The following is a 55,984-nucleotide window of genomic DNA, read 5'->3' on the forward strand; positions in this document are numbered from 1 at the left end:
ACATCCTGATCCGCCGCGCCGCCTGACCGGCACGCTATCGAACCTAAAGGAAGCCGGCCCCGCGCCGGCTTTTTTATTGGAACTCGAAGATGTTACGGAAAACGCCTGGCGCGATAATCGACAGCGGATTGATCTGCATGGCCGGATGGTCGAATTTGCCTGTCAGCTTGAACGTGATGCCGATCAGGCCGCGATCTGAACCGTTCCCGAGAATGATGCCGATGACCGGCAGTTCCGCAAACAGCCGATTCAAGCCATAGGCGGGCATGAAGGTGCCGATCATATCCATGTTGCCGCGCTGATCGCGGATCACGCCCTGGAACGTGGCCCCGATCTGATCGCCGCGCACCACGCCGTTTTCGATACCGATCACGCCGCCGCGGGAGACGACGCGCGCGAAGCCGCGCTGGAAGCGCTGCGCCGACGTGTCGATATTGCGTTTGACGGCGGAATTGAGACTACGCTGGTCCTCGCCGACCGGCGTTGAAACGATCGAGTGCAGGCGTTGTTCGTTGATGATGGCGAAGCGGCGTATGTCGACGGAGCCATCCCAATCGCCGCCGTTCCCAAGCCTGACCGACATGTTGAGCAAGCCGCCCTGCATGTGCTGGTAGAAATCTGCAAAGCGCGAGACGGCACCGGCGTCGCCGCTGGTGATGTTCAGGACACGGCCTTCTCTTGTCTGGCTGACAACCGCCTCGCCGCTGCCGGTGACGCCGGAGAAATTCAGTGCCTGCAGCCGGTCGCCGCGCGAGATGTAAGTGGCCTCCAGATTGCGGATCTTTTCATCGTTGAAGCCGACGACGCTGCTGAGCTTCGCACGAACGGAGACGTTGGAGCTGCCGCCGTCTTCGTCGCTATTGCCCTGCCCGTTCTTCAATCTCGCAAGAATCGGGCGCAGATCAGCCGTGTCCCCCGATAGCGAAACGTCGAAATTGCCCCTGTTGCGCCTGATCGATATCGCAAAGTCGTCAAGCGACGAAAGTCTCACGCTGTCGAAATCGGCGGATGCCAGATCGCCCTTGTTGAGGACAAGCGAGCCGCTGGCACCGAAGCCGTCGCCCTTCAGGCGGAAATTCCTGATCTGCGTGTTCTCGGGCGGCCCCGATACTTCGAATTCCGCCGTTGCTCCGATCCCGCTTCCCTTCGCCCAGCCGATCCAGGGAAGCTGCAGCGACGCCTTGTCGAGATCGATCCGAACGTTCTGGCGTTCCTCATCGATTTTCGTCAGCTGCATTGTCAGGCTGCCGTCGATGATCCCGGATAGGCCAGGAAGCACCTTTGCGCGCTCAGCGTTGTTCAGCGTCGCCGTGATGATGCGCTGCGGCTTGATACCGGACGATTTGTCCGTCGGCTCGACGAGTTCGATTTCGGCGACTACGCCGTCGATCTGCCCTTCGGCATCGAGCGCCACCTGCCGTGGATCGGCGTCGAGCGTGCCGTTCAGATTGTTGATCATCCGGCCCGACACCGGCTTGCCGATATCGACACCACTGAGCTGCATCGCCGCCTTCCATTCCGGCGGCGGAGGATTCTGCGATCTCAGAAGGCCGAGCCGCGCCTCGACGTCGGCGGTGATCTTGCCCTTGAGGTCCCCGGCCATGAGGCCGGCGCGCTGCAGGACCTGGACCGGTTTGTAAGTCAGGAGTTCGCCCACCGCATCGGCATCGCCGGAGATGGCGAGCTTCATTTCCGCCATCAGCGGTTTTTCGTAAGTTGAGGGCAGCACGAAGGTGCCCTCTCCGAGGCTGACGGAACGGCCTGACGCGAAATATGAGGTGCCGCTCTTGATCGAAATGACCGCCCTTTGGCCGGTCAGGTCGAAATGGGCGGACGTATCGCGGATCGGCGGAATATCACCTGCCACGTTCATGCGCGCATGAGCGATATCGAAATTGATACGGATCTGCTCGTCGCCGAGTCTCAGCCCCTTGCCGACGGCCTCGTCCAGTTTGCCGGACGGGATGAATACGGAAATCGACGCATTGGTGACCGTACCGCCGAAGAGATTTCCAAGTACCCAATCGCGCGCCCTGGGCGCCATCCAGAACGGCCAGAGCTGCTTGATCGCAGCCGTCTGAAGCTGCTGCGATTGTCCGGCGAAACTGATTTCCGGTGATTTGTCGCCAAAATTGACATGAAGCGATCCGAACAGCTGCCCCAGGGGACTGGAAACCGTCATGCCCGTGAACTGCAGCTCCCGCGAGGCGACGAGATAGCGGCCCATCGCCTGGAGATCGAAAGCAAGCGGCTGTTCGCCCGACCCCACTGGAGCAGCCGTGCCGCCGCTGATCAGGAGATCGATGCCAAAGCCCTTACCAGCCGCCGGATCGAGCTTGTCGAGGTCGATGATGGCGCCGTTGAACGGAACGGAGGTGTTGCCAAATTGCGCTTGCGATCTTGCGATCTCAAGCGTCTGTTTCGTGAAGTCGTAGCCGAGATTGATGCGGCCGCCGTTCAGCTGCTGCTCGTCTCCCTCGAGATAGATCAACCCCGGCGCAATATCCGCCCTGGCAGCGAGGGACGGCGCGACATCGCCAGCGCCGCGCACGGCGGAAACGGCAACGTCCGCAAAACTGTTCACGCCCTGCCGGATTTCCCCAAGCACGTTTCGCTTCAGAGTAAATGGCGTCAGATCGGCATGGGTGAGCTTCGCCGTAAATCGTGAGGCTTTCCCGGCGCTCTTTTCAGCAAGCACGTCAAGCATCGCCACTTCGCCATTGATTGCCACCTCGCCCGTCAAATGCATCGAAGATGGCCCCGCATGCGCGAAGACCAGACTGTCGACCACCATCGAAAGCGGACCGTTGACGGTGTCTGAGAGCTTGATGTCGATGCCGGAGAGACGGACAGTATCCGTTCCCCCACGTTCGACAAAGTCGTCCAGGATATCGAGATGAGAAAACGCCGCTTCCATCGCCTGCGGAATTGCGTCGATGCGAAGCTTGCTTAAGTCCACGGAGCCACCGGATGGCAGAAGCGCCGTGTCGAGCGCAATATCCTCGGCTTCGATCGCCGTCACGGCCACACGTCCACGAAAGAGCGCAAACGGATCGAGCGCCATGCGCATCGCGCCGGTCGTCGACAGATGCTGCCCGCTTTGCTGATCGACGATATTGACGTTACGGGCTTCAAGCGCGAGCTGCGCACCGGACGTGAAACGGATGACGGTCGACCCTACCTCTGCCTGATAGCGGGGACCTATCGCCGAATTCAACGCGGTCTGCGCCTGGCGCGACAGCGTCGCATCGAACATGCCGCTTTCGATAGTGAAAATGATCGCCGCCAGAACAAAGAGGATGGCGGCAACACAACCAGCCGTCACATTCGCCGCACGCCGGACGCGTGAGCGCCGCGGCGGCGGGCAATGCACGATGATCGGGTCTTCGGCCTGTGCGGAGGGAAGCTCATGCAGCGCGACGATATCTTTTTTGCGAAACGTAATTTTTTCGCCGCGAACCGCCGCCATGCGCTTTGGATAACCCCTGAGTTAGAATCTGACCGCCCCGGTCTGGCTGGACGAATTGAGCTTCAATATATATCCGCCGATCACAGTGTCATCCATAAACCCGGCAAAAGAAAGGTTACCACACATGGCGGTTCTCGGCATCGGCGCCACGGCCCCGGATTTCAATCTTCCCCGCGACGGCGGCGGACGGGTATCGCTTTCCGATTTCCGCGGAAAGCCGCTGGTTCTGTTCTTCTATCCGAAGGACGATACGACCGGCTGCACGGCGGAATCGCTGGCCTTCACCGCTCTGGCCGACGACTTCGACGCCGCCGGGGCGGCGGTCATCGGCATGTCGCCCGATTCGGTCAAATGCCACGAACGCTTCATCAAGAAGCACAGCCTTTCGGTCGCGCTCGCGTCGGACGAAGAGAAGACGACGCTGCAGGCCTACGGCGTCTGGAAGGAAAAGAGCATGTACGGCCGCAATTTCATGGGCGTCGAGCGCACGACCTTTCTGATCCGCACTGATGGCACGGTCGCGATGATCTGGCAGAAGGTCAAGGTGCCCGGCCACGCTGAAGACGTTCTGAAGGCCGTCAGGAACCTCAGCGCATGAACTCGCTTTCGATGACATCGCTGCGTGGCGGCGCGATCGACGCCATCTGCTCCGCCGATCTCGATCGCAAGACTGCCCTCGCACAGGAAGCGGCGACCCGCTGGTTCGCACGAAGGGTTTCCCTGCGTTCGCCGCGTGATGCGCAGCTGCCGGAGAGGCCCGGTCGGCCGGAAACGCCGGCACTGGTGCCCCCGACACAGGTCGAGAGACGCTCGCTGCACACCGTCAACGGCCGTATCGCGCTGCTTCACGCGATCGCGCATATCGAGCTCAATGCCGTCGATCTGGCGCTCGATATCGTTGCGCGTTTTGCAACCGAAGCGGTTCCGAATTCGTTCTTCGACGGATGGATGCAGGTTGCCTTCGAGGAAGCGAAGCACTTTCGCCTGGTCCGCGGGCGCCTGCGGGATCTCGGCGCCGACTATGGCGACATGCCCGCCCATGACGGCCTATGGCAGGCCGCGCACGCCACAAGGAACGACCTCACGGCACGGCTTGCCGTCGTCCCCCTGATTCTCGAAGCCCGCGGCCTGGACGTCACGCCGTCCTTGCAGGCGAAGATGCGCGAAACCGGCGACCTCGCGCAAGTGCAGCAGTGCTCGATGTCATCTACAACGATGAAAAGGGCCACGTGGCAGTTGGCGCCAAGTGGTTCCGCTTCCTCTGCGCCCGCGAACGCCGCGACCCAGCGCAGACCTTTAAGGACCTGGTGCGCGCAAACTTCCGCGGGCCGCTGAAGCCGCCGTTCAACGATCTGGCGCGCGCGGAAGCCGGGCTCACGCCTTCTTTCTATCGTTCGTTGACTTCAACTAGCAATTTATAACCTATACGTGCATTAACGAGCCAGCTTGGGTATTTGTTAACCATAACAGTGTGTAATCACTCCTAATCGAAGCACGGGCGCATCAATTGGGAGATTCTCCGTGACGCATGCACAGCATAATCGCGTATTCGGCAAGCGTTCGCAGGAACATATCCTCATTCTCGCCAGCGGCGACAAAGTCCGGCACGTAACCATAAAGCCGTGGATGGCAGCGCTTGCCTTCTGCTTTACCGGCGTCTTGGTGATCGGCTATCTGCTTGCAACCTCCTACCTCGTCCTTCGCGACGACCTGATCGGCGCCACCATGGCGCGCCAGGCCCGCATGCAGCATGATTATGAAGATCGCATCGCGGCCCTGCGTGCGCAGGTCGACCGGGTCACCTCGCGTCAACTGCTCGACCAGCAGCTGGTGGAGGACAAGGTTGACAAGCTCATGGAGCAGCAGATGGCGCTGACCTCGCGCCATGGCAAGCTCGGCTCCCTCCTCGACCGTGCGGAAAATTCCGGCCTGACGGGGAAGGATGAGACCGTGGTGCCAGTCCAATCCTTCGAACCCGTGACGAAGGACAAACGTGCATCCCTTTCAGGGGGTGCCGAGGCGATCGGCAAGCTGATGGCAGGCGCCGGCGAACCGGCCGGCGCGGTGCCCAGCAATTCCGCGCTCGCCTATGTACCAGCCCCCGAAACCGTCGGCGATCGTGCCGACCGACTGTTCTCGAAGGTCACGCTTTCGCTGAAAGGCGTGGAAGAAGATCAGCGCGCCCGTCTCGAACAACTGACGGCGGATGCAGGCGATGCCGCCAATAGTATCGAGAAAGTCCTGACCCGCTTCAGGATTGCTGTGCCGGAACAGGCTGCCGTCCAGTCCGCGGATGACAGCGCCGTCGGCGGCCCGTATGTCGAGCCGGAAAACGGCGACGATTTCAACAATTCCCTCGCGCAGCTCGATGCCGCCTTGACGCGCCTTGAAGCCGTTCGCAGCACGGCCGAAACCCTCCCGTTCCGCAATCCGGCGATCGGCAAGGAAATCACCAGCCCCTTCGGCAATCGGCGCGATCCCTTCCTCGGCCGCCTCGCCTTTCATTCCGGCGTCGATTTCCGCTTTGCTCCGGGCGAGAGAGTGCGTCCTACAGCCCCGGGCACGGTCGTCAATGCGGGCTGGACAGGCGGCTACGGCAACATGGTCGAGATCGATCACGGCAACGGCGTTTCCACCCGTTACGGCCATATGTCGCAGATCCTGGTGAAGGCCGGCGATACGGTCGGCCGGTCGGGTGTGATCGGCCTTGCCGGCAGCACCGGCCGCTCGACGGGCACGCATCTGCATTACGAGGTACGCCAGAACGGCCGCGCGGTCGATCCTGTGTATTTCATGAATGCCGGTCTTAAACTTGCCACTTACATCAAATAATCAACTGCAGTAACGACAGTTTTACCTATACGAGCGCCGCAGGGCCCGTATTCCTTGACTTGCAAGCCGTTTGGGATTATGTCGCGCTGCATTGCGGCATGCAATCCTGCCGACTCAACAGAGTATGGCCGAACCTGAACGGAAATAGTTTCCCCCTTGACGACATTTGCTGATCTTGGCCTGAGCCAAAAAGTGCTTTCCGCCGTTACCGACGCCGGCTACACGATCCCCACTCCTATCCAGGCAGGAGCAATTCCGTTCGCCCTGCAGCGCCGTGACATTTGCGGGATCGCGCAGACCGGTACGGGCAAGACGGCATCCTTCGTGCTGCCGATGTTGTCGCTCTTGGAAAAGGGCCGTGCCCGTGCCCGCATGCCGCGGACGCTCATCCTCGAGCCGACGCGCGAACTCGCCGCGCAGGTCGCTGAAAACTTCGAGAAGTACGGCAAGAACCATCGCCTGAACGTGGCGCTGCTGATCGGCGGGGTATCCTTCGAAGACCAGGACCGCAAGCTCGAGCGTGGCGCAGACGTCCTCATCTGCACACCCGGCCGCCTGCTCGACCATTTCGAGCGCGGCAAGCTCCTGATGAGTGCCGTCGAAATCTTCGTCATCGACGAGGCAGATCGCATGCTCGACATGGGCTTCATCCCCGATATCGAGCGTATCGCCAAACTCATCCCCTTCACGCGCCAGACGCTGTTCTTCTCGGCGACCATGCCGCCGGAAATCCAGAAGCTCGCCGACCGGTTCCTGCAGAATCCGGAACGCATCGAAGTCGCAAAGCCGGCCTCCGCCGCCGCGAACATCACGCAGCGCTTCGTCGCCTCCCACGGCAAGGATTACGAGAAGCGCGCCGCCCTGCGAGAGCTCGTCCGTGCGCAGGAAGAGTTGAAGAACGCGATCATCTTCTGCAACCGCAAGAAGGACGTGGCCGACCTCTTTCGTTCCCTGGAACGCCATGGCTTCTCCGTTGGCGCGCTCCATGGGGACATGGACCAGCGCTCGCGCACGAATATGCTTCAGAGCTTCCGTGACGGGCAGCTGCAACTGCTCGTCGCCTCCGACGTCGCCGCCCGCGGTCTCGACATTCCGGACGTCAGCCACGTCTTCAACTTCGATGTCCCGATCCATGCCGAGGATTACGTGCACCGCATCGGCCGGACTGGCCGCGCGGGCCGTTCCGGCGCTGCCTTCACCATCGTCACCAGCCGTGACCAGAAACATGCCGACGCGATCGAAAAGTTGATCGGCGAGAAGGTCGAATGGCTGAGTGGCGATCTCTCCGCTCTTCCGCCTCCGGAACCGGGCCGCGAAGACGATCGCCCGCGCCGCGCGGGGGTAGCCGGGATCGCGACAAGGGCGGCCGTGGCCGCGCTAAGGAGCGCCGGGTTCATAAAACTGATGTCGGCGCCGAGGATAATGCCGTCGAAGCCATCGAAGCAGCAGCACCAGCAAAGGCCGAAAGCGTGAAGCACGAGCGCAAAACAGAAAACAAGCCGCAGAACAGCGCGCGCAACTCTCGGCCCTACCCGGCAAACGACGACAGTCGTGAACGCCGCCGCTATCGCGACCACGACGACGGCCCGACGCCGGTCGGTTTCGGCGACGACATTCCCGCTTTCATGCTGATCGCGGCAAACGCCAAGATCTGATCGTCCGATGGGCAAGCCTGGCATCGATTTTCCGGGTCTCGGCGTCGGCATGGTGATTTTGCGCGACCGCAAGATCCTGCTTTACAGGCGCATTGGTGCGCCCGAAGCCGGTCACTGGAGCATCGTCGGCGGCAAAGTCGATCATATGGAGCCAACAGCCGAAGCCGCGCGCCGCGAAGCCGAGGAAGAAACCGGATTGACGATTGCTCGAACCGAACTTCTCGGTCACGCGGAAGTGATTTCAGGCGCTGACGCGCAGCATTGGGTCTCGTTTCTCTATATCGCTCGACAGGTCAAAGGCGATCCTCAGCTGACGGAGCCGGAAAAACTCTCGGATTTCGGCTGGTTCACGCGATCCGAACTGCCGACCCCGCTCTCCGACTTCGCCAAGGCCGCAATCGGTTATCTGGACAACGAAGACTTCCGCTGATTATTCGGCTCTGAGCGACGCTTCGTAGGCAAGCCGGACCCATTTCGCCATTTCATCCGGATCGTCATAGGCGGCTTCCGGGATCGACCAGTAGGGCATTTTAACCGGATTGCCTTTCTTGCCCTCATAGACCCATTGGCTGGAGCCCGCTGCGGCAAATTCCGGGGCGCTCTCGCCGTCCGCCTTGAGCAGCACCTCGCCGCCGACTTCGACGGCGACGATGCGGCCGAGGTGATAGATGCCCTTGCCGCCGAACATGCGCTTGATCGTCACAGGACCGAGCCCCTGAAACATTTCCTCTATACCAGCCGCGTCCATTTCTATCCTTTCAGTATGCCGCCTGCCGCGGCAATCGCCTCCGGTGTATCCACGTCGAGATGCGCGCTCTCGCCAATGTCGACATCGACGACCGGTAGCCCTGCCGTCTCGATGATGTGGCGCGCGCCGACATCGCCTTCGAGGGCAAGCACTGGATGATACAGTGATCGTGGCAGAATGACGGGATTTCCGCGCTTGCCTCCGGAGACCGCCCGAACGATCGCCCGGCCTTCGGCCTGCTCGAATGCGCTGATCAAATGATCGAGGTCCGCCGTCGAGACACCCGGCATATCCGCAAGCATGACGAGGACGCCGTCTGCGCCGCCCGCATGGGCATTCGCGAAGCCGGCCGCGAGAGAGCTTGCCATGCCGTAAGAATAATCGGCGTTGAAGACCAACTGCACGCTCAAGCCTTCAAGTGCGGCTTCAATCTCGGCACGGCGATGACCCGTCACGACCGTGACTGACGAAGCCCTGCTGGCAACAGCAATCGACGCCGAGCGGCGCACCAGCGGCATGCCGTCGAATTCGGCCAGCAGCTTGTGCCGGCCGCCCTCGCCCATGCGGCGCGCCCGGCCGGCGGCAAGCAGGACGATCGCAACGGAAGCATCCGCACGTTTCCTGGCAGGCACGTCGCGCGGCTGTGGCCGCGATTGTATCTCCATCAGTAGGCCTCCGACGCCCATTCCGGTGACGTCGCTCGCGCGCGGCTCCTCGCCGGCCAGGATGCGGTCGAGAACCCAGTCGAAGCCGTTTTCCTTCGGGCTGCGGGCACAGCCCGGAGCGCCGACGACATAAGTTTCGCCGATGCGGCCGAGGACCATCAGATTTCCCGGATCGACCGGCATGCCGACACTCAGGATGCGCCCGCCCGCGTCGCGTATCGCTTCCGGAATGACATCCGCCGCGTCGATGACGGCCGAGGCGCCGAAAACGACGACGAGCTTCGGCGCGTCCTCCGGAATCGCCATGACATCCTTGATCGAGGCCGCAAGCGCCTTCGCCTCATGGGGCACGCGCCGCTCCCGCGATAGCCGGTTGCCGGAAGCGGCCAGACGCCGCTCCAGGATGCGCGCCGTCTTGTCCATCACCGACACCTTCAACGAGGGCAGCTCCGTGGCAATCAGCGAAACGGCGTGATCGGCAAACGGTTTCACCTGAAATGGTGCGGTCGCGCGGAGCTCGGCGCAGGCAGTATCGATCTTCGCGCCTGGAACCGCCAGCGGAATAACCTTGAAGGTCGCCACCATATCGCCCGCGCTGACATGCGTATGGTCTGCAAGACAGGCGAGCGTGATCGCAGGATCGATGCGGTTGAGCCGATCGACAGCTTCCCGGTCAGCCACAAAAAGCCCGTCCGTCGCGGCATAGATGTTGACGCGGCCAGTCGTTGCCTCCGAAAAGCGGAGATGATCCGGTGCGATCGCCTCACCCAGCCGCGCCGCCGCCTCGTCCTCGCCGAGGTCGCCGTCCTCCAGGCGCGCCGCAACAATCTTCTCCACTCCCGACTTCTTCAGCCACACAACGTCCGCAGCATCAACCACATGTCCTTTCGGCAGCGTCCCGTCCGCCATCTTAATCGAATGGGCGAGCACGAGCCCTTCCGCACCGTTGACATCGAATTCGCCAAAGATCATGCCTTGTCGCCTTTCGGAGACGTGATGTCGCGCGAGCGCAGTGCCTGGATGATCTGCCCAAGAACCGCGACGGCGATCTCCGCCGGGCTGGAGGCGCCGATATCAAGCCCGATCGGGCCCTTGATCCGGGCCAGCTCGCCGTCGGAAAAACCTTCCTTCTTCAGCCGATCGAGACGCGAGCCGTTGGTCTTGCGGCTGCCGAGCGCGCCGATATAGAAGCAGCCGGTCCGAAGCGCCTCGGCAATCGGGAAGTCGTCGATCTTCGGATCGTGCGTGACCGCGACGACGGCAGTGTAGGCATCGAGTGGACGGTCCTTCAGGACATCGATCGGCCAATCAGCCGTCAGGTCTGTCCCGGCGAAACGCTCCGGCGTTGCAAAGGCAGTCCGCGGATCGATGATGCGGACGTCGAAGCCGGCAAGCGCCGCCATCTGCGCCAGGACCTGGCTGATATGCACTGCCCCGATGATGACGATATGCGCCGGCGGCAGATGCACGTTGAGAAAGTATCTGCCGCCATCGATCTCGCAGGTGGCGGACTTGCCAGAGCGGAATGCCGCCGCCACCGCATCGCCGAGCGCGCCATCGACAGGCCCGCCTTCGAGGATCACACGATCCCTTCCACGCTCCAGGTCCGTAACCAGCATCACGGCCTTGCGCGCCCGGCGGGCGGCGTTCAGGCGCTCCAGATTGGCAATCTCCATCAGCCGAGCCTTTCGACAAAGACGCGGATGCGGCCGCCGCAGGATAGCCCGACGCGCCAGGCAGTCTCGTCGGCAACCCCGAATTCCAGCATCTTCGCCTTGCCGTCGCCGATCACGTCCATCGCCTCGGCGATGACCGCACCTTCGACGCATCCGCCGGAGACCGAGCCCTCGAAATTGCCGTCGCCATCGATCACCAGATGGCTGCCAGCGGGGCGCGGAGCCGAACCCCAGGTTTCGATGACGGTCGCGATCGCCACGTCGCGGCCGCTCTTCTTCCATTCCTCCGCCGCCATCAGCGGATCGAGGCCGAAAGACGTCTCGCTCATGCCATGCCTTTCATTTTCTCGAGATAACGCCGCCGATCGTGTGTCGGCGATCTGCCTGCGCCGAGCGCCACAGCAAGGTCGCTCAGGGAGGATAGATTGTGAACCGGACGGAATTCGTCAACATGCGGCAGCATGGCGCGAACGCCGCGAGCCCGCGGCTCGAAGCCATCGAAGCGCAGAAGCGGGTTCAGCCAGATCAGCCGCCGGCAGGATCGGTGTAGCCGGTCCATCTCTTCGGCCAGCAACTCGATGCCTTCCCGCTCCAACCCGTCGGTGATCAGCAGCACCAGGGCTCCCTGGCCGAGGACGCGGCGCGCCCACAACCGGTTGAATTCCTTCAGCGTTTCGCCGATGCGCGTGCCGCCGGACCAGTCCTTCACGGCGCTAGCACATTCGTCCAAGGCTTGGTCCGGATCCTTGTGGCGCATCTGCCGCGTGACGTTGGTGAGCCGCGTTCCAAAAAGGAATGTGTGAACGCGGCGCCTGCTTTCCGTCAGCACATGCAGGAAATGCAGGAAGATGCGGGTGTACTGGCTCATCGAGCCCGAAATATCCGCAAGCACCACCAAGGGCGGCTGGATTTCCTTCTGTTCGCGATAGCGCGGCAGGATCAGCGAGCCGCCGGTGCGCAGCGCCGAGCGCATCGTCGCCCGCGGATCGACCTGCCGGTGAACATGCGATTGCCTGAAGCGCCGCGTCGGCACGCTGTCGAGCGGCAGCTGCAGCCGGGCGAGTTCTTTTCTCGCCAACGCAATTTCCGCCGTCGACATCTGCGCGAAATCCATCCGGCGAAAGACTTCGTTGCCGGATGTGGTGAACCGCGCATCGATTTCGATATCCGGCTCATCGCGAGCTGGTCTATTGTCGCGCCGGTCGCCGAGAAGCGCATCGCTGGCACGCGTCTCACCCGCCTTCGCCTTTTCTTTTTCGCGATTGTCGGGCGTACGCGGCGACATCATCGCAATCATCTTCTCCACCAGATCGCGGGAGCGCCAGAAAAGTCTGAAGGTTTCGTCGAAAACAGGCTTGTCCTCGTGACGTTTGACGAAGACTGCAAAGAGCGCCGCGTGGAACTCCTCGCGCGAACCCATGCCGATTGCCTCGACCGCTTCGATGGCATCGACAATGGAACCCGGACCGATCTTGAGACCGGCCTTGCGAAGCGTCCGGGCAAAGAAAACGATATTGTCGGCAAAGCGCCCCTCGCCCAGCGGCAACGGCGGAACCGCGATACTGTCGTGCGGCGCTTGCGTTTCCATCTCTAGCCTGCGGCTCTCAACTCGTCTTTGACCTCGTTCAGCACCCGCAGGCCCTCGCCGCCCTGGATGCGCGCAATGTCGTCCTGATATTTCAAAAGTGTGCCGATCGTGTCGGAAATGGTCTCCGGATCAAGCGCCAGACGGTCAAGTTCGGTGAGAGCCGTCGCCCAGTCGATCGTCTCGGCCACCCCGGGATTCTTGAAGAGATCGAGCGTGCGCAGCTTCTGCACATAGGCGACGATCTGCTGCGACAGCGCCTCGTTGCAGCCCGGCACCTTCCGGTGGATGATTTCGAGTTCCTGCTCGGCTTCCGGATAATCAACCCAGTGATAGAGGCAGCGGCGCTTCAACGCATCGTGCACCTCGCGCGTCCGGTTGGTCGTGATGATGACGATCGGCGGCTCGGCAGCCTTGATGGTCCCGAGTTCGGGGATGGTCACCTGGAAATCCGAGAGCACTTCCAGCAGGAAGGCTTCGAAAGCTTCGTCGGTGCGATCGAGCTCGTCGATCAGGAAGACCGGCGCGCGACCGTCTGCGGACGAAAGCGCCTGCAACACCGGGCGGCGGATAAGGTAGCGCTCGGAAAAGATATCGGATTCGATGCGGCTGCGATCCGTCAACCCGGAAGCTTCCGCAAGCCGGATCTCCAGCATCTGCGCCGGATAGTTCCACTCGTAGACGGCGGATGCGATATCGAGGCCTTCGTAGCATTGCAGCCGGATCAGCGGCCGGTCGAGCGCTTTCGAAAGCACCTTTGCGATCTCGGTCTTCCCGACGCCGGCCTCTCCTTCGAGAAACAGCGGCCGTTTCATCTTCAGGGCGAGAAAGAGCACCGTCGCCAGCGACCGGCCCGCGAGATAATCCTCGCCTGCCAGCATGGCGATCGTCTCGTCGATAGACGCGGGCTGCTGCGGATGATCGGGCATATCTCCTCCCTTTTAGGGAGTTATAGCGCGTGGTAGTCCCGGTTCATATAGAGCAGAGCCGGCTTTGTTTCGTTGAAACGCACGGCCACGACCTCGCCGAAGATTATGTGGTGAGTCGACATCTCCTTGATTTCCATGACCTTGCAATCGAAGGAGGCGAGGGAATCCCAGAGCACGGGCGCGCCGGTGACCAGCTTCTCGAACCTGCCGCTCGCAAATCGCTCGTCATTGCTCATCGGCGCGCGTCCCGAAAAGGCGTCGGCGAGCGCCTGGTGATGCGCGCCAAGCGTATTCAGCGCAAAAATCCCGCTCTGGAAAAAAATGTCGTTCTTCGGGTTGCTGTTGTTGAGGCAGACGAGCACGCAGGCAGGATCGTCGGATACCGAGCAGGCAGCGGTGATCGTCACGCCGCGGCGTGTCTCGCCAAGCACCGTTGTCACAAGCTGCACATGACCGCCGAAACGGCTCATGGCATCGCGATAAAGCTGCGGATCGATCGGCTGCCTGTTCAACAAATGCGGTCTCCTGCGGCCGCGCCGCCTATTCTCGTGCCGCTAATATGGATGCCATCGGTTACCTTTTCTACAATGAAGCCGACGAAATGCGGCGCATTCCGCCTGTTTTTCTTTGACGATTGCCGCCGGGCAGCTAAAAGGGCATGGAGGGCGACAGGGAAACGGCGATTTTCATGAATATTCTGCGTGGCATAGCGGCTTTTTCGATGCTGTTTCTGGCAGCAGCCGCAAGCCATGCCACGGGTGTTACGATCGGCGTTGTCGCTCCCCAGGGCGGCAGCCTGCAGCAGCTCGGCGCGCAGGTTTTCGCCGGGGCGAACTATCAGATCACCAAGGATGGCAACACTGTCGTCGCGATCAATGAGCCCTGCGAGGAAAACAGTAGTGCCGCGATTGCCGATGCGCTGGTGAACGCCAAGGTGCAGGTCGCGATCGGTTTTCTCTGCAGCGAGACGCTGGAAAGCGTGCTGCCGAAGCTCAAGGATGCAAACATCCCGGCGATCACCGTCTCGGTGCGCGCCCGCATCCTGATGGAGGATGCATTGAAAAACGGCTGGCCGCTGTTTCGCCTGGCGCCAGCCGATGGCGCCGAAGCCGCACGCATCATCGAAGCGATCCTCAACGACTGGGAGGCAGCCCCGATGGCCCTCATAGAGGACGGCACCATCCATGGCCGCGAACTGACTGAGGCCGTCCGGAATGCACTTGAGGAAAAAGGGCTGAAGCCCGTCTTTACGGATACCTATCGGCCGGGTCAGGACCAGCAGATCGCCCTCGTCCGCCGCCTGAGGAAGGCCGGTGCCACCAAGGTTTTCATCGGTGGCGACCGCGCCGACGTCGCTGTTATCGCTCGAGACGCCGCAGCGGAGAAGATTCCGCTCGATATTCTGGGCGGAGATGCCATGCGGGCGGCAAACCAGCCGCTGCCGCTTCCAGACGGCGTGCGTGCGGTCACCATGCCGGAATTCGACACTTTGCGGCCCGCACAAGCCGCAGCGGCGGCATTGCGGGCGCAAGGCATCGAGCCTGAAGGCTATGTCCTGCAGGCAGCCGCAGCAGCAGCCATCGCGCAGCAGGCTGCAACGACTGCCACGGCGGAAGGAGAGACGGTGGCGGAAAAACTCGTCGGCACGACGTTCTCTACGCCCATCGGCGATCTGACGTTCACCGCCGGCCACGAGCTTTCGGAGAACCCTTACACGCTGCTGGAATGGCGCCGCGGCACGTTCGCCGCGCCCGGAGATTCGCCGGGGGATTAGAATGCCATTTACGCAGAGTTTACGGGTGCGCGCCATGCTGTTGCCCGTTCGCCCGTGTCCTGCTAAACCGCCGCGAATTCCCGAGGAGTGAGAAGTACCATGACCCTGCCAATCCGGATCGCCCCCTCCATCCTGGCTGCGGATTTTGCCAAGCTCGGACAGGAAGTGCGCGACGTCACGGCAGCAGGCGCCGACTGGATCCACCTCGACGTCATGGACGGCCATTTCGTGCCGAACATCTCCTTCGGCGCCGACGTCATCAAATCGTTGCGCTCCTATACGGACGCAACCTTCGACTGCCACCTGATGATCTCGCCGGCCGATCCCTATCTGGAAGCCTTCGCCAAGGCCGGCTGCGACCGCATCACGGTCCATGCCGAGGCAGGTCCGCATCTTCACCGCTCGCTGCAGACGATCCGCAATGTCGGCAAGAAGGCCGGCGTGACAATCAATCCGGCAACGCCGCTGTCGGCGATCGAAAATGTTCTCGACCACGTCGACCTCATCCTCATCATGTCGGTGAACCCCGGCTTCGGCGGCCAGAAATTCATTCCCGCGATGGCCGGGAAGATTGCAGCCGCGAAATCCCTGATCGGTGACAGGCCGATCGAGCTTGAGGTCGACGGCGGCGTCACGGTCGAGACCGCGCCGATCGTCGGCAAGGCGGGCGGCAATGTGCTCGTCGCTGGCTCGGCGATCTTCAAGGGCGGCTCGGTCGACGCCTACCGCAAGGCCATCAGCGACCTGCGAAGCGCTGCCGAGGCCGGGCGCGCATGAGACTACATCCCTGACGATGGAACGGATACGCGCTGCCAGACCACCCTATTTCGAGCTGTTTGGCGGCGCGGCGCTTTGGGGCCTCATGATGATGGCCTCGGCGATGACGACGCTTTACATGCGCAACCGTTTCGAGACGGGCCACGCGATCGAACTGGCGCGTCTCTATTTTGCGGGTGGACTTCTCTCCTGGCCCTTCGTGCTGCCGATTGCCCGCTTCTTTGCTTATCGGCGGCGGATCGAAACGCGCTTTGCCGCCTTCTTCGTCTGCCTGACGGCAGGCACGATGCTGATGACGGCATTTCTCTTTTCCATGGACTACCGCATTTTCTATTCGCGCTGGCACGCACCGTTCGGCAGCCTCATCTGGACCTATCAGCTCATTTTTACCGGCGCGAACGCCGTCTATCAGTTCCTCGTGCTCGGTCTGCGGCTCTTCTTGCCGTTTGGCCTGGTCTGCCTGCTTGTAACCAGCTACGTGCTTGCGAAACGCATGCGTTGAGATTACCGCGCGTCTTTGCTACAGGGGCGCCAGAAAGTCTTCCTCGCAACGAAAGCAGTGAGCCATGATCCCGCGTTACTCCCGCCCAGAGATGGTCGCCATCTGGTCGCCCGAAACCAAGTTCCGCATCTGGTTCGAGATCGAAGCGCATGCCTGCGACGCGCTGGCCGAACTCGGCGTCATTCCGAAGGACGCGGCAAAGACGATCTGGGAAAAGGGAGGGGCTGCCAAGTTCGACGTCGCCAGGATCGACGAGATCGAAGCCGTCACCAAACATGACGTCATCGCCTTCCTGACGCACCTTGCCGAATTCGTCGGGCCTGACAGCCGCTTCGTCCATCAGGGGATGACCTCGTCCGACGTGCTCGACACCACGCTCAACATCCAGCTGGTTCGCGCCGCCGACATTTTGCTTGCCGGCATGGACCGCGTGCTCGCCGCGCTCAAGACGCGTGCCTTCGAGCACAAGGACACGGTCCGCATCGGCCGCAGCCACGGTATCCACGCCGAGCCGACCACCATGGGGCTAACCCTCGCCCGCTTCTATGCCGAGATGAACCGCAACCGCGCGCGCCTCGTTGCGGCGCGCGCCGAGATTGCCACCGGTGCCATCTCCGGAGCAGTCGGCACCTTCGCCAATATCGACCCGCGCGTCGAGGAGCATGTCTGCGCCAAGCTCGGCCTCACGCCTGAGCCGGTTTCGACCCAGGTCATTCCGCGCGACCGCCATGCGATGTTCTTCGCCACGCTCGGCGTCATCGCCTCGTCGATCGAGAACGTTGCGATCGAAATCCGCCACATGCAGCGCACCGAGGTTCTGGAAGCCGAGGAATTCTTCTCGCCGGGCCAGAAGGGCTCGTCCGCTATGCCGCACAAGCGCAATCCGGTTCTCACCGAAAACCTGACCGGTCTTGCCCGCCTGGTGCGCATGTCAGTCGTTCCGGCACTGGAGAACGTCGCACTCTGGCACGAGCGCGATATCAGCCACTCGAGCGTCGAGCGCGCCATCGGCCCGGATACAACGATTACGCTGGATTTTGCCCTGAACCGCCTGGCCGGCGTCGTCGAAAAGCTCGTGATTTACCCCGAAAACATGGAGAAGAACCTCAACAAGTTCCGGGGCCTCGTCCATTCGCAGCGGGTTCTACTGGCCCTTACCCAGGCGGGCGTTTCCCGCGAGGACGCCTATCGCCTCGTGCAGCGCAACGCCATGAAGGTCTGGGAACAGGGCATGGACTTTCTCGAAGAACTGCTCGCCGACAAGGAAGTCCGTGCAGCACTGTCCGAAGAGGATCTCCGCGAGAAGTTCGACCTTGGCTACCATACCAAACATGTGGACACTATCTTCAAGCGCGTTTTCGGCTAACCACGGAGCGCTTTATTGCCGGTTTCCGGTATGTGAAACGATCGCGCTAACGATCTGCGGCCAGTCTTCTCTGTGAAGCTCATGACCGCCGCCCTCGACGCGTTGCAGCGTCGAGCCGGAAACCGATCGGACGAGAGCTTCGCCATGAGCGATTGGAAATATCGGGTCGGAAGTTCCATGAATGACGAGGAGCGGCACCGACAGGTCGGCCGCATTTTTGGGGCTAGCGTCGTCACCACCTTCGAGCAGGAAATGATTAGTCGCGCTTGCAAAGGAGCGCGCCCGATCCAGGTCCTGTTCTACTAGCCGTCGTGCAGCGCCGGCATCATGCGGATGCAACGTGCTGGCCACCATGCGCGCATCCCTTGTCATGAAGTCGAGGACGCTTGCGCGGTTGCTCCAGTCGACCGCCTCTGCCGTTGCCGCGTGCTCGCCATAGGCTTCCGTGAATGGCGGCAGACCGTTAATCCCCAGCGGACTGGAGCTGATTAATGTCAGCGTCTTGACGCGATCCGGATGGCCAAGCGTCACCCACTGAGCGATCATGCCGCCGAGCGACATCCCGACGAGATGGGCTGTTTCGATCCCATATCCGTCAAGGATCGCGATTGCATCTTCCGCCATATCAGCGAAGGTATAGCCCGGTTCGCCGGTTGGATAGGCCGTGGAGAGCCCGGTGTCCCGATTGTCGTAGCGGATCACGTACCGGCCGGAAGCTGCAATACGCTCGCAGAATTCGTCCGGCCACCATAGCATCGAAGCCATCGCGCCCATGATGAGCAGCACTGCAGGATTCGAATGATCGCCGAATGTTTCTGTCGCCAGTTTCACGTCTCCGCTGTTGATCGTCAATTTGGCCATGCTTGTTCCTTCTCGATTGGGAAGCCTTCCGCCCCGCACACTGCGTCTTCTGCTGGCTTCACGATGAGCTCACGAGCGGAGTGAGTGACGGCTGCTTTGCTGATAAGGATGTGATTGTATTTCACAACTGGTTGCAGATTAAAATCAAAATTGCGTGCATGCAACCGATTTTTATACGCATGCAACGGGATGAAGCAGGCGCGCCAACGACGTGAGAGGAACGGGAGATGTTTGTGATTTCCGAAGAAATCGCCCACACGGGAATATCTTATGGGCTGCTATGAGGGATACCCCCGCCAACCGCCACTTTCGATATTTCGGGGAACGCTGACGTCAGGGGGTGCCGTTTTCATTTCTGCTTTCGTGCTTTCGACGGCGCAGCGCGTTTACTGCCCGGCGATCTCCTGCCTTTTCTTCCACCAGCCTCCGATACCGAGCCGGCTTCCGTCGAGCCTTTCTCTTTGGCGGCCTTTGCCACCAACCGGTCCATGTGTTCCAGAGCCTCCTCGTCGAGATTTTCGATGCCGATGAAGCGGTTCTCGGCACGGCTGGTCAGGATGAGTTCGTCGAGCTTGGCCTGGATGGCGCGGGTATCGCGCGTCTGCGCGTTCTGCAGCACGAACACCATGAGGAAGGTCACGATCGTCGTGCCGGTATTGATGACCAGCTGCCATGTTTCCGAATAGTCGAAGAAAGGCCCTGCGACGGCCCAAACGATGACGGTCGCAAGCGCGAAGACGAAAATAGCCGGCTTGCCCGCCCATTCCGACACCGTGCTGGCGAAACGGGCAAAGACGTGCTGCGGCGTTGCCATGGCAACCTCCTTCAAAGGCATCGTCAGATTAACTTTGAAAGAGGTTGCAGGTTCCGCCCGCTTAACGCACAGACTGCAGCTCGCCTTATGCGGACGTGATCAGTTTTCTATAGAGATGCCATGTCGCGTGGCCGAGTATAGGCATCACCAGGGCCAGGCCGACGAACAGCGGGATCGTGCCCACGACGAGCGCCGCGGCAATGATCAAGCCCCACAGCATGACCGGCAGCGGATTGACGACAGTGGCGCGGATCGATGCCGCCATCGCAGCCACGAGCCCGACGTCGCGATCGAGAAGTAGAGGGAAAGTGACGACGGTCGTCGCCAGAACCACGATCGCGAAGACAAGCCCCAGCAGATTGCCCCAAACGATCAACTGCATGCCTTCGGGCGTGCCAAAAATCTGCGATGTGAACACCTCGATCGACCGTGGGAAAACGTCGCCGAACAGGCTCGTGTAGAGTGCCTGAGCGGCAACGAGCCAGACGACGAAGAAGCCAAACAGCAGCAACCCGCCGACGATGATGGACGGCAAGGCGGGCGACTGCCTGACTTCGAGCGCATGCGTCCACGACGTATCGAGACCGGCCTCGCGGCGGCGGCTGATTTCGTAGAGCCCGATGGCAGCGATCGGCCCGATCAGCGCGAAGCCGGACATCAGCGGAAAGATCATCGGCAACAGGTTGGCGCCCGATGACGCAAGGAAAAGGAAAATGCCGGCGATCGGATACATGAGGCATAAGAACACGTAGTGAGAAGGCTTTTCGCGAAAATCGTCCAGCCCCCGCCGGAGCGCGTCGAAGACGTCTGCGGTACTGATCTTGTTGACGGCAAGGCGCGCATAGCGCTCACCGGATCCTGTCATGACATGAAATGCCGGCATGGCTTTCTCCTCCGTAAGCCGATCGACCGGCGGCGGAAAAGTATCGGCAATGACGCAGCCGACACGAGAATCCGCAACCGGCAATGGCGCGATCATAACGAATTTCGCCGCCGTTGTCGCGCTTTCCCTTGACAGAGCGGCCAAGCTTTCTCACATCGGCGGCATCATGAAAGCTTCTGACCTCGATATTCTCATCATCCCCGGCTACACGAATTCCGGTCCCGACCACTGGCAGAGCCGCTGGGAAGCAAAGCTCAGCACGGCGCGGCGCGTCGAACAGGCCGAATGGTCGAAGCCGGTCCTCGACGATTGGGTCGCCCGCATCGCCGAGGAAGTGAACGCCTCCTCCCGCCCCGTTGTCCTTGTCGCCCACTCGCTTGGCATACCGTCGGCCATCCACGCGATCCCGCGTTTCAGGAAGAAGGTGGCCGGCGCCTTCTTCGTGGCGCCACCCGAGGTCGCCAACCCGAATATCCGCCCGAAGCATCTGATGACTTTCGGCCCCTACCCGCGCGAGCCACTGCCCTTCCCTGCGATCACGGTGGCAAGCCGCAACGATCCTTTCGGCAGCTATGAGCATGCCGACGACATCGCCGCAAGCTGGGGCTCGCTTCTGATCGACGCCGGCGAATCCGGCCATATCAATGCGGAGTCAGGTCACGGCCCCTGGCCCGAAGGCACGATGGTCTTCGCGCAATTCCTGAGCCGCCTGAAGCCTTAGGCTCTGGAAAACCGAAAGTTTTCCACGTCCTTCAGGCATTGCTTAACAGTTATTTTATTCAATAACTTCAAACTGCCTAGACGCGAATTGAGCGAGTGCGCAGTGAAGAATCGAAAACAGGTCAGCGCGATCGATACGGACGACAAGCTTGCGATGAAGCCGGCACCGGATGCCTCCGATCTGGCCGAGCGCGAGAGCCGTTGGAACTATGCGCTCGTTGGTTCCGGGCTCGGCGTCTGGGATCACAACAACCGGGCCGGGACCAAATACTACTCCGACACTTGGAAAGAAATCCGCGGCCTGGCTCCGGAGGAGGAAGCCGACGGGGACTATGAGGAATGGATCAAACTTCTTCATCCCGATGACCGGGATTTCGTCATTGAGGCCATCGGGAAACAGATCGCCGGCGACCCGGATCACCATGTTTTCGAATACCGGGAGCGCCACAGGGACGGCCATTGGGTCTGGATCGAATGCCGTGGCGCCTGTGTGGAGTGGGACGAAAACGGCGCGCCTGCGCGCATCGTCGGCACGGATACGGACATCACGGCCCGCAAGCGATCCGAGGAAATGCTCGAGCACCTATCGCGCAGGCTGGATCTCGCTCTCGAAATCTCGCGCATCGGCGTTTTTGAAGCCGATCTCGATGCCGGAACCGTCGAGTGGGACGACCGCTTGCTGGCGATGTACGGGCTTGAGGGCACGCCGCGCATAAAGCTCAGCGAAGCATGGGAGCAGGCGCTGCATCCGGACGACCGCGAAGGCACGCTGAAGAACCTGGAAATAAGTCTCGAAAAAGACCGCGGCCTGCTGCAAGAGTTCCGCATCATCCGCGGCGACGGCGCCGAACGCGTCATTCGCGCCCGCTCGGCTTTCTTCGTGGATGCCGACGGCAAGCGCAAGCTCATTGGCGCAAATTGGGATGTGACCGAAGAGGTCAGTCTTCGCAACGATCTGCAGAAGGCAAAGGATCTCGCGGAAGCCCGCAATCAGGAGCTCGAAGCCGCCAGGGAAAGCATCGAGCATCTGGCGCTTCACGACTATCTCACCGAGCTGCCAAACCGCCGCTATCTCGACCGCATGCTTGACGAGCGCTCCGCCGAATGCCGCGAGAATGGCCTGACGCTCGCAGTCCTGCATATCGACCTCGATCGCTTCAAGCAGATCAACGATACGCTCGGCCACCGCGCCGGCGATGCCATGCTGAAACATGTGGCCAGGGTGCTGAAAGAGAGCGTGCGCTCGAGCGATTTCGTTGCGCGCATCGGCGGCGACGAGTTCGTCGTACTCTGCACGATCGACAGCGCTCCGAAAAAGCTTTCCAACATGGCCGCCCGCATCATCCGCGAGCTGAGCAAGCCGGTCCGCTACGAAGGCCATGACTGCCGCTTCGGAGCCAGCATCGGCATCGCCGCCGACAGCGGCAGGGATCTCGATGCAAAGCAGTTGCTGCTCAATGCCGATATCGCGCTTTACCGCGCCAAGGGCGCAGGCCGCAACCGCCATGAATTCTTCTCGAGGGACGCCCGCCGCACCATCATTGCGGCAAAGCGCCTGTCGGATGAAATGCTGCTGGGACTGGAGCGCAACGAATTCATCCCCTTCTATCAATTGCAGTTCCATGCCCGGACCCTGGAGGTTGCCGGCGTAGAGACGCTGGCGCGCTGGCGGCATCCGGAGCACGGACTGCTGACACCCGGCCACTTCCTGACGATTGCCGAAGATCTCGACGTCGTCTCGGCGATCGACAGCCTGATCCTCGAAAAGGCGCTGGCCGATCGCGCCGCCTGGGCGAGAGACGGTTTTGTCGCACCGAAGCTTTCGGTGAATGTCTCGTCCAGGCGCTTGGCCGATCCGGGCCTTGGCAAGAAGCTGCGGGCGCAAAAAATCGAGCCGGGCATCCTCTCCTTCGAACTCCTGGAATCCATATCGCTTGACGATTGCGACGATGCCGTCCTGGCCAATCTCAGGCAGTTTCGCAAGCTCGGGATCGATATCGAGATCGATGACTTTGGTACAGGCCACGCCTCGATCGTCAGCTTACTCAAGCTCAGCCCGCGCACGCTGAAGATCGACCGGGAGCTGATCCGCATGCTGCCGCAGTCGGCCGAGCAGAGAAAGCTCGTCCGCTCCATCATCGATATCGGCCGTTCGCTGAACATCCTCGTCACGGCCGAGGGCGTCGAAAGCGTGGATCATGTCCGCGTCCTCGGCGATCTCGGCTGCGACATGCTGCAAGGTTATGCGCTGGCGCGGCCGATGCCGGCCATGCAGATTCCGGCTTTTGTACGCAACGCGGGCTGGCGGCGGCACGATGGCGGCGCCCGCGCCCTTCAGGGCGCTCTTCGCCACCAAATCAAAAGCAACCGCAGCAAATAAAGCTTGCATAAGCGGCCGCGCTGGCGGCAGCGATTCCACGGTGTCACAAAAACCTGTAAGCTTGTATCCAGAAAATCTTCGATTCTCTTGGGCCAAGTTCCTACATATTGGAATTGGGAGAAGGAGTGACAGGCGCATTGTGAAACTCTTTCTTTTCCTTTATGGGGACGCCACGAGGTCCATCCACTCGCGCTATCCCAAGAGCGCCAACGACAGAGAACAATTAAAATGAACCGTCGCCGCCGTATCTACGAGGGCAAGGCCAAGATTCTATATGAGGGACCGGAACCGGGCACGTTGATCCAGTTCTTCAAGGATGACGCCACGGCCTTCAACAAGAAGAAACACGAAGTCATTGATGGCAAGGGCGTTCTGAATAACCGCATTTCGGAATTCATCTTCAACCATCTGAACAAGATCGGCATCCCGACCCACTTCATCCGCCGCCTCAATATGCGCGAGCAGCTGATCCGGGAAGTAGAGATGATCCCACTCGAGATCGTCGTGCGCAATGTCGCCGCCGGTTCGCTGGCCAAGCGCCTCGGCATCGAGGAAGGCGTGGTCCTGCCGCGCTCGATCATCGAATTCTACTACAAGTCCGATGCCCTCGACGATCCGATGGTCTCGGAAGAGCACATCACCGCCTTCGGCTGGGCAAATCCTGCTGAACTCGACGACATCATGGCGCTCGCCATCCGTGTCAACGATTTTATGACGGGTCTCTTCCTCGGCGTCGGCATCCAGCTCGTCGATTTCAAGATCGAATGCGGCCGCCTGTTTGAAGGCGACATGATGCGCATCATCCTTGCCGACGAGATTTCGCCGGACTCCTGCCGCCTCTGGGATATTGAAACCCATGAGAAGATGGACAAGGACCGCTTCCGCCGTGATATGGGCGGGCTTCTTGAAGCCTATTCCGAAGTCGCGCGCCGCCTCGGCATTATCAACGAAAACGAGCCTGTGCGCGGCACCGGCCCCGTTTTGGTCAAGTAAGACGTTCTGGTCAAAGACAGGGAAGAAGAAGTGATCAAGGCTCGTGTAACCGTCACGCTGAAAAACGGCGTTCTCGATCCGCAGGGCAAGGCAATTGAGGGCGCGCTCGGCGGCCTCGGCTTCACAGGCATCGGCCACGTCCGCCAGGGCAAGGTCTTCGACCTCGAGCTCGAAAGCGCCGACAAGACGAAGGCTGAAGCCGACCTCAAGGCTATGTGCGAAAAACTCCTCGCAAACACGGTGATCGAGAATTATACTATTTCTCTCGACTGACGGTTGCGGAAAGTTGTGATGGTCGAGGTGAATCAAGAGCTCATGTATGAGCTGTTGAAAAAGATGCACCAGCGTATCGACTATGGTGTCCTTGCACGGCATGAAGACCGGCTGGAGCGCATTGAAAATCGTCTCGAACTTCGAGAATTGGCAGAAGCACAAGCAAGGTTTGAACCGCACCCATGAAATCAGCCGTCGTTCAACTTCCAGGCCTCAACCGCGATCGCGACATGATCGCAGCGCTGACGAAAATCTCCGGCCGCGCGCCCGTGACGATCTGGCAGACGGAAACCGATATTCCAGACGTCGATCTGATCGTCATCCCGGGCGGCTTTTCCTATGGCGACTATCTGCGCTGCGGCGCGATCGCGGCGCGTATGCCGGTAATGCAGGCGATCATCGCCAAGGCCCAAAAGGGCGTCAAGGTTCTGGGTGTCTGCAACGGCTTCCAGATTCTCGTCGAGGCCGGCCTGCTGCCTGGTGCGCTGATGCGCAACGCCTCACTGAGGTTCGTCTGCCGTGAGATCAAGCTTGAGGTCGCCAACGCCGACACCGATTTCACCCGCGCCTATGCCAAGGGCCAGGTCATACGCTGCCCGGTCGCCCACCATGACGGCAACTATTTCGCGGATGCCAAAACGCTGGCTGAGATCGAAGGCAATGGCCAGGTGGTTTTCCGTTATGCGGAAGGCACCAACCCAAATGGCTCGATCAACGACATTGCCGCGGTGATGAACGCCAGGGGCAATGTGCTCGGCATGATGCCGCATCCGGAAAACCTGATCGAGGCAGCCCACGGCGGCTCCGACGGCCGCGGGCTGTTTGCCTCTGCGCTCGACGTAATCGCTGCTTAACCTTCCCCGCGTAAGACGCACTCAACAGGTCCACCGGAGCAAGATTGATGCGCCTTTCCATGAACATTGCCGTGGTTGCGGCTGTCGGTGCGCTTTGCGTTCCAATCGCCTCGTGCCAGTCCAGGGCGCCGTCTCCCGGCCCGGATCGTAGCGCACTCTCCACCATGGAGCGCGTTGCCGTCGGCGCCAATTCGTGCTGGTTCAAGTCCGGCGATGCTGCGTTTTCAGCCTACCGCCTGGCGCCGGAACTCAACTCCTTTTCGGGCCGCCCGCGAATCCTGGTTGTCCACAAGAACAGCCCGGAAGGCAGGCCGCTGCTCGTCGTCCAGGCCGAAGGCAATCCCGCTCGCCTGCAAGCGTTCGGGCCGATGATGTCCGAGCCTGTTTCCACCCGCATTGCCGCGGACGTGACCCGTTGGTCTGGCGGCGGCAAAACCTGCCGCTGATCAATCCCAATAGCGTGACTTGCTGATTTCCTTCGCTGCATCGACGGGCGAAAGTCCGATATCGCGCAGCTGCCAATCCGCCATCTCCCGCAAGGCACGCCGGCTTTCGCGCTTCACGCTCCAGCAAGACAGCTTGTCGCGAATCCCGGCAAACAACCCCTGCGCCGGCACGGGTTGCATTTCGTACCGTTCACCGATGGAAACAATTGACACAATATGCTGATCGATCTTCTGAGTGATAGACATCGTCATGAAGGTCCGCTTCGTTACTGACGATTGTTTCATACGCTTGACAGACAAAGGGTGACAATCTATCGAATTGTTACCATGACAAATTGGCTTCCCGATCTTTCGCGCGGCTCCGGCCCGGTCTATATGCGCCTGGCGGACAGCATCGAATCCGCAATTGCCAGCGGCACCCTCCCCGCAGGCAGCAAACTGCCGCCGCAACGGAACCTTGCTTATGATATCGGCGTGACGATCGGCACGATCGGCCGGGCCTATGCCTTGGTCCATGAGCGCGGATTGGTGGCGGGCGAAGTCGGCCGCGGAACCTATGTGCTTGATCGCGCGGAGACGCCGCCAGGCGAACAGGCCGATCCACTGACGATTTCGCTTGGCGGTACACGCGTTCTAGACGCACCGTCAAACAAGATCCGCTTCGACACCACCGCGGCCCCCGATCTCGGCCAGGGCCGCATTATCGGCGAGATCCTCGCCGAAATCGGCGAACAGAACATTTCGGAAATATCCTCCTACTCCCGCAATTTTCCGCGAAACTGGTTCCAGGCGGGGCAGAAGTGGCTGGCGCGAAACGGCTGGACGCCGGAGACGGAGAATATCGTTCCGACGCTCGGCGCCCACGCGGCAGCTGTGTCGATCATCTCGGCTGTGTCCTCGCCTGGTGACAAGATCGTCTTCGAGAACCTGAGCTACACGCAGGTGAGCCGCAGCGCCCGCCTGTTGGGCCGGCGGACGATCACTGTCGATTCCGACGAGAATGGCGTCCTTCCCGATGATTTCGAACGGCTATGCCAGCAACAGCATCCTAAGCTCGCCTTTCTAATGCCTACCGCGCACAACCCGACGCTCGCAACCATGCCCCATGAGCGCCGCGTCGCGATTGCTGCAACGGCCCGCAGGCATGGTGTCTGGCTGATCGAGGACGACCTTTATGGCGGCATGACGGGCGACGGGATACCGTTGCTGGCATCGCTTGCGCCCGACCGCACCTTTCTCGTCAACGGGCTTTCGAAATCGGTCGCTGCCGGTGTCCGCGGCGGATGGGTCGCCTGCCCGCCGCATTTTGCCCAACGGATCAAGGTCACGCACAAGATGATCACGGGCGGATTGCCGTTCATTCTCGCGGAGACCTGCGCGCGCCTCGTCGAAAGCGGCAGCGCGCACGCCATGCGCAAGGCAAGCATCACCGAACTCGCCACACGCGAGCGGCTCGTCCGCGAATTGCTGAACGGGTTCGATTTCGAATCGCATCCGCACGTCCCCTTCCTGTGGCTGAAGCTGCCTGATCCATGGATGTCTGGCACCTTCAAGAACGCCGCGTTTCGGGATGGCGTGCTGGTGGACGATGAGGATGAATTCAAGGCCGCCCGCGCCGACAAGGTCTATCACCGCGTGCGCATCGGCTTCTCGTCGCCGAAGAGCAAGGACGCTCTTAAGAACGGCCTGATCATCTTGAGAAGCCTGCTTGAAGGCGGCGGCTCGGCCTATGTCGGCGAGATATGAGCCTGCGGGAATGAGTGTCCCGGAAGCCGAAGCATAAGACAGAGTGCTGGCTTGGCAGCGACTCATGCTACCAATTCTCCTGTTCTGCTGTTGGCGCGGAATAAGGAGGATACCGGATGACAGCCGGTGGCCGTGGGTTGATGCTACGTTCCTTGAGTATTCTGTTGGCGTCAATGATCGCCGACGTCTCGGACGTCTCAGCATCCGCGCATGCGGAGGATGGGATTTTTGACGAGCTGCGTTTTGGCGCCTCGGCCTCGGTCCAGAGCGGCGGAGAAAGGGAGGACGGCGTTTTCCCCGAAGTCACGATATTCTTCGATCCCTTCGGCTCCGATTCCGCCGCGGACTGGACACAGAAGCTGATACGCCCCCGCACCCATCTCGGCACCTCGATCGGGACCGGCGGCGAAGCGACACAGGTCTTCAGCGGCTTTTCCTGGACCGCCGATTTCAATGACAAGCTCTTTGCCGAAGCCGGCTTCGGCGGCCTAATCCACACCGGCAATCTCGATGACGAGGACGACAGGCCGGCGCTCGGCTGCCGTTTGCTGTTTCACGAATATATCGGCGTGGGCTACCGCTTCGACACCCACTGGAACGTCATGGCGCAGGTCCCGCCCACTCCTCCCATGCCAATCTTTGCGACGGTCCGAACGACGGCATGACGCGCGCAGGCGTCCAGATCGGGTATAAATTCTAGTCGAACGCCTGCCTTAAAGGCGCTTTGTCCGCTCTTTATTGACGGCGGGCATTTTCCTGTCGCGCGCCGCGCTTACATAGGCTAAAGACACCGAAAAACGCACAACGGCAGGGACTTTCGAGAGCTCATGACCATTTCCAATACCCGCCCAATCACCCCCGAACTCATCGCTAGCCACGGCCTGAAACCGGACGAATATCAGCGGATACTGGACCTGATCGGCCGCGAGCCGACCTTCACCGAGCTCGGCATCTTCTCCGCCATGTGGAACGAGCACTGCTCGTACAAATCCTCGAAGAAGTGGCTACGCACGCTTCCGACCAAGGGGCCGCGTGTCATCCAGGGACCGGGCGAGAACGCCGGCGTTGTCGATATCGACGACGGCGATTGCGTCGTCTTCAAGATGGAGAGCCACAACCACCCCTCCTATATCGAGCCATATCAGGGTGCTGCGACCGGCGTCGGCGGCATCCTGCGCGACGTCTTCACCATGGGTGCACGGCCGATCGCCGCGATGAATGCACTGCGCTTCGGCGAGACGGATCATCCGAAGACCCGCCACCTCGTCTCCGGCGTGGTTGCCGGCGTCGGCGGCTACGGCAATTCCTTCGGCGTTCCGACCGTCGGCGGCGAAGTCGAATTCGATGCCCGCTACAACGGCAACATCCTCGTCAACGCCTTTGCCGCAGGGCTTGCGAAATCGAACGCCATCTTCCTGTCGGAAGCCAAGGGTGTCGGCCTTCCGGTCGTCTATCTCGGCGCCAAGACCGGCCGCGACGGCGTCGGCGGCGCGACTATGGCATCGGCGGAGTTCGACGAGTCGATCGAGGAAAAGCGCCCGACCGTTCAGGTCGGAGACCCCTTCACAGAAAAGTGCCTCCTGGAAGCCTGCCTTGAGCTGATGCAGACCGGCGCCGTCATCGCCATCCAGGATATGGGCGCGGCCGGCCTCACCTGCTCGGCTGTCGAGATGGGCGCCAAGGGCGATCTCGGCATCCTGCTCGATCTGGACAAAGTTCCGGTCCGCGAAGAGCAGATGACCGCCTACGAGATGATGCTCTCGGAAAGCCAGGAGCGCATGCTCATGGTGCTCGAGCCGGACAAGGAAACGGTCGCCAAGGCGATCTTCGTCAAATGGGGCCTCGATTTCGCGATCGTCGGCAAGACGACCGACGACCTGCGTTTCCGCGTCGTGCACCAGGGCGAGGAAGTCGCCAACCTGCCGATCAAGGATCTCGGTGACCAAGCGCCGGAATATGACCGTCCCTGGCGGGAATCGGGCAAGCGCGCGCCGCTCCCGGCGGAGCTCGTTGCGGAGCCGGAAGACTATGGCGAGGTGCTGCTCACGCTCGTCGGTTCGCCGAACCAGTCCAGCCGCCGCTGGGTCTACGAGCAGTATGACACGCTGATCCAGGGCAATTCGCTGCAGCTTCCGGGCGGCGACGCTGGCGTCGTCCGCGTCGAGGGCCATCCGACCAAGGCGCTCGCCTTCTCGTCCGACGTCACGCCGCGTTATGTCGAAGCCGATCCGTTCGAGGGCGGTAAGCAGGCAGTTGCCGAGTGCTGGCGCAACATCACCGCGACGGGCGCGGAGCCGCTGGCTGCGACCGACAACCTCAATTTCGGCAATCCCGAGAAGCCGGAAATCATGGGCCAGTTCGTCGAAGCCGTGAAAGGCATCGGCGAAGCCTGCCGGGCGCTCGATTTCCCGATCGTTTCCGGCAACGTATCGCTCTACAACGAGACCAACGGCATCGCGATCCTGCCGACCCCGACGATCGCAGGCGTCGGACTGCTGCCCGATTGGCAGGCGATGGCCCGCATCGGCGGCGCATCCGAAGGCGACCAGCTGATCCTGGTCGGCGTCGACGGCAGTCACCTCGGCTCCTCGATCTACCTGCGCGATATCCTCGGCAGTAGCGATGGCCCGGCGCCGGACGTCGATCTCTTCGCCGAGCGCCGCAATGGCGAATTCGTTCGGTCCGCAATCCGCAACGGCCAGGTCACCGCCTGCCACGACATCTCGTCCGGCGGCCTGGCGCTGGCGCTCGCGGAAATGGCGATGGCATCGGATAAGGGCCTGATCGTGACGCTTGCCGAAGGCAAGGGTGCGCCGCACGCGCTCCTCTTCGGGGAAGATCAGGCACGCTACGTCATCGCGGTCAAACCGGATGTCGCCGATTTCGTCTGCGCCAATGCGGAAGGTGCCGGCGTGCCCTTCCGCCGCCTCGGCACGGTTGCCGGCAGCGATCTCGTGATCGACGATCTGTTGTCGCTCCCCATTCAGCAATTGCGCAACGCCCATGAATCGTGGTTCCCTGAATTCATGAACAGCGCAGAGGCACTTGCCGCTGCGGAATGATGGGCAAGGAGTAACGATCATGGCCATGAAACCCGGCGATATCGAAGACCTGATCAAGGCCGGGATACCCGGTGCTAAGGTGACGATCCGCGACCTTGCCGGCGACGGTGATCATTACGCCGCCGAAGTTGTGGCCGAAGCCTTCCGAGGCAAGAGCCGCGTGCAGCAGCACCAGATGGTGTATGAGGCTCTCAAAGGAAACATGGGCGGCATCCTGCACGCCCTGGCCCTGCAGACATCCGCCCCCGAGTGATCTTCGAGATTACAATGCCCGGTCACAAGCCGGGCATTTCTTTCAATCCACCGTCGGGGAAAAGACCGGCGGGCACGGGACCCGCCGTCAGCAGCGTGAAATCGAAGGGCCCCCGCAAATCCGGCCCCAGCACGTATTGCCGGTGCACGCGCAGAAAATCCAGTTTGATCTTTTTGTAGTGTTCCGGCGTCAGCATCTGCTTGACGCGGATGAACTGCACCTTCGCCTGCGGCGCATTCCGATGCCCCGAGGCCGCCACGACCGGCACCTTGTAGAAATGGATCGCGTCTGTCAGGCAGTGCACGTCGAGCCAGAAGACGGATCGGCAACGCGCGATCAGCGCGACACGCGCCCGCAATGCTTTTGCGGATGACAGCAGCGCGCATTGCAGCACCGCCGAACCGAGCGAAGCAAAGGTGACCTTCTTGCCGTCGAAGAGCGCCGGCTCCTTTTCAAGCAGCGAGCCGACGACATGCGCGGCAACGCTCGATCCCATGCTGTGCGAGGAGATCACATATTCGTCGGCATCCTCCTGCAGCGCCTCGCGCACGGCCGATGAACAGCGCTCCAGCCACGCGGTAAACTTGGGGCGATCCATACGCCCGAGTGCAACCGCCATTTCCCAGTCCGCGAAGAGATGCAGGGTGTAGAAGCGTTCGGCGAATGGCAAGAAGATATAAGTGAAAAAGACAGCAGCTGCCGGAAGGCTCCAGACCAGATGCCAAACCTCAAGGCTGAAGCCCATCGGCGCCGCCGCGATCGTGGCCGCCAGCATAAGGCCGAGCAGCATCAGCAGGAAGGGAAAGATGAAGAAAAGGCCAAAGCGCCAGGCATGGCGGAAATAGCCGTTCAATCCCCCGTCCACGATGATGCGGCCACAGGCGGCAAAGCCGTCGAGAATGCGCTTCGCCGCCGGTTTGGCACTAAGATGCCGCACCAGCACGTCGTGATCGAAAACATGAACCCTGCTTGCCGTCTGCCAGAGATCGGAGGCTGCGTGTACATCGAATTTCGCAAACCCGTCGCAATCGTCTATTTCGCCTATCTGCGCCTCGAAGCCCCAAACCTTTCCGCTCTGTCTGGCGGTTCGCTCGTAGCGCGCCCGGTGCGCCTTCCCGTCCAGCGGCTCGAAACCCGGGAAGTGAAGCACCACCCTCTTGCTGATCAAATTCATAAATATATCTTTCCAGCGAGTCCGCGCCGCCAACTTGCAAATCGCGCATGCATGGGAAATGTGGCGGAAAAAGCTCGCGTGCCATTGAAGAGCGCTTGCTAACCGAAAGCATCCGGAATTCAATAGCCTCGGAGCGTTTTTGTGCGGGAGGGGCCGATGGCCGATATCGTGAAGGAACTCGTCAGCGGCGTGGTCGAAAGTGTGCTTAAGGAAATCCTCAAGAAGACGGCGGGCCGCACCACGACCAAGCGAAAGAAGCGCCAGACCCGCTCGGCCGCGACCGGCCGCTTCACCCGCAAGGCTTCGACCGCAAGCAAACCTGCCAGGAAGCAGGTCAGCAAACGCCGCACCGTCGCGACCCGCAGCAGGCAGCGCGGCCGCTAGTTTTTTCAACATTGCGCATCGGGTAGCATGCTTATCTTTTTTTGGTTTTGGCGGCTGGAATTTGAGCCGTCACATGCTATTTAAGGCTAACGATTGAAACGGCGGGCCTTTAACCTGCCTGTTGAAAGGATTGGGTCTCATGAGCGGTATCAACGAATTCATCGACAACGAAGTCAAGACGAACGACGTCGTCCTTTTCATGAAGGGCACGCCGCAGTTTCCGCAGTGCGGTTTTTCCGGCCAAGTCGTCCAGATCCTCGATTACCTCGGCGTCGACTACAAGGGCATTGACGTGCTCGCCGATTCGGAAATCCGCCAGGGCATCAAGGATTATTCGAATTGGCCGACGATCCCGCAGCTTTACGTGAAGGGCGAGTTCATCGGCGGCTGTGACATCGTGCGGGAAATGTTCCAGGCCGGCGAGTTGCAGCAGCACTTCCAGGAAAGCGGCGTCACGGTTCGCGCCGCCTGACAGGTCACCGGGCGTCCGCCCGGTTTCCAAATCTGTTCTAATTCGAGTTCGAGGCGCTGTGCTGAACAGCGCCTTGACCTGTTTATGGGATTTTCATCGTGACAGATTCATCTCAAGCCGTGTCCGCGGGCCAAATGCCCATGGGCAAGCGTGAATTCATCGCGCTCGCCGCATTTTTGATGGCAACCAATTCGCTGGCAATCGATATCATGCTGCCGGCTCTGCAACAGATCGGCGCCAATCTCGGCGTCGAAAGCGAAAACCACCGGCAATTCGTCGTCTCGACCTATCTTCTTGGCTTCGGCGCCGCTCAGCTCTTCTACGGGCCGATTTCCGACCGCTTCGGCCGCCGCTTGCCGCTTCTCGTTGGTCTGGGGATTTATATCGCGTCCGCGATCGGAATCGTTTTCATACCCTCATTTGCCGGCTTGCTCGTGCTGCGTTTCATTCAGGGCATCGGCTCGGCCGCAACGCGCGTCATCACCATTTCGATCGTCCGCGACATCTACGGTGGCCGGCAGATGGCCGAAGTTATGTCTCTGATCATGATGGTGTTCATGATCGTACCGGTCATTGCGCCAGGCAGCGGCCAGATCATCATGCTCTTTGCCAGCTGGCATATGATCTTCGTCTTCATAGCCGCAATGGGGGCGGCAATCGCTGCATGGACCTTCTATCGCCTGCCAGAAACGCTCGATCCGCGCAACGTTCGGCCATTCACGGCGCGCTCGATCCTCGGCGGCTTCAAGCTCGTTCTGACGAACCGCATTGCGCTCTGTTACACGCTTGCCACCACCTTCATCTTCGGCTCCCTGTTCGGCTTCATCAACTCTGCGCAGCAGATCTATGTCGGCATCTACGATCTCGGCGTCTATTTTCCCTTCGCCTTCGCCGCCGTCGCGATCTTCATGTCCATTGCCTCGTTCCTCAACTCGCGCTTCGTCGGCAAGTTCGGCATGCGGCGGCTGTCGCATGGATCGCTGCTCGGCTTCCTCGCCGTCAACACGCTTTGGATGATCGTGCAAGTCGTTGGCCCGCAACCGATGCCCTTCTTCCTTTTCATCGGCTTCTTCGGCATTGCGATGTTCCAGTTCGGCTGGATCGGCTCGAACTTCAACTCGCTCGCCATGGAGCCGCTCGGCCACGTGGCGGGCACCGCCTCCTCCGTGCTCGGCTTCATGAGCACGATCGGCGGCGCCCTCATCGGCGCGGCCATCGGCCAGGCCTTCGACGGCACCGCGCTGCCCATGGTCTCCGGCTACTTCGCCGTGTCGATCATCGGACTGGTCTTCGTCCTGATCGCCGAGAAGGGCCGCCTGTTTCAACCCCACAATCCGCGTGTCTGAGCGGGCCGTTTTTTTACTATTTTACATTGATCGGATTTGAAGAATGACCGCGCATAAACCGCACGCCGAAAACCAGGGCTCCAGCCGCATCGGCATGGGCTTCACCGAATTCGTCATCACCATCGCCATCATGACCGCCAGTATCGCCATGGCGATCGACAGCATGTTACCCGCCCTGCCCGCCATTGGCCGCTCGCTGAGCGTGACGACGACCAATGATGCGCAGCTCGTCATCGGCGTGTTTTTCTTCGGTTTCGGCGTCTCACAGATCGTCTTCGGCAGTCTTTCCGACACCTTCGGCCGCCGCCGCATCCTGCTTGGCGGTCTTGCCGTTTATGTGCTGGCGATGTTCGGCGCCGCACTGACCGGCAGCTTCGAGATGCTGCTCGTGATGCGCTTCGTCCAGGGCATCGGCGGCGCGGCCGTCCGCATCACCACGATGGCGATCGTCCGCGACTGTTTCGGCGGCCGCGAAATGGCCCGCGTCATGTCCTATGTGATGATCGTTTTCATGATCGTCCCGATCGTCGCGCCTTCCGTCGGCCAGCTGATCATCAGCTACGCCGACTGGCACTGGATTTTCATCCTGCTCGGTGTCGTCGGCTCGATCCTCTTCCTCTGGGCGCTGACGCGACTGAAGGAGTCGCTGCCGGCCGACGAGCGTATCCCGCTCTCCGTCGGTTCGATCGTCGATGGCTTCAGGACCGTTCTCACGAACCGCATCACCTGCGGTTACATGATCGGGCTCACGATGTTCACGGGCGTGATCAGCGCCTACGTCATCTCCGTCCAGCAGGTCTTCGGCGAGGTCTACGGCCTCGGCGATTGGCTGCCAATCGCTTTTGCGGCAACGGCAGGCGGCATCGCGGTCGCGAACTTCGCCAACGGCTTCTTCGTTCGTACATTCGGCATGCGCCGCATCTCGCACACGGCCATGATCCTCTTCACAGTGATTTCGGCATTCGGCTACGTCATGGCGCTCGGTGGAAGTGTCAATTTCGCGCTGGACTATGCGCTGTTTTCGATTCTGCTGATGATGTTTGCGGTGATCGCCACGAACTTCACCGCAATCAGCCTGGAGCCGATGGGCAATCTCGCAGGCACGGCGACCGCCATCACCGGGTTCGTGTCGACGTCCGTCGGCGCACTGCTCGGCGGCGCCGTCGGCCAGCTCTTCAACGGCACTGTCCAGCCGCTCTTTGCCGGCTTTGCAGTCTTCGGCGCCGTCAGCATCGTTGCGACGCTTTGGGCCGAAAACGGCAAGCTCTTCACCCATCCGGGCGACAGTCCCCAACTCGACCCGGGTGCTGCGCATTTCTGATGGAGCAAGCGCCTTCGTTCCGGCGGGAGGCGCTGCGGACCTGGCCTGGGTCGCGGTTGCAGGCTGCGCGATGAGGCGAGCTGCGACCACAGCTTGTTGCGCTTTCCGATCATATGCAACCTTATAGAAAGTCCTGCACATTTGATGATTGCAGGTTAGTGCAAAAGGCTGAATTGCAATCAGCCTGAAAACATCGCCTCATAGGATGGGGGATTTTAACACCACCAATCAAACTTCAAGCCCGGTCGGGGCATGCGGTTCTGTTGCGACGGTCCTGGGATATGCGGATCATAGTCATAAATGACGTATCGGTCGTGCGCGGCGGCGCAACAAAGGTAGCCATTCAGTGCCTGCGGACACGCCGCAGCGCTGGCTTCGATTGCACATGCATGGAAACCTACCTAAAGCCGGGTCCTTTCCGGCATTTCACCAGATTGCGCACACCCACGGAACCGTTGACGCGGCTGTCAACTGAACCCTGGCGCAGAGAGCGCATCGTCTTCCTCGGACGGATGACCTGGGAGAAAAGTCTACGTACGCTCGGTAGCGGGATTCCCGTAATCGTCAGCAGCAACGCCCTCATTGCCGAAGAGATTGAAGGCAATGGCGCGGGCCTCGTCTTCAAGAGCGGAGACGCGGGCTCGCTCGCTGAGGCACTGGTGAGAATCAAGAGCGATAGCTCTTGTGAAAAGGCTGGCCGAAGGCGCACGGGCTTTCGGCAAGAAAGTCGCACCAAGCCGACAGGATTGTGAGCGTCGATTGATTGGCATCTATACCGGCGAAGCCGCCCTTGTGACGGTTTAGGAGGATCATGGCGCGTGCACTTGTGACAGGCGGATGCGGTTTTGTCGGCCGGCATCTTTGTGATCGGCTTCTTGCTGAGGGACTGGACATTGTATGCGTTGACTCGCTGAAACCGAGGACAGGCGCAAAGCACCCGGCTCTTTGGAGGCGCCCAAGCGAGCATTTCATCTTCCTTGAGGAGGATTGCAGATCATTCTTCGAAACCTCCTCCGAACGTTTCGACTACGTCTTTCATCTTGCCGCCCTCGTCGGCGGACGAATCACGCTTGAAAACGAAACGCTTCTCGTCGCCGAGGACCTGTCGGTCGATGCCGCGCTGTGGCGATGGGCGGGCTGTAACAAGCCCGGGAACGTTGTTTATTTCAGCTCCAGCGCAGCGTATCCGGTGGCGTTTCAAACCGAGGAAATGCAGACACCGCTTTCGGAGGAGATGATTTCGTTCGAACGGTCGCTTGGCGTTCCGGATCTGAGCTATGGTTGGACTAAGCTGACTGGCGAGTACCTCATGAAGCTCTATGTCGAGCGATACGGCGGCCGGGCCATCGCGTATCGGCCATTCAGCGGCTACGGCGAAGATCAAGATATCGCCTACCCGTTCCCAGCAATCTGCCAGAGACTGGTCAAGGAATGGGGAGCAGCCGAGGTCTCCGTTTGGGGCTCTGGCCGTCAGCGCCGCGACTTCATTCACATTGCCGATTGTATCGACTTCATCTGGCAAACCGTGCACCGGCTGCCAACGGGAACAAGCATGAACCTTTCGACCGGCGGCACGACGTCCTTCATCGAGCTCGCAGGCCTGATCAGCCAAGAATTGGGCTGGTCGCCGGAAATCGCCGGAACGACCAGCCGTCCCGAAGGTGTGTTTTTCCGGTGTGGCGACACTGCTCTTCAACAGCGCTTCGGGCTCGCTCCACGAATCAGTCTTCAAGAAGGTGTCAGGCGCTCACTGGACTATCTCCGCATTGAGGCAGCCGCTTACATCTGAGAATGAACGCTGAGCCCTGCTGGTATGCTTCAGACGACGTATTCCAGGTGCGCCTCGCTGGCCGCGACCAGGAACTTCTTGCGTACTTCTTCTGGAGGTATGGCGCCGTTGAAGGCGTCAAGACAGGTCACCTCGGCACGATAGAGCGCCGGACCATCATGGATCGGCCATTCCATGACCATCAGCTTATAGGCATCGTGAACCGTCCTGACGACGCGATAGCGTCCGCCAAGTTTGATCCTGACGGGCGGGAATTTCCGGATATCCTTTTTCTCCATGACGCTATACCTCACGCAAAACATTCCGCTCAACGAATCACCGGGCGATTCGTTCCGGCGGAACCGCTCGGGAACCCCGAGCAATTTCACCGCACAACGGCACGTCGTTCACGGCAATACGGGTATTCTCCATGGTGTTTTGTTCATCTGGCGTTCATATTTCTTGTGGCCATCGCCCTTTCGGGCTAATCTGTCCTGGCAACGATGGAGCAAGAGATGATCAAGACCACCGTCGCGGCTTCTGTATTTGCCGCTTATGCCTTTGCGATGTTCGCAATCGCATCCCTCCCGCAAAACTCGCCCAGCATTCCGGTCGACCGGATCACGACAAGTTCAACGAACTAAGCCAAGGCTAACACGAAAACCCCGCTCGGAAGCGGGGCGGTATCGTGATCAAAACGGCTTGGGAGGAAATATGCATTTCTCCCTATATGTCGGGCATGGATCGAGGCTTGCGACCTCAATCCTCAGAGCGTGAAAACTTCCCGCCGCAGCAGTTCCCATGACGCCTTGTCCGGAGCGACCAGCAAGCCGCCGCCGACGTGGTGCGGCAGGTAGGGCGAGCCATCGAAACGCGCCGCATGGGCGCCCGCCTCCTGGCAGATCAGCGTTCCTGCCAGATGGTCCCAGGGCATCAGCTTGTTGTACATCAGATAGTGCACGTGGCCTGACGCGAATGTCCGGTATTCATGCGCAGCGCAACGGTAATTTACGAGGAAGCGGACCTTCGCAAGATTTGCGAGAATTTCCGGCCGCTTTTCCTTGGGCAGATATCCGGTGGACGCCATGCCGACCATCTGTTCTAAAGCCACCGGCGTGGCAACCGACAGCCGTTCCGCCTCGCCCTCCGGCCGCCGCAGCCAGGCGCCGCCGCCCTTCTCCGCCATCACCCAGTCGTCGCCCATCGGGTCGTATATGATGCCGGCGACAGTTTCGCCCTTCGACACGACCGAAGCCATGACGCCGAAGGCGGGAATGCCGGAAGCGAAATTGAAGGTGCCGTCGACCGGATCGACGACGATCGCGAGATCCGCTCCCTGCAACTTGCCGAGCAGCGCAGGGTCGGCCGCAACCGACTCCTCGCCGATGAAGACCGCGTCAGGCCAGCGCTTGGCCACCTCTGCCTTCATCATCCGCTCAGCCTGCTCGTCGGCTTCTGTCACCAGATCGGTCGCCTCGGTCTTGATCCGTACGTCGCCGCTGCCGAGACGCCGGAAACGCGGCAGTATCTCGGCCTTCGCCGCCCGCCTGAGGAGATCGGAGAGCGCCGTCACATCAACTGTCGAAGTCATGGCATGTCCTTGCTTTAGAGCGTTTCGCCCAGTTACACGCTTGCCGGTGACGGTCCCGCGACCATCAGGCTGGAAAAATCGAAGAGCTTCGGATCGAGCAGGTGCGAGGGGTTCACATGCGCGAGCGCCCGCAGCATCGTGTCCTTGCGGCCAGGCATGCGCCGCTCGATATCTGCAAGCATATCCTTCATCGCATTGCGCTGCAGGCCGTCCTGTGAGCCGCAGAGGTCGCAAGGGATGATCGGAAACTGCATGGCAGCCGCAAACTTCGCCATGTCGTCCTCGGCGCAATAGGCAAGCGGCCTGAGCACCATCAGGTTACCCTCGTCATTGAGCAGCTTCGCCGGCATGGAGGCAAGGCGCCCTCCATGGAAGAAGTTCATGAAGAAAGTCTCGAGAATGTCCTCTCGGTGATGGCCGAGCACCAAGGCGTCGCAGCCCTCCTCCCGCGCGATGCGATAGAGATTGCCGCGGCGAAGACGGGAACAGAGCGAGCAATAGGTGGCCCCCTCCGCCACCTTCTCCTTCACGATCGAATAGGTATCCCGATATTCGACGCGATGCTTCACACCGATCTTCGTCAGGTAATCCGGCAGGATATGTTTCGGAAAGTTCGGCTGGCCCTGATCGAGATTGCAGGCGATCAGCTCGACCGACAGCAGTCCACGCCATTGCAGGTCGAGCAGCAGCGCCAGCAGCCCGTAGGAATCCTTGCCACCCGAAACGCCGATCAGCCACCGCTTCTGGCCCTTCAGCATATCGAAATCGTCGAAGGCCTGGCGCACCTGCCGCAGCAAGCGCTTGCGCAGTTTGTTGAACGACACGGAGCGCGGCGCATCCGCAAACAGCGCATGGCCGATCACGCCGTCTTCCGCGGCTTCCTTGAATGCCTCATCAATGTTGGCTGCGATATTCATCGTCCCATCCAATCCAACGGACTCTGCCTTAGCAGAAAGCCGGGTTTCAACGAAGCGTCAATCGCCGAAAACCGACCAGCCGGTGCGCGCTGCGAGCATCTCCAGCGCCACGGCCCCGAGCTGCGAATTGCCAACCTTGTTCAAGCCCGGCGACCAGGCGGCGATCGAGGCGATCCCCGGAGCAACGGCGAAGATGCCGCCGCCGACGCCGCTCTTGCCGGGCAGGCCGACATGATAGGCAAAGTCGCCCGATCCGTCATAATGGCCGCAGGTGAGCATCAGCGCGTTGATGCGCCGCGCCCGCTTCGGCGAAACGACCGAATGGCCTGTCATGGGATTGCTGCCGCGTGCCGCAAGGAAGAGCCCCGCCCGCGCCAGCTGCTCGCAGCTCATCGACAGCGCGCACTGGTGGAAATAGACGCCGAGCACGTGTTCGACGGGATGGTCGATGTTTTTGTAAGCACGCATGAAACTGGCGAGTGCGAAATTCCGGTATCCTGTCTGCGTTTCGGAGCGCGCCACCTTGTCGTCGATGGTTATGGATTCATCGTCCGCCAGATAGCGAACAAAGCGCAGCAGTTCGCCGATCGCCTCGCGCGGCGCATGACCGGCCATCACGACGTCGGTAACAGCGATCGCGCCGGCATTGATGAAGGGATTGCGCGGGATTCCGTGCTCATGTTCGAGCTGGACGATGGAATTGAAGGCGGAACCAGACGGTTCGCGCCCGACCCGCTTCCAGAGGCCCTCGCCGACCTTGCCGAGCGCCAAGGTCAGCATGAAGACCTTGGAAATACTCTGGATGGAGAAAGGAACCGCGGCATCGCCGACGGTGTAGACCCTGCCGTCGACGGTGACGACCGCCATGCCGAACTGGTTCGGATCGATCTTGGCAAGCTCAGGGATATAGTCCGCGATCCTGCCCTCGCCGATACGGGGCGTCAGCTCCTTGTAGATGCTGTCGAGGACGGCCTGCAAATCCACCATGGCTTCTCTCCAGAGAACAAAAAAGCCGCCCAGGAGGCGGCTTTTCCGTATGCGAAAACGCCTCTCGCCAATTAGCGAGAATAGAATTCGACCACCAGATGCGGCTCCATGACGACCGGATACGGAACGTCGGAGAGCGAAGGAACGCGTGCGAAGGTCGCAACCATCTTGTTGTGATCAGCTTCGATGTATTCCGGAACGTCGCGTTCGGCGAGGCTGATGGATTCCAGAACCGTAACGAGCTGCTTCGACTTCTGGCGAACTTCGATGACGTCGCCGGCCTTGCAACGGTAAGAACCGATGTTGACGCGGACGCCGTTCACGGTCACGTGGCCGTGGTTCACGAACTGGCGGGCAGCGAAAACGGTCGGAACGAACTTGGCGCGATAGACGATCGCGTCGAGACGGGACTCCAGAAGACCGATCAGGTTTTCCGAGGTGTCACCCTTGCGGCGGTTGGCTTCGTCGAAGATCGCACGGAACTGCTTTTCGCGCAGGTCGCCGTAATAGCCCTTCAGCTTCTGCTTGGCGCGCAACTGCACACCGAAGTCGGAAAGCTTGCCCTTGCGGCGCTGACCATGCTGGCCCGGGCCGTATTCGCGGCGGTTCACCGGGGACTTCGGACGGCCCCAGATGTTTTCGCCCATACGGCGGTCAATCTTGTACTTGGACGATTCGCGCTTGCTCATCGTATTTCCTTTCAGAATGTTAGGGCGGTTTGTTGCCAAACCGCGCGAAGGAAACACGCCCTCCTTTGGCTTTCTTCCGAAAGCCCGACAGGACCATCCTATTACGCGAACAGGACAAATCCACGGGACATGTCAAATGAAACACCGGACATTGCTGCCCGGCGTTCGGGCGGTCTTTAGGGGCTCGTCATGAAAATGTCAACAGCGGAGCGCGTTGAGAGATATCGCGTTTATCGCCATATCGAAAACAAATGATCCAACGGGGCGGGCGATTACACCTGAATTTGTCAACGAACTTCGCGACGAATATCCGTGATGTTCCTTCTCGACGTAAACGTTCTCATCGCTCTGTTCTCGTGACGACCGAGCTCATCGAGCGCAGCGCAGCGTTCCCTCCGAGAGCAGCTCACTGACATCTATCTGTTGGTATGGGCAAGGCCGCACGACGGAAAATTCGCGACTTTCGACCGTCGGATACCTGCGTCGCTTGTGGTTGATGGCAAAGCAACGCTCTACCTTTTCGAGACATAAGCTTATTCGGCCGCTTGTGGCGCATCGCCTTCATCGGGCGCATTTGCATCGCCTGGCGCCGTCTGGCAGTTCATGTCCGGGAAAGCCACTACGCGCTTTCCGGTGAAGTCCGTGTGCACCACGACGGTGCCCTGCTCCTCGAAATATCCGAGGAGACGCCTGGCCCGGCGCGCCGAATGCGTACCGTAGGCGCGGGCTATCCGGGCGTCGGACGGGCAAGGCTCGCCGCAGACCGCAGCCTTGGCCAGCATCAGGAATACGCCCTGCAGGTCGTCGGTCACACCGGCTGACAACGAAAGTGCCGCCGCCCAGACTTCGGTCCCGGCCGTTGCGGCATCGACGCCAGAGCGCGAGATGGCCACGCGCCGGCGGAACTCCGGCAGCGACATCGGCGGCCCGGGCACGCGGCGCATGCGCAGACGCACCAGGAATTCCTGGTAGAGCACCGAATCCGTCCGGAAACCTGAACCCGGATCGTCGAGGATTTCGGAAAGTACGGCCGCAAGCCGTTCCTCGCGCTCCTCAGCGGAAAGTTCCGGCTGGCTTGCGCGCGCCTCCGCGGGCGCGGCGGTCGCTGCAGGCGCCGAGCGTGAAAGCTCTGCCAGAATGTCCGTCGTCGGCCGTGGCGCCGGCGGCGCGCGGCGCATGATTGGGCGCTGGAATTCCTCGGGATCGGGCGTGAAGATCAGGTCCTCGACATCCTGCGGCGCGTCCGGCAGCGGCATCAGTTTGGGGCTTGACGAGCGCGCCGACGTCTCCACGGCACCGATCTGGATCGGCAGCGGGCGGCGCGACAAGGCCGGTCCAAGCGCCACGAAGTTGCCGCGCCTCAGGTCGCGGAACATTTCTGCCTGGCGCCGGTCCATGCCGAGCAAGTCGGCGGCACGCGCCATGTCGATATCGAGGAAAGTGCGGCCCATCAGAAAGTTCGAGGCTTCCGCCGCAACGTTCTTCGCAAGCTTCGCCAGCCGCTGCGTGGCGATCACGCCCGCCAGCCCGCGTTTGCGGCCGCGGCACATCAGGTTCGTCATGGCGCCCAGCGACATCTTTCGGGCATCTTCGGAAACATCGCCGCCGACCGACGGGGCAAACATCTGCGCCTCGTCGACAACGACGAGCACGGGATACCAGTATTCGCGATCGGCATCGAACATGCCGTTGAGGAAGGCGGCCGCCGCGCGCATCTGCTGCTCGATGTCGAGGCCCTCCAGCGTCAATACGCAAGAGACACGGTGCTGGCGGATACGGTTGGCAATGCCTGCAAGCTCCGCCTCCGTCCGTTCGCCATCGACGACGACATGGCCAAAGCGGTCGCTGAGCGTAACGAAGTCGCCTTCCGGATCGATGATGACCTGCTGGACCCACTGCGCGGACTGTTCAAGCAGCCGTCGCAGGAGATGCGACTTGCCGGAGCCGGAATTGCCCTGCACAAGAAGGCGGGTCGCCAGCAGCTCCTCGATATCGAGCGTCGCCGGGGTGTTCCCTGACGCCATTCCCATATCGATACCAACCTGCAATGCAATGACCTATTCAGATGAGACTCAATGATGCGAAGCGCCATTGTCCTGAAACGGCGCGCTTCCGTCTATCAAAGATTTCCGGGCATTTCGCCCACCCGTTTGCAAAACCCACAGCGAATGCGGACAGTTGCGGCGGCCTAGCGCTCATCGCCGCGCCGGCTTCCTGCGTTGCGCATGCGCCCACGCCATGCGCAACGCATTCTCGAGCTCCTCCTCGCCCAGCTGCGACAGATCGGCAGTCGTCCAGCCCCGCCTGCCCCAGGCATTCGGCACCGGCGAAAAGGCATCCGCCAGCATCATGCATTTGAACTGCTGTTCGTCAGGCGTGAAATTGAAGTTTGCCGTCCGGCCATCGGCGGCGAGCGTGACGTAGATCCGCGCGACCCTGAATGCCATGCGGTCGAAATGCGGGGCCTCGATCGTACCCTCCAGCGATAAGGCGATGCGTCGCAAGTCTTCGCCCGTCGCCATTGCACCCACCTCCAACGGTTCGCGCTATCCTATCACGATTGAAGCTGGACGCGTCACCGGACCGTCAGCCCGAAGCCCTGCATCAGTCGCGTTGTGGCGAAATCCGGATTGCCGGAGGTAAACACAGCGAAATCAAAGTTGTCGGGGTGAACGCCATCGGCCACCTGCGGCACGAGGCTGCGCGCGCGCCGTGCGATGGCCTCGGCGGGGTCCAGCCAATCCACTGGCCAGGGTGCCAGCCGCCGGAAGAGGTTCGCCATGAAGGGATAATGCGTGCAGGCGAGCACGACGATGTCAGTCTTGCGGCCGTCCTTTTCGACGAAGCACTGCTCGATTTCCGTCATGACAGCCTCGTCCGAGACGGCATCGCCGCGGATGTAGAATTCCGCCATGCGCGCCAGGTTCTCCGAGCCGACGAGGCGCACATGGCATTGCTGCGCGAAGGATTGGATCAGATCCCGCGTATAGGCGCGTTTGACCGTGCCGGGCGTGGCAAGCACCGAGACAAGACCGGAACGCGTGCGCTCTGCGGCGGGCTTGATTGCCGGCACCGTGCCGACGAAAGTCATCTGCGGGAAGGCGGCGCGCAGATCGGCACCAACCAGCGTAAAGGCCGTATTGCAGGCGATGACACAGACTTCCGGATCGTAGTCCTCGAGCAGCCTGCCGAAGAGCGTGATGATACGCTCCTTCAGCGCCTGCTCTTCCCAGCCCCCATAGGGAAATCCCGCATCGTCGGCGATGTAGATGAAGCCGCGCTCCGGCATCAGCACGCGGGCTTCGCGGAGCACAGTCAGCCCCCCGATACCGGAATCGAAGATCAAGACCGGTTTCAGCTCATTCGCCGCTGATGTCATCTTTCGGCTATTCCTTGGCGTCTGCAGGCGGCCGGCTTCCGCGCGGATACTTGCGTGAGAAGCGGTCAAGGGAGGATATCACGCCGCGCAGCACGCTGATTTCCTGTTCCGTGAAGGCGCGGCGGGAAAGGACCGCGCGCAGATTGTCCACCATTTTCGGCTTTTTCCCGGCAGGATGGAAATAATTGCGTGCTTCCAGCGCCTCTTCCAGCTGGTCGAAAAGCCCGAAGAGCTGCTCCTTCGTCGATTGCGTCTGCGACGTTGCCTGGAACGGCACGGCACCCGCATCCTCCATGCCGGATTTCATCCACTCGTAAGACATCAGAAGCACGGCCTGCGCGATGTTCAGCGAGGCGAAGGCGGGATTGACCGGGAAGCTCACGATCTCATCGGCAAGCGCCACTTCCTCGTTGGTCAGCCCCCAGCGCTCACGGCCGAAGAGGATGCCGGTGCCCTCGCCCGCGCGGAATTTCGCCCGCAGCGTTTCGGCAGCAACCACCGGAGAACGCACCGGCTTGAAGCCATCCCGTTCGCGGGCCGTCGTCGCATAGACGAAGTTCAGATCAGCGACAGCCTGCTCCAGCGTGTGGTAAACCTTTGTGCCTTCGATAACGTGATCGGCCTTGGAGGCGGCAGCTTGTGCCTTCTCGTTCGGCCAGCCGTCGCGCGGATTGACGAGGCGCAGCTCCGCAAGGCCGAAATTCGCCATTGCGCGCGCCACCATGCCGATGTTCTCGCCCATCTGCGGCTCGACCAGAATGATGACCGGTCCTTCAGCCAAAAGTTTACGCTCGCTATTCGTGCCCGCCATAAATGCCGTCCTTGCTGTCATGCGGGGAATAGCTTTGCAAAGCCGAAACGGCAAGGCCCATGCCGCAGGATTGACCTGTCCCGTATACCGTCGATCAAATCAAACCTGCTTTCACTCGCCCTTGGCGATAGTCACCATTTCCGCCTTTAGCGAGCGCATTTCCTTTGTCTCGGCGTTTTCCGTCATGAGGTCGTCAATCAGCGGCTTGCCGACTTCGGTGACCATCTCGAAACGCACGGTCGAAACCGTCTGCGCCTCTGGTCCATCGGCGCAGGCCATCTTGCGGAAGCTGGCAACGACCTCTTCCTTGCCGTCCGCACCCGCCTGGGATGTCAGCGTCAGGCCTTCGAGCGGACATGCGTCCTGGCCGTTGACGATCACGTCGTAGTCGAAGGGCGAAATGGCCTCCTCCATCGCCGGATGCTTTAAGGCTTCGTGGTATTTGGCGACAAAATCCTTGCTGTAGAGTTTGTTGAGCTTTCCGGGGCCGAAGATGTCGATCCATTCGGCGTCGTCGCCCGACCAGTTCTGGACGGTCGCATCCATGATTTCCTGCACCGGTGCCTGAATCTCCGCGCCATCGGAGATGGCGGGAAAACCGGCAAATGCGACAAGCAGAAGGGCGATCGTCTTCATGATGAAATATCCGGTTCGAAAGTCAATTGCGGCGGACACTAGCCGAATCTCCGGACTTGGCAAAGGCACGCCAAAATGCGCTTTGAACGGCGCTTGCGGCTTTGCGTTCCCGGCTCACAATGCTATAGCGCTCGGGATTTTTCATCACCCACCCTGGGACGGTCGTCCCTTCCAAGCTTGAACGAGGCAGATACATGAAGAAGATCAAGGTCGCCAATCCCGTCGCCGATCTCGACGGCGATGAAATGACTCGCATCATTTGGCAGCTCATCAAGGATAAGCTGATCCATCCGTATCTCGACCTCGACATCGACTATTACGACCTCTCGGTCGAAAACCGCGACGCCACGAACGACCAGGTCACGGTCGATGCCGCAAACGCCATCAAGAAATACGGCGTCGGTATCAAGTGCGCCACGATCACGCCGGATGAAGCCCGCGTGAAGGAATTCAACCTCAAGGAAATGTGGAAGAGCCCGAACGGCACGATTCGCAACATTTTGGGCGGCGTCATCTTCCGCGAACCGATCATCTGCAAGAACGTTCCGCGCCTCGTTCCGGGCTGGACGCAGCCGATCGTCGTCGGCCGTCACGCTTTCGGCGACCAGTACCGCGCCACCGACTTCAAGTTCCCGGGCAAGGGCAAACTCACCATCAAGTTCGTCGGCGAAGACGGTCAGGTCATCGAAAGGGAAGTGTTCAACGCGCCGGGCGCCGGCGTGGCCATGGCCATGTACAATCTCGACGAATCGATCCGCGAATTCGCCCGCGCCTCGATGATGTACGGCCTGATGCGCAAGTGGCCGGTCTACCTGTCCACCAAGAACACCATTCTCAAGGCCTATGACGGCCGCTTCAAGGATATCTTCGAGGAAGTCTACGAGACCGAATTCAAGGACCAGTTCAAGGAAGCCGGCATCACCTACGAGCACCGTCTGATCGACGACATGGTCGCCTCGGCGCTCAAGTGGTCCGGCGGCTACGTCTGGGCCTGCAAGAACTACGACGGCGACGTGCAGTCCGACACAGTTGCCCAGGGCTTCGGTTCGCTTGGCCTGATGACCTCGGTCCTCTTGACGCCGGACGGCAAGACGGTGGAAGCCGAGGCCGCCCACGGCACGGTCACCCGCCACTACCGCCAGCACCAGAAGGGCCAGGAAACCTCGACGAACTCGATCGCCTCGATCTTCGCCTGGACCCGCGGCCTGGCGCACCGCGCCAAGCTCGACGACAACACCGAGCTCGCCCGCTTCGCCTCCACGCTGGAAAAGGTCTGCGTCGACACCGTCGAAGCCGGTTTTATGACCAAGGACCTGGCGCTGCTGATCGGCCCGGATCAGCCATGGCTCTCCACCACCGCCTTCCTCGACAAGATCGACTCCAACCTGCAGAAGGCCATGGGCGCCTGAGGCACCCGGAGACATCGAACAACGAATACGGCGGGATCTTCCCGCCGTATTCGTTTCAGGCACAAAGAGGAGCATGGACATGACGACGACCATCCGCCCGCTGCAGGCGTCTGACCGCGCCGCCTGGGAGCCTCTCTGGGTCGCCTACCAGCGCTTCTACGAAGTCGTTATTCCGCCGGAAACGACGGACCTGACTTGGAGCCGCTTCCACGACCCGGCCGAAGAGATGTACGCACTAGGCGCCTTCGACGCGGGCGGCCGCATTGTCGGCATCGTTCACGCCATCTTCCACCGTTCCTGCTGGCTGCCACGATGGACCTGCTATCTGCAGGACCTTTACGTCGAAGCCGACCGGCGGGGCTCAGGCACCGGCGCAGCTCTTATCGAAGCCGTGGCAGATCTTGCACGGGAGAACGGCGCCGGCAGGCTCTACTGGATGACCCACGAGACCAACGCGACGGCACGGCGGCTCTACGACCAGATCGCCGAGAGCTCCGGTTTCATTCAGTACCACAAGGCGCTTTGAACGGCAGGCTTGATTTTGCTCCGGGCCGCGCTAGACCGGAAAAGGAACAGGAGGAGGAAAGCATGGCTGAAGAACTGGTATTCTATACGAACCCGATGTCGCGCGGCCGTATAGCCCGCTGGATGCTGGAGGAGACCGGCGTTCCCTACCACACGGAAATCATGACGTTCGGCGGCACGATGAAGGCGCCGGACTACCTGGCCGTGAACCCGATGGGCAAGGTGCCGACGATCCGGCATGGCGAAACGATCGTGACTGAATGCGCCGCGATCTGCGCCTATCTCGCCGATACCTTTCCGGAAAAGGAGCTCGCTCCGAAGCCTCATGAGCGCGGCAGCTATTACCGCTGGATGTTCTTCGCCGCCGGCCCCTTGGAAGCTGCTGCCACCAACCGTGCGCTCGGCTTTGTGACGCCCGCCGAAAAGAGCCGGATGGCCGGTTACGGCAGCTTTGGCGACGTCATGGATACGCTCGAAAAAGCCGTCAGCGCTTCGCCCTATATTGCCGGCGACCGCTTCACGGCCGCCGATGTCTACGTCGGCTCGCATATCGGCTGGGGCATGGGCTTCGGCACGTTCGAAAAGCGCCAGGCCTTCGCGGACTATGTCGCCCGCGTGACCAACCGCGAAGGCTACAGGCGAGCCACCGCGCTGGATGACGAACTCATGAAGCAGATGCAATAAGAACCGCTTTACGCGAGCGGCATGTGAATATCCGCGAGCAGCTCGGTCGGCGGAACGCCGCGGGGATTGTTGAGATATTCCTCGAACATCACGCTGTCCTTGACCTGCCTGCCGGATTTTGGGAGCCATTCCGCGTAAAGCCATTGATAGGCCTTGTGTATATCGGCGTAAGGTCCCTTGTGGCGAAGAACAGCATATTCGCCACCATCGAGCCTCTGCCGTTCGAATGGCGGCTCTGCCGGAACGCTGGAGCCGCCGGTCACGCAGGCGATGGAGCACAGCTTTTCCGCCGGCACGATATCCGGATTGTCGAAATAGACGCCGATCGTCCGCATGTCGGGTTTGCCGGGCCGCGGGCATGGAGCGTCCCGAACGGCGTCTCGAATGCCTTGCTGATCTGCATGTAGGAGCCATTATGGGGAACGCCGATCAATTCGATCGGCTCTATCTTCCGTAAGGTTACATCGAATATGGCCGCTTTCTTTCCGTTAGGTGAGGGTTCAAAGGCTTTGTGGCCTCCCTCTTTCCGGTAGCGCGCGGGCGGCAGCCCGTAGACTTGATCCTCCCTTCGGTCGCTCACCCTTCCGCAGTTGGGACTTGCACCCACAAGAATGCGCCCATGCTGGCGCACAACAAAAAGGCGGAGGATAAGCCCCCGCCTTTCAAATCTCATCGGCAGATGAAATCAGCTTGCAAGTGCTGCCGCAACCGCTTCGATCGCCTCGTCGGCCTTGGAGCCGTCCGGGCCGCCCGCCTGTGCCATGTCCGGCCGCCCGCCGCCGCCCTTGCCGCCGAGGGCAGCGGATGCAACGCGCACCAGATCGACGGCGCTGAACCGCGCCGTCAGGTCCGGCGTTACGGCAACGACCGCGCTCGCCTTTCCGTCATCCGATACGCCGATCAGCGTCACGACGCCCGAGCCGATGCTGGACTTGCCGTCATCGGCAAGGCCCTTGAGGTCCTTCGGATCGACGCCCGTCATCGCCTTGCCGAGGAATTTCACGCCGGCAACCTCGCGCGCCGCGTCCGTCGAGCCGCCCTGCCCGCCGCCCATGGCAAGCTTGCGCTTGGCGTCCGCCAGTTCGCGCTCGAGCTTGCGGCGCTCGTCCATCAACGCTTCGACGCGCGAAAGCACTTCGGCAGGCTGAACCTTCAGCGACGACGCGAGCGACTTCACGCGCTCGTCCTGCTCAGCCAGATATTCCCGCGCAGTTTCACCGGTGACGGCCTCGAGGCGGCGCACGCCCGCGCCGACAGCGCTTTCGCCGAGGATGCGCACGAGGCCGATCTGGCCGGTCGCCGCCACATGCGTGCCGCCGCAAAGCTCGATCGAATAAGGTTTGCCGGCCTTCGTGCCGCGCACGCCCTGCCCCATCGAGACGACGCGAACTTCATCGCCGTATTTCTCGCCGAAGAGCGCCATCGCACCCTCGGCGATAGCGTCGTCGACGCTCATCAGCCGCGTCGTGACCGATGCGTTCTGCAGCACGATCTCGTTTGCCATGTCCTCGACGATCTTGAGTTCTTCGGCGGACACCGGCTTCGGATGCGAAACGTCGAAACGCAGGCGTTCCGGTGCGACCAGCGAACCCTTCTGCGCCACATGCGTGCCGAGCACTTCGCGGAGCGCCTCGTGCAGCAGGTGCGTTGCCGAGTGGTTAGCGCGCAGGCGCGAGCGGCGGGCGTGATCGACGGTCAGCGCGACGGCATCGTCAGCCTTCAGCGAACCTTCGATGACCGTCCCGGTATGGACGAACAGGCCCTCGCCTTTCTTTTGCGTATCAGTGATCTCCACCTTCGCATGATCCGAACTGATGATGCCGGTGTCACCCATCTGGCCACCCGACTCGCCGTAGAACGGCGTCTGGTTGACGACGATCTGGACCTTGTCGCCGGCCGAGGCGGATATGACGGCAGCGCCATCCTTGACGATCGCCTGGACGACGCCTTCGGCGGTCTCGGTGTCGTAGCCCAGGAATTCGGTCGCGCCATGCTTTTCCTTGAGCTCGAACCAAATGGTTTCGGTCGCCTTGTCACCGGAGCCTGCCCAATGCGAGCGGGCCTCGGCCTTCTGGCGCTCCATCGCATCCGTGAAGCCGGCAAGATCGACGCCGATTTCGCGGGCGCGCAGCGCATCCTGCGTCAGGTCGAGCGGAAAGCCGTAAGTGTCATAGAGCTTGAAGGCCGTCTCGCCGTCCAGCATGTCGCCCTTGCCGAGCGCCGTCGTCGCGTCGGAAAGCAGCGACAGGCCGCGCTCCAGCGTCTTGCGAAAACGGGTTTCCTCGAGCTTCAGCGTTTCGGAGATCAACGCCTCGGCGCGGGCGAGTTCCGGATAGGCGCGGCCCATCTGCTGGACGAGCGCCGGTAGCAGCTTCCAGATCAGCGGCTCCCTGGCGCCGAGAAGCTCCGCATGCCGCATGGCGCGGCGCATGATACGGCGCAGCACATAGCCGCGGCCTTCGTTCGAGGGCAGCACACCATCGGCAATCAGGAATGCGGAAGAGCGCAAATGGTCGGCGATGACGCGATGGCTCGCACGGCGTTCGCCCTCGGCGTTGACGCCGGTTGCCTCTTCCGAGGCTTCGATCAGCGCGCGGAACAGATCAATGTCGTAATTGTCATGCTTGCCCTGCAGCACGGCCGCCACCCGTTCCAGCCCCATGCCGGTATCGATCGAGGGCCGAGGCAGATCGACGCGCTCTTCCTTCGTCAGCTGCTCATACTGCATGAAGACGAGGTTCCATATCTCGATGAAGCGGTCGCCGTCTTCTTCCGGAGAGCCGGGAGGACCGCCCCAGATGTGATCGCCGTGATCGTAGAAGATTTCCGAGCACGGGCCGCACGGGCCGGTATCGCCCATCGCCCAGAAATTGTCGCTCGTCGGAATGCGGATGATCTTTTCGTCCGAAAGCCCGGCGATCTTCTTCCAGAGGCCGAAGGCCTCGTCGTCGGTGTGATAGACAGTGACCAAGAGACGCTTGGCATCGAGGCCGAACTCCTTGGTGAGCAAGTTCCAGGCAAGCTCGATCGCCCGCTCCTTGAAATAGTTGCCGAAGGAGAAGTTGCCGAGCATCTCGAAGAAGGTATGGTGGCGCGCGGTATAGCCAACATTGTCGAGGTCGTTGTGCTTGCCGCCGGCGCGGACGCATTTCTGCGCCGTCGATGCCGTCTTGTAGGGTCGCTGCTCCAGGCCGGTGAAGACGTTCTTGAACTGCACCATGCCGGCATTGGTGAACATCAGCGTCGGATCGTTGCGCGGCACAAGCGGGCTCGACGGCACGATCTCGTGGCCGTTCGTCTTGAAATAGTCGAGGAAGGTCGACCGGATATCATTCACGCCGCTCATGCTATGCCCTTCAGTGCTGCCCAAGGCAGGTCAAAACTCAAATCCAGTGGCTTTTATCGTTCACCCTTGCCACTGTCCAGCAGACAAACAAAACCGGCCGCATTCTGATCAAGGAATGCGGCCGGTTTCGATGCAGCAAAGCTGAAGCTGCGAATTACATATCCGTGTCGGTGTCGCCATCATTGGCGTCCGGCCCGCTATTCTGCAGGAAGCGGTCGGCAATGAGCCCGGCATTCTGGCGAAGCGCTGTCTCGATCTCGCGGGCCATGTCCGGATTGTCGCGGATGAAGAGCTTGGCGTTCTCGCGGCCCTGGCCGAGACGCTGGCTGTTATAGGAGAACCAGGCACCGGATTTCTCGACGATGCCGGCCTTGACGCCGAGATCGATCAGTTCGCCGGTCTTGGAAACGCCTTCGCCATACATGATGTCGAATTCCACCTGCTTGAAGGGAGGCGCCATCTTGTTCTTGACGACCTTGACGCGGGTCTGATTGCCGACCACCTCTTCGCGATCCTTGACCGCGCCGATACGGCGGATGTCGAGACGGACGGAGGCATAGAACTTCAGCGCATTGCCGCCCGTCGTCGTTTCCGGCGAGCCGAACATGACGCCGATCTTCATGCGGATCTGGTTGATGAAGATCACCATGGTGTTCGATTTGGAGATCGAAGCCGTAAGCTTACGCAGCGCCTGGCTCATCAGACGTGCTTGCAGGCCCGGCAGGCTGTCGCCCATCTCGCCTTCGATTTCAGCACGCGGCGTGAGAGCCGCAACGGAATCGACGACGAGAACGTCGACGGCGCCGGAGCGCACCAGTGTATCGGTGATCTCAAGCGCCTGCTCACCGGTATCCGGCTGCGAGATCAAAAGGTTCTGGAGATCGACGCCAAGCTTGCGAGCATAGACCGGATCGAGCGCATGTTCCGCATCGACGAATGCGCAGATGCCACCCTTCTTCTGCGCTTCGGCGATCGTCTGCAGTGCAAGCGTCGTCTTGCCGGAGCTTTCCGGCCCATAGATTTCAACGATGCGACCCTTCGGAAGACCGCCGATGCCGAGCGCGATATCGAGGCTGAGGGAGCCGGTCGAAATCGTTTCGACCTCGATGACACTCTCGTTCGCGCCGAGTTTCATGATCGAGCCCTTGCCGAACGACCGCTCAATCTGTGAGAGTGCCGCTTCAAGCGCCTTGCTTTTGTCCACCGATTTGTCCTCTACGAGCCGCAATGAATTTTGAGACATCCGATCCACCTTTAGGTTATTGAAGCCGCTTGAGCAATATCGAGTTTGTACCCTATTTGTTCCAGCCGCGCAATGGGCGCCCAAACAATTGAAAGAAAAAGGTAAAACGTTCCGTGTTCTATATTTGTTTTATCGATGCAAAGCAACGACTTAGGCAGCGTCTGGCTGGGGCTGCGGCATCCGGCGCCTCTGTACGATTCGTTTCCTCCACCGGCTGGGAGCATTCAGGACGATGAAAAGAATCCTCGTTTTCGGCGGCGCGCATATCGATCGGCGCGGGCGCATTTCCGGCGAGACGGCGCCGGGCGCCAGCAACCCCGGCACCTGGTTCGAGGAACCGGGCGGCGGTGGCTTCAACGCCGCAAGGAATCTTGCGCGCCTTGGCTTCGACGTCACCATGATTTCGCCGCGCGGCGGTGATCCGGCAGGGGATCTGGTGACGGAGGCGGCTTATGCGGCCGGTATCAGCGACCGACCCTTCGTCTTTCTCGATCGCAAGACGCCGAGCTACACGGCCATTCTGGAGCGGGACGGCAACCTGGTGATCGCGCTCGCCGACATGGAGCTTTACCGCTACTTCGTGCCGCGCCGGCTGGCGATCCGCTGGGTCCGGGAAGCCTTCGCGGCAAACGACCTCATCCTTTTTGATGCGAACCTGCCGGAAGAGACGATCGCGGCGATCGTCAGCCGGGCCAATGCGCTCGGCATACCCGTGGCCGCGATTGCCATATCGCCGGCAAAAGTGGTCAAGCTCAAGCCGTGTATCGGCGGCATCGACTATCTCTTCCTCAATGAGGCCGAGGCCGCAGCCCTGATCGGCCAGCTCCCTGACATGCCGGAGGATTGGGTGTCACTGCTCGGTGACATCGGCCTGAAGAGCGGCGTCATCACACGCGGGCAGCGCGAACTGATCGCCTTCGGCAGGGACGGCGCTTTCTGCCTTGAGCCTCCGTCGGTCGAAACCGTCGCCGACGTGACGGGCGCCGGCGATTCGCTTGCGGCCGGCATCCTCTCCGCCTTGATGCAGGGCCTGCCGCTCGAAGAAGCCCTGCGGCACGGCGCGGCGGCTGCTGCACTCACGGTCCAGTCGCCCTATGCCGTCAACGAAAAACTCTCGGCGAAACTGCTTGCGGAAACGCTTGCCCTTGTTCAGCGTGCCAGAATTCTGCATTGAAGCGGCAATATCGATGAAACGGAAGAGACAATGACGAAACCGATCTCCCCCCTCCTGCCAGTCTCCTATTCCAGGGAGGTTGCCGCCGCAAAGCAGCGCGGTGCGCCGCTGGTGGCGCTTGAATCGACGATCATCACCCACGGCATGCCCTACCCCGGCAATATCGAAATGGCCCGCAGCGTCGAAGCGATCATCCGTGAGCAAGGTGCCATTCCGGCAACCATCGCCGTTATTCACGGCATTCTGCATATCGGCCTGGAACCGGAAGAGCTTGAGAAGCTCGCGAAGGAGAAGGACGTGATGAAAGTCTCGCGCGCCGATCTCGCATTCGCCATCGCCGAGCGCCGCACCGGTGCCACGACGGTTGCCGCAACGATGATCGCCGCCGCCCGCGCCGGCATCAAGGTCTTTGCCACCGGCGGTATCGGCGGCGTGCATCGCGGCGCCGAAGAGAGCTTCGATATCTCGGCCGACCTGCAGGAGCTCGCCCGTACCGGCGTCATTGTCGTTTGCGCCGGCGCAAAGGCGATCCTTGATATTCCGAAGACCCTGGAAGTCCTGGAAACCAGCGGCGTTCCCGTCGTCACCTACGAGAGCGCAGAGTTCCCAGCCTTCTGGTCCCGTTCCTCAGGCCTGCGCAGCCCGCTGACGCTGAACAGCCCGGCCGCCATCGCCAATTTCCAGATCACCCGTGAGCAGTTGGGCATCGACGGCGGCATGCTGATCGCCAATCCGGTTCCGGAACAAGATGAAATTCCGCGCGAGGAGATGGAAATCTACATCGAGCGGGCGCTGGACAGCGCCGAACGCGACGAAATCAGCGGCAAGGCCGTCACCCCTTATCTTCTCGGCACGATCTTCGATC

At 61.1% G+C, this 55,984-nt stretch carries 55 protein-coding genes and 4 pseudogenes (2 of these 59 running past the window's edge); 32 read left to right on the plus strand and 27 right to left on the minus strand.

Annotated elements, in window-relative coordinates; translation table 11 throughout:
- Positions 1-26 carry the end of a tyrosine--tRNA ligase gene (gene tyrS / locus ACZ9BX_RS05525; RefSeq protein ID WP_476216270.1) on the plus strand. The gene continues 1,231 nt to the left of window position 1, outside the view, so the window shows 26 of its 1,257 coding nt (coding positions 1,232-1,257); its start codon lies beyond the left edge, outside the window; the stop codon is at positions 24-26.
- A 47-nt stretch (positions 27-73) separates the two neighbouring features.
- Here tyrS and ACZ9BX_RS05530 read toward each other — a convergent pair whose 3' ends face one another.
- Positions 74-3,469 (minus strand): hypothetical protein, encoded by a 3,396-nt coding sequence (locus tag ACZ9BX_RS05530; RefSeq protein WP_476216272.1) that lies wholly within the window; start codon positions 3,467-3,469, stop codon positions 74-76.
- Positions 3,470-3,593: 124 nt separating this feature from the next.
- Here ACZ9BX_RS05530 and ACZ9BX_RS05535 point away from each other — a divergent pair, with 124 nt between their 5' ends.
- From ACZ9BX_RS05535 to ACZ9BX_RS05555, 5 genes and pseudogenes are all read left to right on the plus strand, one after another.
- Positions 3,594-4,067: a peroxiredoxin gene (locus tag ACZ9BX_RS05535; RefSeq protein WP_087002461.1), complete on the plus strand. Its 474-nt coding sequence runs from the start codon at positions 3,594-3,596 to the stop codon at positions 4,065-4,067.
- Positions 4,064-4,890, plus strand: a pseudogene (locus tag ACZ9BX_RS05540) (ferritin-like domain-containing protein). Before ACZ9BX_RS05535 ends, ACZ9BX_RS05540 begins: the two are co-directional and overlap by 4 nt.
- 100 nt (positions 4,891-4,990) lie before the next feature.
- Complete coding sequence (locus tag ACZ9BX_RS05545; RefSeq protein ID WP_476216274.1) at positions 4,991-6,301, plus strand: peptidoglycan DD-metalloendopeptidase family protein; 1,311 nt, start codon at positions 4,991-4,993, stop codon at positions 6,299-6,301.
- Positions 6,302-6,457: 156 nt separating this feature from the next.
- Positions 6,458-7,956 (plus strand): annotated as a pseudogene (locus ACZ9BX_RS05550) (DEAD/DEAH box helicase).
- Between the two features lie 7 nt (positions 7,957-7,963).
- A complete protein-coding gene (locus ACZ9BX_RS05555) occupies positions 7,964-8,386 on the plus strand; it encodes an NUDIX domain-containing protein (protein WP_476216276.1) in 423 nt (140 codons plus the stop codon).
- Here the strand turns inward: ACZ9BX_RS05555 and ACZ9BX_RS05560 are convergent, their stop codons facing one another.
- Genes ACZ9BX_RS05560 through ACZ9BX_RS05590 form a run of 7 tightly spaced genes read right to left on the minus strand, consistent with a single transcriptional unit; the run spans position 8,387 to position 14,074 of the window.
- Positions 8,387-8,704, minus strand: coding sequence for a TfoX/Sxy family protein (locus ACZ9BX_RS05560; RefSeq protein WP_132567124.1), 318 nt, complete (start codon positions 8,702-8,704; stop codon positions 8,387-8,389).
- Positions 8,705-8,706: 2 nt separating this feature from the next.
- Complete coding sequence (locus ACZ9BX_RS05565) at positions 8,707-10,341, minus strand: NTP transferase domain-containing protein (protein ID WP_476216278.1); 1,635 nt, start codon at positions 10,339-10,341, stop codon at positions 8,707-8,709.
- A complete protein-coding gene (locus ACZ9BX_RS05570; protein ID WP_476216279.1) occupies positions 10,338-11,045 on the minus strand; it encodes an XdhC family protein in 708 nt (235 codons plus the stop codon). Before ACZ9BX_RS05570 ends, ACZ9BX_RS05565 begins: the two co-directional genes overlap by 4 nt.
- Positions 11,045-11,374, minus strand: coding sequence for an XdhC family protein (locus ACZ9BX_RS05575; RefSeq protein ID WP_087002451.1), 330 nt, complete (start codon positions 11,372-11,374; stop codon positions 11,045-11,047). Before ACZ9BX_RS05575 ends, ACZ9BX_RS05570 begins: the two co-directional genes overlap by 1 nt.
- Positions 11,371-12,633: a vWA domain-containing protein gene (locus ACZ9BX_RS05580; RefSeq protein ID WP_476216282.1), complete on the minus strand. Its 1,263-nt coding sequence runs from the start codon at positions 12,631-12,633 to the stop codon at positions 11,371-11,373. The genes ACZ9BX_RS05575 and ACZ9BX_RS05580 overlap by 4 nt, the downstream gene beginning before the upstream one ends.
- Before the next feature lie 2 nt (positions 12,634-12,635).
- A complete protein-coding gene (locus tag ACZ9BX_RS05585; RefSeq protein ID WP_476216284.1) occupies positions 12,636-13,559 on the minus strand; it encodes an AAA family ATPase in 924 nt (307 codons plus the stop codon).
- 20 nt (positions 13,560-13,579) lie between these two features.
- On the minus strand, positions 13,580-14,074 hold the full coding sequence (locus ACZ9BX_RS05590; protein WP_027512422.1) for a flavin reductase: 495 nt from the start codon (positions 14,072-14,074) through the stop codon (positions 13,580-13,582).
- Between the two features lie 173 nt (positions 14,075-14,247).
- Between ACZ9BX_RS05590 and ACZ9BX_RS05595 the strand changes: the two genes are divergently transcribed.
- The 4 genes from ACZ9BX_RS05595 (at position 14,248) to purB (ending at position 17,978) form a co-directional block, all read left to right on the plus strand.
- Positions 14,248-15,333, plus strand: a complete 1,086-nt coding sequence (locus tag ACZ9BX_RS05595; protein ID WP_476216286.1) for an ABC transporter substrate-binding protein — start codon at positions 14,248-14,250, stop codon at positions 15,331-15,333.
- A gap of 99 nt (positions 15,334-15,432) precedes the next feature.
- Entirely contained in the window at positions 15,433-16,110 is a 678-nt protein-coding gene (gene rpe / locus ACZ9BX_RS05600) for a ribulose-phosphate 3-epimerase (RefSeq protein WP_476216288.1), read from the plus strand.
- Positions 16,111-16,126: 16 nt separating this feature from the next.
- Positions 16,127-16,612, plus strand: coding sequence for a hypothetical protein (locus ACZ9BX_RS05605; protein ID WP_476216290.1), 486 nt, complete (start codon positions 16,127-16,129; stop codon positions 16,610-16,612).
- Between the two features lie 64 nt (positions 16,613-16,676).
- Positions 16,677-17,978 carry an adenylosuccinate lyase gene (gene purB, locus ACZ9BX_RS05610; protein ID WP_132567108.1) on the plus strand — a complete coding sequence of 434 codons (1,302 nt, stop codon included), beginning with the start codon at positions 16,677-16,679 and terminating at the stop codon, positions 17,976-17,978.
- Between the two features lie 12 nt (positions 17,979-17,990).
- On the opposite strand, the gene ACZ9BX_RS05615 is transcribed toward purB, so the two are convergent.
- The 4 genes from ACZ9BX_RS05615 to ACZ9BX_RS05630 form a co-directional block, all read right to left on the minus strand.
- Entirely contained in the window at positions 17,991-18,839 is an 849-nt protein-coding gene (locus ACZ9BX_RS05615) for an alpha/beta fold hydrolase (RefSeq protein ID WP_476216293.1), read from the minus strand.
- Entirely contained in the window at positions 18,827-19,096 is a 270-nt protein-coding gene (locus ACZ9BX_RS05620) for a hypothetical protein (RefSeq protein WP_476216295.1), read from the minus strand. The genes ACZ9BX_RS05615 and ACZ9BX_RS05620 overlap by 13 nt, the downstream gene beginning before the upstream one ends.
- Before the next feature lie 92 nt (positions 19,097-19,188).
- Entirely contained in the window at positions 19,189-19,653 is a 465-nt protein-coding gene (locus ACZ9BX_RS05625; protein WP_476216297.1) for a low affinity iron permease family protein, read from the minus strand.
- Positions 19,654-19,738: 85 nt separating this feature from the next.
- Positions 19,739-20,536: a DUF2189 domain-containing protein gene (locus tag ACZ9BX_RS05630; RefSeq protein WP_476216299.1), complete on the minus strand. Its 798-nt coding sequence runs from the start codon at positions 20,534-20,536 to the stop codon at positions 19,739-19,741.
- 166 nt (positions 20,537-20,702) lie between these two features.
- Here ACZ9BX_RS05630 and ACZ9BX_RS05635 point away from each other — a divergent pair, with 166 nt between their 5' ends.
- The 7 genes from ACZ9BX_RS05635 to ACZ9BX_RS05665 all read left to right on the plus strand — a co-directional run bounded on the left by ACZ9BX_RS05635 (position 20,703) and on the right by ACZ9BX_RS05665 (position 26,202).
- Positions 20,703-21,257 (plus strand): RBBP9/YdeN family alpha/beta hydrolase, encoded by a 555-nt coding sequence (locus ACZ9BX_RS05635; protein ID WP_132567185.1) that lies wholly within the window; start codon positions 20,703-20,705, stop codon positions 21,255-21,257.
- A 153-nt stretch (positions 21,258-21,410) separates the two neighbouring features.
- A complete protein-coding gene (locus ACZ9BX_RS05640; RefSeq protein ID WP_476219903.1) occupies positions 21,411-23,636 on the plus strand; it encodes a sensor domain-containing protein in 2,226 nt (741 codons plus the stop codon).
- 228 nt (positions 23,637-23,864) lie between these two features.
- Positions 23,865-24,629: a phosphoribosylaminoimidazolesuccinocarboxamide synthase gene (gene purC / locus ACZ9BX_RS05645; protein ID WP_027512412.1), complete on the plus strand. Its 765-nt coding sequence runs from the start codon at positions 23,865-23,867 to the stop codon at positions 24,627-24,629.
- Between the two features lie 30 nt (positions 24,630-24,659).
- Positions 24,660-24,902: a phosphoribosylformylglycinamidine synthase subunit PurS gene (gene purS, locus ACZ9BX_RS05650; protein ID WP_027512411.1), complete on the plus strand. Its 243-nt coding sequence runs from the start codon at positions 24,660-24,662 to the stop codon at positions 24,900-24,902.
- Between the two features lie 18 nt (positions 24,903-24,920).
- Positions 24,921-25,088 (plus strand): hypothetical protein, encoded by a 168-nt coding sequence (locus ACZ9BX_RS05655; RefSeq protein ID WP_167333931.1) that lies wholly within the window; start codon positions 24,921-24,923, stop codon positions 25,086-25,088.
- Positions 25,085-25,756: a phosphoribosylformylglycinamidine synthase subunit PurQ gene (gene purQ, locus ACZ9BX_RS05660; protein ID WP_132567099.1), complete on the plus strand. Its 672-nt coding sequence runs from the start codon at positions 25,085-25,087 to the stop codon at positions 25,754-25,756. Before ACZ9BX_RS05655 ends, purQ begins: the two co-directional genes overlap by 4 nt.
- A gap of 47 nt (positions 25,757-25,803) precedes the next feature.
- A complete protein-coding gene (locus ACZ9BX_RS05665; RefSeq protein ID WP_476216302.1) occupies positions 25,804-26,202 on the plus strand; it encodes a hypothetical protein in 399 nt (132 codons plus the stop codon).
- Here ACZ9BX_RS05665 and ACZ9BX_RS05670 read toward each other — a convergent pair whose 3' ends face one another.
- The gene (locus tag ACZ9BX_RS05670; RefSeq protein WP_476216304.1) at positions 26,203-26,454 is read right to left on the minus strand and encodes a DUF1127 domain-containing protein; all 252 of its coding nucleotides are present in this window, start codon (positions 26,452-26,454) and stop codon (positions 26,203-26,205) included.
- A gap of 75 nt (positions 26,455-26,529) precedes the next feature.
- Between ACZ9BX_RS05670 and ACZ9BX_RS05675 the strand changes: the two genes are divergently transcribed.
- From ACZ9BX_RS05675 to ACZ9BX_RS05690, 4 genes and pseudogenes are all read left to right on the plus strand, one after another.
- Positions 26,530-27,948 carry an aminotransferase-like domain-containing protein gene (locus ACZ9BX_RS05675; protein WP_476216306.1) on the plus strand — a complete coding sequence of 473 codons (1,419 nt, stop codon included), beginning with the start codon at positions 26,530-26,532 and terminating at the stop codon, positions 27,946-27,948.
- A gap of 173 nt (positions 27,949-28,121) precedes the next feature.
- Positions 28,122-28,648: pseudogene (locus tag ACZ9BX_RS05680) on the plus strand (acyloxyacyl hydrolase).
- Between the two features lie 127 nt (positions 28,649-28,775).
- Complete coding sequence (purL, locus tag ACZ9BX_RS05685; protein ID WP_476216308.1) at positions 28,776-31,010, plus strand: phosphoribosylformylglycinamidine synthase subunit PurL; 2,235 nt, start codon at positions 28,776-28,778, stop codon at positions 31,008-31,010.
- A 19-nt stretch (positions 31,011-31,029) separates the two neighbouring features.
- Positions 31,030-31,263, plus strand: a complete 234-nt coding sequence (locus ACZ9BX_RS05690) for a BolA/IbaG family iron-sulfur metabolism protein (RefSeq protein ID WP_027512404.1) — start codon at positions 31,030-31,032, stop codon at positions 31,261-31,263.
- A gap of 22 nt (positions 31,264-31,285) precedes the next feature.
- Here the strand turns inward: ACZ9BX_RS05690 and ACZ9BX_RS05695 are convergent, their stop codons facing one another.
- A complete protein-coding gene (locus ACZ9BX_RS05695; RefSeq protein ID WP_476216310.1) occupies positions 31,286-32,437 on the minus strand; it encodes a hypothetical protein in 1,152 nt (383 codons plus the stop codon).
- Between the two features lie 156 nt (positions 32,438-32,593).
- Between ACZ9BX_RS05695 and ACZ9BX_RS05700 the strand changes: the two genes are divergently transcribed.
- The 5 genes from ACZ9BX_RS05700 (at position 32,594) to ACZ9BX_RS05720 (ending at position 37,749) form a co-directional block, all read left to right on the plus strand.
- Positions 32,594-32,821, plus strand: coding sequence for a hypothetical protein (locus ACZ9BX_RS05700; RefSeq protein ID WP_476216312.1), 228 nt, complete (start codon positions 32,594-32,596; stop codon positions 32,819-32,821).
- A 139-nt stretch (positions 32,822-32,960) separates the two neighbouring features.
- A complete protein-coding gene (gene grxD, locus ACZ9BX_RS05705) occupies positions 32,961-33,293 on the plus strand; it encodes a Grx4 family monothiol glutaredoxin (protein WP_087003735.1) in 333 nt (110 codons plus the stop codon).
- A gap of 140 nt (positions 33,294-33,433) precedes the next feature.
- A complete protein-coding gene (locus tag ACZ9BX_RS05710) occupies positions 33,434-34,639 on the plus strand; it encodes a multidrug effflux MFS transporter (protein ID WP_476216314.1) in 1,206 nt (401 codons plus the stop codon).
- 43 nt (positions 34,640-34,682) lie between these two features.
- Positions 34,683-35,960 carry a multidrug effflux MFS transporter gene (locus tag ACZ9BX_RS05715; protein ID WP_476216316.1) on the plus strand — a complete coding sequence of 426 codons (1,278 nt, stop codon included), beginning with the start codon at positions 34,683-34,685 and terminating at the stop codon, positions 35,958-35,960.
- An 811-nt stretch (positions 35,961-36,771) separates the two neighbouring features.
- Positions 36,772-37,749, plus strand: coding sequence for an NAD-dependent epimerase/dehydratase family protein (locus ACZ9BX_RS05720; RefSeq protein ID WP_476216318.1), 978 nt, complete (start codon positions 36,772-36,774; stop codon positions 37,747-37,749).
- Positions 37,750-37,778: 29 nt separating this feature from the next.
- On the opposite strand, the gene ACZ9BX_RS05725 is transcribed toward ACZ9BX_RS05720, so the two are convergent.
- Positions 37,779-38,027, minus strand: coding sequence for a DUF982 domain-containing protein (locus ACZ9BX_RS05725; protein ID WP_476216320.1), 249 nt, complete (start codon positions 38,025-38,027; stop codon positions 37,779-37,781).
- A 216-nt stretch (positions 38,028-38,243) separates the two neighbouring features.
- Here ACZ9BX_RS05725 and ACZ9BX_RS05730 point away from each other — a divergent pair, with 216 nt between their 5' ends.
- Positions 38,244-38,372 carry a hypothetical protein gene (locus ACZ9BX_RS05730; RefSeq protein ID WP_281029521.1) on the plus strand — a complete coding sequence of 43 codons (129 nt, stop codon included), beginning with the start codon at positions 38,244-38,246 and terminating at the stop codon, positions 38,370-38,372.
- 122 nt (positions 38,373-38,494) lie between these two features.
- Here ACZ9BX_RS05730 and ACZ9BX_RS05735 read toward each other — a convergent pair whose 3' ends face one another.
- The 9 genes from ACZ9BX_RS05735 to ACZ9BX_RS05775 all read right to left on the minus strand — a co-directional run bounded on the left by ACZ9BX_RS05735 (position 38,495) and on the right by ACZ9BX_RS05775 (position 46,738).
- Entirely contained in the window at positions 38,495-39,319 is an 825-nt protein-coding gene (locus ACZ9BX_RS05735) for an inositol monophosphatase family protein (protein ID WP_027512395.1), read from the minus strand.
- 32 nt (positions 39,320-39,351) lie between these two features.
- Positions 39,352-40,236: a tRNA 2-thiocytidine(32) synthetase TtcA gene (gene ttcA, locus ACZ9BX_RS05740; RefSeq protein WP_476216325.1), complete on the minus strand. Its 885-nt coding sequence runs from the start codon at positions 40,234-40,236 to the stop codon at positions 39,352-39,354.
- A gap of 57 nt (positions 40,237-40,293) precedes the next feature.
- Complete coding sequence (locus tag ACZ9BX_RS05745) at positions 40,294-41,223, minus strand: glutaminase (RefSeq protein WP_476216327.1); 930 nt, start codon at positions 41,221-41,223, stop codon at positions 40,294-40,296.
- Positions 41,224-41,294: 71 nt separating this feature from the next.
- Positions 41,295-41,912, minus strand: coding sequence for a 30S ribosomal protein S4 (gene rpsD / locus ACZ9BX_RS05750; protein ID WP_132567071.1), 618 nt, complete (start codon positions 41,910-41,912; stop codon positions 41,295-41,297).
- A 533-nt stretch (positions 41,913-42,445) separates the two neighbouring features.
- On the minus strand, positions 42,446-43,960 hold the full coding sequence (locus ACZ9BX_RS05755; RefSeq protein ID WP_476216330.1) for an ATP-binding protein: 1,515 nt from the start codon (positions 43,958-43,960) through the stop codon (positions 42,446-42,448).
- Between the two features lie 147 nt (positions 43,961-44,107).
- Complete coding sequence (locus tag ACZ9BX_RS05760) at positions 44,108-44,434, minus strand: MmcQ/YjbR family DNA-binding protein (RefSeq protein ID WP_476216332.1); 327 nt, start codon at positions 44,432-44,434, stop codon at positions 44,108-44,110.
- 53 nt (positions 44,435-44,487) lie between these two features.
- A complete protein-coding gene (gene murI / locus ACZ9BX_RS05765; RefSeq protein WP_476216334.1) occupies positions 44,488-45,291 on the minus strand; it encodes a glutamate racemase in 804 nt (267 codons plus the stop codon).
- Positions 45,292-45,298: 7 nt separating this feature from the next.
- Positions 45,299-46,102, minus strand: coding sequence for an RNA methyltransferase (locus ACZ9BX_RS05770; protein ID WP_476216336.1), 804 nt, complete (start codon positions 46,100-46,102; stop codon positions 45,299-45,301).
- Between the two features lie 111 nt (positions 46,103-46,213).
- Positions 46,214-46,738, minus strand: a complete 525-nt coding sequence (locus ACZ9BX_RS05775; protein ID WP_476216338.1) for a hypothetical protein — start codon at positions 46,736-46,738, stop codon at positions 46,214-46,216.
- A gap of 194 nt (positions 46,739-46,932) precedes the next feature.
- Between ACZ9BX_RS05775 and ACZ9BX_RS05780 the strand changes: the two genes are divergently transcribed.
- From ACZ9BX_RS05780 to ACZ9BX_RS05790, 3 genes are all read left to right on the plus strand, one after another.
- Positions 46,933-48,147, plus strand: a complete 1,215-nt coding sequence (locus ACZ9BX_RS05780) for an NADP-dependent isocitrate dehydrogenase (protein ID WP_027512386.1) — start codon at positions 46,933-46,935, stop codon at positions 48,145-48,147.
- Between the two features lie 79 nt (positions 48,148-48,226).
- Complete coding sequence (locus tag ACZ9BX_RS05785) at positions 48,227-48,673, plus strand: N-acetyltransferase family protein (RefSeq protein ID WP_476216340.1); 447 nt, start codon at positions 48,227-48,229, stop codon at positions 48,671-48,673.
- 62 nt (positions 48,674-48,735) lie between these two features.
- Entirely contained in the window at positions 48,736-49,356 is a 621-nt protein-coding gene (locus ACZ9BX_RS05790; protein ID WP_476216342.1) for a glutathione S-transferase family protein, read from the plus strand.
- An 8-nt stretch (positions 49,357-49,364) separates the two neighbouring features.
- On the opposite strand, the pseudogene ACZ9BX_RS05795 reads toward ACZ9BX_RS05790, so the two are convergent.
- From ACZ9BX_RS05795 to recA, 3 genes and pseudogenes are all read right to left on the minus strand, one after another.
- A pseudogene (locus tag ACZ9BX_RS05795) lies at positions 49,365-49,912 on the minus strand (AraC family transcriptional regulator); the annotation flags it as partial.
- A gap of 129 nt (positions 49,913-50,041) precedes the next feature.
- Positions 50,042-52,702, minus strand: a complete 2,661-nt coding sequence (gene alaS, locus ACZ9BX_RS05800; protein ID WP_476216344.1) for an alanine--tRNA ligase — start codon at positions 52,700-52,702, stop codon at positions 50,042-50,044.
- 154 nt (positions 52,703-52,856) lie between these two features.
- Complete coding sequence (recA, locus tag ACZ9BX_RS05805; RefSeq protein WP_087003779.1) at positions 52,857-53,945, minus strand: recombinase RecA; 1,089 nt, start codon at positions 53,943-53,945, stop codon at positions 52,857-52,859.
- Positions 53,946-54,177: 232 nt separating this feature from the next.
- Between recA and ACZ9BX_RS05810 the strand changes: the two genes are divergently transcribed.
- Together ACZ9BX_RS05810 and ACZ9BX_RS05815 are read left to right on the plus strand one after the other, a co-directional pair.
- Positions 54,178-55,119 carry a carbohydrate kinase family protein gene (locus ACZ9BX_RS05810; RefSeq protein WP_476216347.1) on the plus strand — a complete coding sequence of 314 codons (942 nt, stop codon included), beginning with the start codon at positions 54,178-54,180 and terminating at the stop codon, positions 55,117-55,119.
- 30 nt (positions 55,120-55,149) lie between these two features.
- Positions 55,150-55,984, plus strand: partial view of a pseudouridine-5'-phosphate glycosidase gene (locus ACZ9BX_RS05815; RefSeq protein ID WP_476216349.1) — the 5' portion only. Its footprint extends 92 nt past the window's final position; only the first 835 of its 927 coding nucleotides appear in the window; the start codon lies at positions 55,150-55,152; its stop codon lies off the right edge, out of view.

The organism is Rhizobium sp. USDA 3886 (assembly GCF_056279785.1).

Bases quoted from the DNA above. Each gene is read 5' to 3' on its own strand.
- ACZ9BX_RS05530 (WP_476216272.1), bottom strand. From the start codon at position 3,469: ATGGCGGCGGTTCGCGGCGAAAAAATTACGTTTCGCAAAAAAGATATC.
- ACZ9BX_RS05535 (WP_087002461.1), top strand. From the start codon at position 3,594: ATGGCGGTTCTCGGCATCGGCGCCACGGCCCCGGATTTCAATCTTCCC.
- ACZ9BX_RS05555 (WP_476216276.1), top strand. From the start codon at position 7,964: ATGGGCAAGCCTGGCATCGATTTTCCGGGTCTCGGCGTCGGCATGGTG.
- ACZ9BX_RS05560 (WP_132567124.1), bottom strand. From the start codon at position 8,704: ATGGACGCGGCTGGTATAGAGGAAATGTTTCAGGGGCTCGGTCCTGTG.
- ACZ9BX_RS05565 (WP_476216278.1), bottom strand. From the start codon at position 10,341: ATGATCTTTGGCGAATTCGATGTCAACGGTGCGGAAGGGCTCGTGCTC.
- ACZ9BX_RS05570 (WP_476216279.1), bottom strand. From the start codon at position 11,045: ATGGAGATTGCCAATCTGGAGCGCCTGAACGCCGCCCGCCGGGCGCGC.
- ACZ9BX_RS05575 (WP_087002451.1), bottom strand. From the start codon at position 11,374: ATGAGCGAGACGTCTTTCGGCCTCGATCCGCTGATGGCGGCGGAGGAA.
- ACZ9BX_RS05580 (WP_476216282.1), bottom strand. From the start codon at position 12,633: ATGGAAACGCAAGCGCCGCACGACAGTATCGCGGTTCCGCCGTTGCCG.
- ACZ9BX_RS05585 (WP_476216284.1), bottom strand. From the start codon at position 13,559: ATGCCCGATCATCCGCAGCAGCCCGCGTCTATCGACGAGACGATCGCC.
- ACZ9BX_RS05595 (WP_476216286.1), top strand. From the start codon at position 14,248: ATGAATATTCTGCGTGGCATAGCGGCTTTTTCGATGCTGTTTCTGGCA.
- rpe (WP_476216288.1), top strand. From the start codon at position 15,433: ATGACCCTGCCAATCCGGATCGCCCCCTCCATCCTGGCTGCGGATTTT.
- ACZ9BX_RS05605 (WP_476216290.1), top strand. From the start codon at position 16,127: ATGGAACGGATACGCGCTGCCAGACCACCCTATTTCGAGCTGTTTGGC.
- purB (WP_132567108.1), top strand. From the start codon at position 16,677: ATGATCCCGCGTTACTCCCGCCCAGAGATGGTCGCCATCTGGTCGCCC.
- ACZ9BX_RS05615 (WP_476216293.1), bottom strand. From the start codon at position 18,839: ATGGCCAAATTGACGATCAACAGCGGAGACGTGAAACTGGCGACAGAA.
- ACZ9BX_RS05625 (WP_476216297.1), bottom strand. From the start codon at position 19,653: ATGGCAACGCCGCAGCACGTCTTTGCCCGTTTCGCCAGCACGGTGTCG.
- ACZ9BX_RS05630 (WP_476216299.1), bottom strand. From the start codon at position 20,536: ATGCCGGCATTTCATGTCATGACAGGATCCGGTGAGCGCTATGCGCGC.
- ACZ9BX_RS05635 (WP_132567185.1), top strand. From the start codon at position 20,703: ATGAAAGCTTCTGACCTCGATATTCTCATCATCCCCGGCTACACGAAT.
- ACZ9BX_RS05640 (WP_476219903.1), top strand. From the start codon at position 21,411: ATGAAGCCGGCACCGGATGCCTCCGATCTGGCCGAGCGCGAGAGCCGT.
- purC (WP_027512412.1), top strand. From the start codon at position 23,865: ATGAACCGTCGCCGCCGTATCTACGAGGGCAAGGCCAAGATTCTATAT.
- ACZ9BX_RS05655 (WP_167333931.1), top strand. From the start codon at position 24,921: ATGGTCGAGGTGAATCAAGAGCTCATGTATGAGCTGTTGAAAAAGATG.
- purQ (WP_132567099.1), top strand. From the start codon at position 25,085: ATGAAATCAGCCGTCGTTCAACTTCCAGGCCTCAACCGCGATCGCGAC.
- ACZ9BX_RS05665 (WP_476216302.1), top strand. From the start codon at position 25,804: ATGCGCCTTTCCATGAACATTGCCGTGGTTGCGGCTGTCGGTGCGCTT.
- ACZ9BX_RS05670 (WP_476216304.1), bottom strand. From the start codon at position 26,454: ATGACGATGTCTATCACTCAGAAGATCGATCAGCATATTGTGTCAATT.
- ACZ9BX_RS05675 (WP_476216306.1), top strand. From the start codon at position 26,530: ATGACAAATTGGCTTCCCGATCTTTCGCGCGGCTCCGGCCCGGTCTAT.
- purL (WP_476216308.1), top strand. From the start codon at position 28,776: ATGACCATTTCCAATACCCGCCCAATCACCCCCGAACTCATCGCTAGC.
- ACZ9BX_RS05690 (WP_027512404.1), top strand. From the start codon at position 31,030: ATGGCCATGAAACCCGGCGATATCGAAGACCTGATCAAGGCCGGGATA.
- ACZ9BX_RS05695 (WP_476216310.1), bottom strand. From the start codon at position 32,437: ATGAATTTGATCAGCAAGAGGGTGGTGCTTCACTTCCCGGGTTTCGAG.
- ACZ9BX_RS05700 (WP_476216312.1), top strand. From the start codon at position 32,594: ATGGCCGATATCGTGAAGGAACTCGTCAGCGGCGTGGTCGAAAGTGTG.
- grxD (WP_087003735.1), top strand. From the start codon at position 32,961: ATGAGCGGTATCAACGAATTCATCGACAACGAAGTCAAGACGAACGAC.
- ACZ9BX_RS05710 (WP_476216314.1), top strand. From the start codon at position 33,434: ATGGGCAAGCGTGAATTCATCGCGCTCGCCGCATTTTTGATGGCAACC.
- ACZ9BX_RS05715 (WP_476216316.1), top strand. From the start codon at position 34,683: ATGACCGCGCATAAACCGCACGCCGAAAACCAGGGCTCCAGCCGCATC.
- ACZ9BX_RS05720 (WP_476216318.1), top strand. From the start codon at position 36,772: ATGGCGCGTGCACTTGTGACAGGCGGATGCGGTTTTGTCGGCCGGCAT.
- ACZ9BX_RS05725 (WP_476216320.1), bottom strand. From the start codon at position 38,027: ATGGAGAAAAAGGATATCCGGAAATTCCCGCCCGTCAGGATCAAACTT.
- ACZ9BX_RS05730 (WP_281029521.1), top strand. From the start codon at position 38,244: ATGATCAAGACCACCGTCGCGGCTTCTGTATTTGCCGCTTATGCCTTT.
- ACZ9BX_RS05735 (WP_027512395.1), bottom strand. From the start codon at position 39,319: ATGACTTCGACAGTTGATGTGACGGCGCTCTCCGATCTCCTCAGGCGG.
- ttcA (WP_476216325.1), bottom strand. From the start codon at position 40,236: ATGAATATCGCAGCCAACATTGATGAGGCATTCAAGGAAGCCGCGGAA.
- ACZ9BX_RS05745 (WP_476216327.1), bottom strand. From the start codon at position 41,223: ATGGTGGATTTGCAGGCCGTCCTCGACAGCATCTACAAGGAGCTGACG.
- rpsD (WP_132567071.1), bottom strand. From the start codon at position 41,912: ATGAGCAAGCGCGAATCGTCCAAGTACAAGATTGACCGCCGTATGGGC.
- ACZ9BX_RS05760 (WP_476216332.1), bottom strand. From the start codon at position 44,434: ATGGCGACGGGCGAAGACTTGCGACGCATCGCCTTATCGCTGGAGGGT.
- murI (WP_476216334.1), bottom strand. From the start codon at position 45,291: ATGACATCAGCGGCGAATGAGCTGAAACCGGTCTTGATCTTCGATTCC.
- ACZ9BX_RS05770 (WP_476216336.1), bottom strand. From the start codon at position 46,102: ATGGCGGGCACGAATAGCGAGCGTAAACTTTTGGCTGAAGGACCGGTC.
- ACZ9BX_RS05775 (WP_476216338.1), bottom strand. From the start codon at position 46,738: ATGAAGACGATCGCCCTTCTGCTTGTCGCATTTGCCGGTTTTCCCGCC.
- ACZ9BX_RS05780 (WP_027512386.1), top strand. From the start codon at position 46,933: ATGAAGAAGATCAAGGTCGCCAATCCCGTCGCCGATCTCGACGGCGAT.
- ACZ9BX_RS05785 (WP_476216340.1), top strand. From the start codon at position 48,227: ATGACGACGACCATCCGCCCGCTGCAGGCGTCTGACCGCGCCGCCTGG.
- ACZ9BX_RS05790 (WP_476216342.1), top strand. From the start codon at position 48,736: ATGGCTGAAGAACTGGTATTCTATACGAACCCGATGTCGCGCGGCCGT.
- alaS (WP_476216344.1), bottom strand. From the start codon at position 52,702: ATGAGCGGCGTGAATGATATCCGGTCGACCTTCCTCGACTATTTCAAG.
- recA (WP_087003779.1), bottom strand. From the start codon at position 53,945: ATGTCTCAAAATTCATTGCGGCTCGTAGAGGACAAATCGGTGGACAAA.
- ACZ9BX_RS05810 (WP_476216347.1), top strand. From the start codon at position 54,178: ATGAAAAGAATCCTCGTTTTCGGCGGCGCGCATATCGATCGGCGCGGG.